This window comes from Stenotrophomonas sp. C9D9, from assembly GCF_056491205.1.
This window is the reverse complement of record NZ_JBSZIF010000004.1, coordinates 850683-905962: the sequence shown is the minus strand read 5'-3', so window position 1 is coordinate 905962 and position 55280 is coordinate 850683. Positions and strand designations below refer to the sequence as shown.

Genomic DNA, 55280 nt, shown 5'->3' with positions numbered 1-55280 from the left:
TGACCTCGGGTGCCAGGCAAGGTTGGCAGCGACTGCGCGCCGTGCGGGCTGAACGCACGAAAACGGCTTCCTGCCAATCACTGCTTTTTCGCCTGCGATTAACCGTTCCGGGACCACCGTGGCCCTGCGCCGGCATCCCGCCGCCGCATGTCCTTCGTCCACTGGATCGCGATCATGAAAAACCAGCAGAACCGTCATCCCGGCAAGGAACCGCAGGGCCGCAACCCGCAGCAGCAACAGCAGCAACAGCAGCAACAGCAGCAACAGCAGCAGATGGAGCCGCAGCAGCCGCACAAGGGTGGCAAGCAGCAGGAACAGCGCTCGCAGAAGCACCCGCAGCAGCGCTGACGGAATCGGGGTCAGAGGCCGCGTTGCGGGATCTGACCCCAACCCTTTCCGGTCTCAATCCGGAATCGGCAGGCTCAGCGTCTCCTTCACCTCTTCCATCACGATGTAGCTCTTCGACTCACGCACATGCGGCAGTGTCAGCAAGGTGCTGCCGAGCAGCTTGCGGTAGGAGGCCATCTCGCTGATCCGCGCCTTCAGCAGGTAATCGAAGTCGCCCGAGACCAGATGGCACTCCAGCACGTTGGGCAGCTTAAGGGCGGCGCGCCGGAACTCCTCGAAGATGTCACCGGACTTGTAGGCCAGGCTGATCTCCACGAACACCAGCAGGCTGGCCTTCACCGCCGCCGGGTCCAGGTGGGCGTGGTAGCCGGTGATCACCGCTTCGCGCTCGAGCCGGCGCACGCGCTCGGTGCACGGGGTGGTCGACAGGCCGACCCGCTCACCCAATTCGGTGAAGGAAATACGGCCCTCGGCCTGCAGGATGCGCAGGATCTTGCGGTCGATCTTGTCCAGTTCGCGGGTACGGGTGGCCATGGCCGTCAACCTTGGGGAATGAATTGCAGGAGAACATCCTGCCGGTTGATTTCAAATCAGGCAAATCAACTGGTATTGGCTGTCTATACTTCCCCAATTATGGTCCCGGCACGCTCCAGTGCAGGGAATGATCGGGTTGGAGAAGTCTCATGCGAGTCCTAGTTCTCGGCAGCGGCGTGATCGGCACCACCAGTGCCTGGTACCTGCGACAGGCCGGGTTTGAAGTCACGGTCATCGACCGCCAACCCGGCCCGGCGCTGGAGACCAGCTTCGCCAATGCCGGCCAGCTGTCGTTCGGCTACACCTCGCCGTGGGCGGCCCCGGGCGTGCCGAAGAAGGCCATCGGCTGGCTGTTCGAGAAGCACGCGCCGCTGGCGATCAAGCCGGGCATGGACCTGGCCCAGTACCGCTGGCTGTGGCAGATGCTGCGCAACTGCACCCACGAGCGCTACGCGATCAACAAGGCGCGCATGGTGCGCATGTCCGAGTACAGCCGCGACTGCCTGAACGAGCTGCGCGCGCAGATCGGCATCGAGTTCGAAGGCCGCGACCTGGGTACCACCCAGCTGTTCCGCACCCAGCAGCAGCTGGATGCGTCGGCGCAGGACATCGAGATCCTGGCCCAGTACGGCGTGCCGTACGAGGTGCTGGACCGCGCCGGCATCATCCAGGCCGAACCGGCCCTGGCCCATGTCGATGGCCTGGTCGGCGCGCTGCGCCTGCCGCGTGACCAGACCGGCGACTGCCAGCTGTTCACCCGCCGCCTGGCGCAGATGTGCGTGGATGCCGGCGTCGAATTCCGCTTCGACCAGGACATCACTGGCCTGGAGTTCGATGGCGACCGCATCACCGGCGTGCGCATCGACGGCAAGCTGGAAACCGCCGACCGCTTCGTGGTCGCGCTGGGCAGCTATTCGCCGGCGCTGGTTGCACCGCTGGGCATGCGCCTGCCGGTGTACCCGCTGAAGGGCTACTCGCTGACCCTGCCGATCACCGACCCGGCGATGGCGCCGACCTCGACCATCCTTGACGAGAGCTACAAGGTGGCGGTGACCCGCTTCGACGACCGCATCCGCGTCGGTGGCATGGCCGAAGTGGCCGGCTTCGACCTGTCGCTGTCGCAGCGCCGCCGCGAGACCCTGGAACTGGTGGTCAGCGACCTCTACCCGAAGGGCGGCGACCTGTCGCGCGCGCAGTTCTGGACCGGCCTGCGCCCGGCCACGCCAGACGGCACGCCGGTGATCGGCGCCACGCCGTTCCGCAACCTGTACCTCAATACCGGCCACGGCACCCTGGGCTGGACCATGGCCTGCGGCTCCGGTCGCTACCTGGCCGACCTGATGAGCGCGCGCCAGCCGCAGATCAGCACCGAAGGCCTGGATATTTTCCGCTACGGCCAGTACGGTCACGCCCCGCAACATGAGAACCGCACATGCGTCCTGCCCGCGCGCTGATCGATCTGGGCGCCCTGCGCAGCAACTACCGGCTCGCCCGTGAACTGGGCGGTGGCAAGGCCCTGGCGATCATCAAGGCCGATGCCTATGGCCATGGCGCGGTGCGCTGTGCACAGGCGCTGGAAGGCGAGGCCGATGGTTTCGGCGTGGCCACCATCGAAGAGGCGCTGGAACTGCGCCAGGCCGGCATCCGTGCGCCGATCCTGCTGCTGGAAGGCATCTTCGAACCCAGTGACATGGCGCTGGTGGCCGAACACGATTTCTGGTTCGCGGTGGGCTCGCCGTGGCAGCTGGAAGCGCTGGTCGCGTTCGACAGCCCGCGCCCGCTGACGGTGTGGCTGAAGCTGGACAGCGGCATGCATCGCCTCGGCCTGGACGTGGACAGCTTCCGCGCGGCGCATGCACGCCTGTCGGCGCTGCCGCAGGTCGAGCGCATCGTGCTGATGACCCACCTGGCGCGCGCCGACGAGCTGGACAGCGAACGCACGCACGAGCAGGCGGCGACCTTCGCGCAGGCCATCGACGGCCTGCACGGCGAGACCAGCGTGTGCAACTCGCCGGCACTGCTGGGCTGGCCGGATGTGCGCAGCGACTGGGTCCGCCCGGGCCTGATGCTGTACGGAGCCAACCCGCTGCCGGACAACACCGCGTTGACCGAGCGCCTGCGCCCGGTGATGACGATGCAGTCCAAGGTGATCGCCGAGCGCTGGATCGAGGCCGGTGAGCCGGTGGGCTATGGCGCCCGCTTCGTGGCCAAGGCGCGCACCCGCGTAGGCGTGGTCGCGCTCGGCTATGCCGACGGCTATCCGCAGTTCGCACCGAATGGCACGCCGGTGCTGATCGACGGCCAGCCGGGTGGACTGATCGGGCGCGTGTCGATGGACATGCTGACCGTGGACCTGACCGCGCATGCGCAGGCCGGCATCGGCAGCGTGGTGGAGCTGTGGGGTTCTGCGCCGACGCTGTCGGAACTGGCGCCGCGCTGTGGCGTCAGCGCCTACCAGCTGCCCTGTGCGGTCAAGCGCGTGGCGAAGGTGTACGTGTAGCGCCGAGCCCACGCTCGGCTCTGGTAGCCGCCGACCTTGGTCGGCGCTCTGAATGCGTGTCGACCAAGGTCGACACCTACCGGTAGGGACTGGTCGACACCTACCGGTGGGTGGCGCCGCCCGGGATCAGCGTGCAGCAGTGGCCTGCGTTGTCAGCTGCCGCTTCACCCAGTCGTCGATCAGGCGCTTCTCGTAGCGCAGCGGGTCGCTGTCGCTCTTCAGCCCCAGGTTGTGCAGGTAGCCGGTGTCGCTGAGCTTGGCTTCGCCCTCATCGACGATGCGGCCACTGGCGTCCTTCAGCGTGTACTGCAGGGTGATCCGCGGCGGATAGATGTCGCGCATGATCCGGATGTCGCTGCCGCGCGGGCCGTGCCAGGGCTCGTAGTCGCCGGCGCGCTTGATGTCGACCAGGGTCACGTCCAGCGTCTGCCCCGGCTGCAGCGGCTTGGCCGCCGTGGTCTGCACGTAGCTGGCCAGCTGTTGCACCCAGTTGCCGCGTTCGGCCTCGAAGCGGTTGGTGCTCTGGCGGATTTCGGTGAATTTGGCCGGATCGTCCCACTTCACGCTGACCGGGCCATTGGCCTGCAGCGCACGGGGCGCATCCGGATCGGTGACGGCGCGCGGCGCGGCGTTCGCGCTGCCCGCCATGAGGGCGCCTGCCAGCAGCAGGGCAGTGGCCAATGAGCGGTTCATGACGGTCTCCTGCGCCCCTTCGATGGGGACGATGCGGTTTACAGATCGAGTGTGATCCCGCTTTCCCGTGGCCGCAACGGCCGATTGCGACATCCGCAAGAGTGGTTGCCGCCAATTCATCGTCGTCAACCATGACTGACGGCGCTTGACGCTGTGAATACGCCCTTTGGAAGATGCTGTGCCTCCAACCCGGCCTGCACAGACGCCCTTGTCCACACTGCCGCCCCTCGTGGAGCGCCCACCGATGATGGTGCCGGCGCCCGAACCCGACCTGCATCATGGCGTGCTTGAGCGCATCAACGCCGGTTTCTGCGTGATCCAGGTGCTGTTCGAGGGCGACCGTGCGGTCGACTATCGTTTCATCGAGGTCAACGACGCCTTCGAGCGCCACACCGGCCTGAAGGATGCGCGCGGCCAGCGCATGAGCCTGCTGGAGCCGCACCACGAGGAAGACTGGTTCCGCATCTACGGCGAGGTCGCACGCAGCGGTCGCCCCGCCCAGTTCGAGATGGAAGCGCGCGCGCTGGGCCGCTCGTTCGCGGTTGACGCGGTGCGCGTGGGCCGGCCGGGCGAGGACAAGGTCGGCATCCTGTTCTTCGACATCACCGCGCGCAAGCAGATGGAAGTGGAGCTGGGCGAGAGCGAAGCCCGCTTCAGTGCGCTGGCCGATGGCCTGCCGATGCCGGTGTGGGTGCTCGACGAGCGCGGCCATGCCCGCTTCGTCAACAGCGCTTTCAGCGAGTTCTTCGGCGGTGACGAGACGCGTGTGCCGGAAGACGTCTGGCGTGGCCTGGTGCATCCGGATGATGCGTCGGTATTCGAGTACGAACTGCAGGAAGCGCTGAAGGCGCAGCGCTCGATGCATGCGCTGGTGCGTGCGCGCCGTGCTGATGGCCAGTGGCGCTGGCTGGAGATGAACGCCCGCCCGCGCTTCTCGCGCATGGGGCGCTTCATCGGCCTGGCCGGCAGCAGCCCGGACGTGACCGAACGCCGCGAGATCGAACTGGCCCGCGAGGAACTGCTGCAGTCCGAGCGTGCTGCGCGCAGTGCTGCGGAAAACATGGCGCGGCTGAAGGATGAGTTCCTGGCCACGCTGTCGCATGAGCTGCGTACGCCGTTGACCACCATTCTCGGCTGGAGCGAGCTGCTGCTGCAGCGCGTGGACAACACCAGCCCGCTGTACAAGGGCCTGAACGTGATCGCCAACAGCGCCGGTGCGCAGAAGCGGCTGATCTCGGACATGCTCGACCTCAGCAGCATGCTGCTGGGCAAGGTGCAGCTGGAGGTGGAAGTGCTGGACCTGAGCACGCTGCTGGGCGAGGCCATCGGCGCGCAGGAGCTGGTGGCCGAAGGCAAGGCGCTGGACGTGCACCTGCAGCTGCCCGAACAACCGAGCCTGGTGCTGGGCGATGCCACGCGCCTGCAGCAGGTGTTCTGGAACCTGCTCTCGAACGCGATCAAGTTCACCCCGGCTGAAGGCCGCATCGACCTGCAGCTGCGGGCCGACGGCAACCACTGGGAGATCACCGTGCGCGATACCGGTGATGGCATCGCGCCCGAATTCCTCAATCATCTGTTCAGCCGCTTCCGCCAGGCCGATGGCACCACCACCCGACGCCATGGCGGCCTGGGCCTGGGCCTGGCGATCGTGCAGCAGCTGGTCGAACTGCATGGCGGTACGGTCACCGCCGCCAGCGAGGGCCACGGCCATGGCGCTACGTTCACCGTGCGCCTGCCGCAGCACATTCCCGATGCCGAGCGGCGCCCGCTGCGCGAAGTGATCAGCGGGCCGATCCTGGAGCCGGTGATCGTCGAGCCCTATCCGCTGCGTGGCATGCACGTGCTGGCGGTTGAAGACCAGCCGGAAGTGCTGGAGTACCTGCGGCGCATGCTGGAAGAGCAGGGCGCCAGCGTGTCCGCGGCCAGTTCGGCCGGCGAGGCACTGGCGTTGCTGGCCGACACCGGCCATCTGCAGTACCACGTGATGCTGACCGACATCGGCATGCCGGGCATGGACGGTTATGGCCTGGTGCGCACGCTGCGCGAGGACATGGGCGTGGATGCCATGACCCTGCCCGCGGTAGCCGTGACCGCGCTGGCGCGTGCCGATGACCGCCGCCGTGCGCTGGCATCGGGCTTCCAGGAGCACGTGGCCAAGCCGTACTCGGTGGCGCAGCTGGTGGCTGCGGTGCGCAAGGTGCAGGTACCCCGCGCGGACAGCGCGCTGCACTGAGCATTCACGGCCGATCGGCGACCCTGCATGCAGGAGGTCGCCGATGTCCCGCATAGCTCCCCGTATCCATACCGATCCGGCGCAGATTGCGCGCCTGGAAGCCCTGCTGCCGCAGCTGGAAGGCGAAACGCAGGTGGAACTGACCCTGCACGATGGTCGCCGCCTGCTCGGCACCGTCGCGGTGAAACCGACAGTGCAGCAGTACCGCAACGAGGTTGGCGACGAAGGCAGCAACGGCCAGTTGCGGCTGGATGACTACGACACGCCGGTGCAGCAGCACCACGTGTGGCTGGACGAGATCGCCAGCATCCGCAGGTTGCCGCCCAGGGTCTGACGGCAACCTGCCAACCCCATCCACGCATGGCGTGGATCTACTGGAAAGGGCCACGCATGGATGTGCGTGACCTCGTCATCGGCCTGGCCTCATGCCATCCACGCATGGCGTGGATTTTCCAGGGGTTGCAGTAGAGCCACGCCATGCGTGGCTGTTGGGATCAGTGCTCGAACAACGTCGGCGTCGCCTCGAACCGGCGCGCGTAGGCGCGTTCTTCAGCGACCCGGGCCACCTCGTCATCGGCCAGGTCCGGCGCGCCGTATACCGCGTAGGCCACACTGCCATCGGCGCCATGGCCGACCTGGTGCAGCCGGTAACGCGAGTGGCCGCCGCCGGTGTCCTCTGGGTAATGCACGGGCGGATGGCTGCCTTCCAGGTCCATTTCACTGTTGTCGACCACGCCACCGACGAACAAGGCTCGCATGCAGGTTCTCCTGGGTTTCCGGGGGAGCCTCTACCCTGACCGTTTCAATGTTTCTGGCGGATCAAGGCCCCGTTCGGGTTTCGCAAAGCGGCCTGCCGGGGCCGGCCCGGCCAAGCCGGTACAATGGACGGCCCTCACGCTTGAAGTACCCGCGCCGATGGCCTCCAGCGACGACGCCCCCCTGCAGACCCTGCTCCTGCCGTTCTCCCAAGGCGCCCTGCGCTGGCCGGAGGGCCCGGTGGCCTTCCTGCGTGCCCGCGATGGCTGGCCGTTGCGCGAAGCGGCCGGCAACCGCGAAGTGCACTGCGAACAGAGCTTCGCCCCGTTCGCGCAGCCGCTGCAGCAGGCCGCCGGCTGGACCGTCAGCGGCCAGCTGGACGATGTGGCCGGCAAGGGCCGTTACCCGCTGGTGCTGGTGCTGCCGCCGCGCCAGCGTGAAGAAGCCCGTGCGCTGTTCGCCCGCGCGCTGGCGCTGGTCGCCGAAGGCGGCCCTATCGTTGCCTGCCAGTCCAACAACGAAGGCGCGCGCTCCGGTGAGGGCGACCTCAAGCAGCTGACCGGCCTCGGTGGCTGCCTGACCAAGAACCACTGCCGCGTGTACTGGACCGCCCCGCTGCAGGGCCAGCACGACGCCGACCTGGCCAAGCGCTGGTCGGCGCTGGATGCGGTGCGCCCGATCATGGGCGGCCGCTTCCTCAGCCGCCCGGGCGTGTTCGCCTGGGACCGCATCGATCCGGCATCGGCGTTGCTGGCCGAGCACCTGCCGGCCGACCTGGCCGGCCGCGCCGCCGACCTTGGCGCCGGCTACGGCTATCTGTCGCGCGAGCTGCTGGAACGCTGCCCGAAGATCACCGCGCTGGATCTGTACGAGGCCGAGCAGCGCGCGCTGGCCCTGGCCGAACTGAATCTGGCGCCGCCGCCGCGCGCGCTGCCGCTGCGCTTCCTGTGGCAGGACGTCACCGCCGGCATCGAGCCGGGCTACGACGTCATCATCAGCAACCCGCCGTTCCACACGCCGTCGCGTGCCGACCGCCCGGACATCGGCCAGCGCTTCATCGCCGTGGCCGCGCAGGCGCTGCGCCCGGGCGGGCGCCTGTACGTGGTGGCCAATCGCCACCTGCCGTACGAGCACACCCTCAACGACAGCTTCGGTGCGGTGCGCGTGGTTGCCGAGCGCGACGGTTTCAAGCTGGTTGAAGCAGTGAAGGGGAAGGGCAAGTGAAGCTGGTCAAGCTCATCGCCAACCTGGGCTATGGCAGCCGCAAGCAGGTGCAGTGGATGTTCCGCGAAGGCCGCGTCACCGACGCCGACGGCGAAGTGCTGTACGCCGATGACCAGGTGCCGCACGAGGCGATCCGCGTCGATGGCGAGCCGCTGGACCCGCCGGTGGGGCTCTCGATCGCGCTGCACAAGCCCGCCGGCTACACCTGTTCGACCAAGGACACCGGCCGCCTGATCTACGACCTGCTGCCGCCGCGCTTCCGCGACCGTGATCCGGTGCTGTCCACCGTGGGTCGCCTCGACCGCGAGACCAGCGGCCTGTTGCTGCTGACCGACGATGGCGGCCTGCTGCACCGGATCATCTCGCCGAAGTCGAAGCTGCCCAAGGTCTACGAAGTGGAACTGAGCGACGACCTGCGCGGCGACGAAGTGGCGCTGTTCGCCAGCGGCACGCTGATGCTGGAGTCCGAGAAGACCCCCCTGCTGCCGGCTGAACTCGAAGTGCTGGATACGCGTCGTGCGCGCCTGGTACTGCATGAAGGCCGCTACCATCAGGTACGCCGCATGTTCGCCGCCACCGGCAACCACGTGCAGGCCCTGCACCGCAGCCGCGTCGGCGGGCTGGACCTGCAGGGACTGGACGAAGGGCAATGGCGGCAGCTCACTTCCACCGACCTGGACACGCTGTTCGCTCCATGACCACCATCGCTGCGCTGCCGTTCCTCCCCGACGCCGTCATCTTCGACATGGACGGCCTGATGATCGACAGCGAGCGGGTCTCGCTGGCCTGCTGGAGCGAGGCCGCCGACGAATTCGGGCTGGGCCTGGACGAGGCGGTGTTCCTGCGCATGGTCGGCCTCGGCGACCGCGATACGCATGCGTTGCTGCGCGCGCAGGGCATCGAGGACAGCGTGATCGACGCGGTGGCGGCACGATGCCATGAACTGTACGAAGCACGCACGCAGACCGGGCTGCCGTTGCGGCCGGGCATCCTGGAGCTGCTGGAGCTGCTGAAGGCGCATGCGGTACCGCGTGCGGTGGCGACCACCACGGGGCAGCCGCGCGCCAATCGCAAGCTGGCCGCTGCCGGCCTGCTGCCGTACTTCGATGCCGTGATCACCAGTGGCGACGTGGCGCGGCCGAAACCGGCGCCGGACATCTACCTGCTGGCCGCGCAGCGGCTGGGCCAGGCGCCCGAGCGCTGCCTGGCGCTGGAGGATTCACCGGCCGGTACGCGTGCAGCGCTGGCCGCAGGCATGACCGTGATCCAGGTGCCGGACCTGGTGCATCCGGATGAAGAGCTGCGCGCACTGGGCCACCGCATCGTCGGCTCGCTGGTGGACGCGCACGCGCTGCTGTTGCCGCTGCTGCCGAAATAAGGTGGGTGCCGACCGTTGGTCGGCACACCTGCCCAGTCACACGCGCCCGAACACCAGCGCGGCGTTGGTGCCACCGAAGCCGAAGCTGTTGGACATCACGGTGTCCAGCTTCTGCTCGCGGCTCTCGCGCAGGATCGGGAAATCCACCACCTTCGGGTCCAGCTCACCGATGTTGGCCGAACCGGCGACGAAGCCATCGCGCATCATCAGCAGGCAGTAGATCGCCTCGTGCACGCTGGCCGCACCCAGTGAATGGCCGGACAGCGCCTTGGTCGAGGACAGCGGCGGCACCGCGTCGCCGAACACTTCGCGGATCGCGTTGAGCTCGGTGACGTCGCCCAGCGGGGTCGAGGTGCCGTGGGTGTTGAGATAGTCCAGCGGGCGATCGACGCCCTGCAGCGCCATCTTCATGCAGCGCACCGCGCCTTCACCGGACGGGGCGACCATGTCGGCGCCATCGGAGGTCACGCCATAGCCGATCAGCTCGGCATGGATGTGCGCACCGCGCGCGACGGCGTGGTCGTAATCCTCCAGCACCAGCATGCCGCCGCCACCGGCGATGACGAAGCCGTCGCGGTCCTTGTCGTACGGGCGCGAGGCGCTGGCCGGGGTTTCGTTGAAGCTGGTCGACAGTGCGCCCATCGCGTCGAACATCACGCTCATCGACCAGTGCAGGTCTTCGCCACCACCGGCGAACATGATGTCCTGCGCACCGTGGCGGATCATGTCCGCGGCGGCGCCGATGCAGTGCGCCGAGGTGGCGCAGGCGGCGGACAGCGAGTAGCTGACGCCCTTGATCTGGTAGGCCGTGGCCAGGCAGGCCGAGACCGTCGAGCACATCGTGCGCGGCACCATGTACGGGCCGACCTTGCGTACGCCACGTTCGCGCAGCAGGTCGACCGCACCAATCTGCCACTCGCTGGAGCCGCCACCGGAACCGGCGATCAGGCCGGTACGCAGGTTGCTGACCTGCTCGGGGCTGAGCCCGGCGTCGGCGATGGCATCGCGCATGGACAGGTAGGCGAAGGCTGCCGCATCGCTCATGAAGCGCTTCTGCTTGCGATCGATCAATGCGTCCAGGTCGAGGTCGACACGGCCGCCAACCTGGCTGCGCAGCCCGGCATCGGCATGGTCGGCCAGCAGGGTGATGCCCGAGCGCCCTTCACGCAGCGCGGTCGAAACGGTATCCAGATCATTGCCGAGGCAGGACGTGATGCCCATGCCGGTGATGACAACGCGACGCATCAGAAGCTCCCGGTTTCAGTGAACAGGCCGACGCGCAGGTCGCGCGCGCTGTAGATTTCGCGGTCATCCACGTACATGCGGGCGTCCGACTGGGCCATCACCAGCTTGCGGTTGATGACCCGGCTGATGTCGATCTCGTAGCGCACGAGCTTGGCGTCCGGCAGTACCTGGCCGGTGAACTTTACCTCGCCGCAGCCCAGTGCGCGGCCCTTGCCGGGGGCACCCAGCCAGGTCAGGAAGAAGCCGGTCAGCTGCCACATGGCGTCCAGGCCCAGGCAGCCGGGCATCACCGGGTCGCCGATGAAGTGGCAGCCGAAGAACCACAGATCCGGGCGGATATCCAGCTCGGCGCGTACCATGCCCTTGCCGTGCGGTCCGCCGTCCTCGTGGATGTCGGTGATGCGGTCGAACATCAGCATCGGATCGTTGGGCAAACGGCCGGCAGCGGTGCCGAACAGTTCACCGCGTGCGCTGGCCAGCAGCTGTTCGCGGTTGAACGCGTGGAGACGGGTCATGAAGCACAATCCTGGAAGCGGGGAAACGGGAAACAAGCGCTCGAGGATGCCCGTGGAAACTGCCCCGATCAAACATTTCAACCGTACGCAACCGTAGTGTTTTCAAGGGAATACGCGCATCCTGTTGATGTGCAACGACCATACTTCGGCGTGTGGCCCGCCCGGCCCGCCCCCGCCCTTTCCGCCTGACATGACCCGACTGCGCAAGATCATCCACGTCGACATGGACGCGTTCTACGCGTCGGTGGAGCAGCGCGACGATCCGTCACTGCGCGGCAAGCCGGTGGTTGTGGCATGGCGTGGTGCGCGTTCGGTGGTGTGCGCGGCGTCGTACGAGGCACGCGTGTTCGGCGTGCGTTCGGCGATGCCGGCGCTGCGTGCCGAACGCCTGTGTCCGGATGCGATCTTCGTGCCGCCGGACTTCGCACGTTACAAGGCGGTGTCACGCCAGGTACGCGAGATCTTCCTGCGCCATACCGACCTGGTCGAGCCGTTGTCGCTGGATGAGGCCTACCTGGACGTGACCGAGCCGAAGAGCGGCATCGAACTGGCCACCGACATCGCCCGCACGATCCGCACCCAGATCCGTGAGGAAACCCACCTGACCGCTTCAGCCGGGATCGCGCCGAACAAGTTCCTGGCCAAGATCGCCTCGGACTGGCGCAAGCCCGACGGCCAGTTCGTGATTCCGCCGCAGCGGGTGGACGCCTTCCTGCTGCCACTGCCGGTGAACCGGGTACCCGGCGTCGGCAAGGTGATGGAAGGCAAGCTGGCCGCGCGCGGCATCGTCACCTGCGGCGACCTGCGGCAGTGGGCACTGATCGACCTGGAAGAGGCGTTCGGCAGTTTCGGCCGCAGCCTGTACAACCGCGCACGCGGCATCGACGAGCGCCCGGTGGAACCGGACCAGCAGGTGCAGTCGATCTCCTCGGAGGACACCTTCGCCGAGGACCTGCCGTTGGAAGACCTGGGCGAGGCGATCGTGCAGCTGGCGGAGAAGACCTGGAATGCCACGCGCAAGACCGAGCGCGTCGGCCACACCGTGGTGCTGAAGCTGAAGACCGCGCAGTTCCGCATCCTCACCCGCAGTTTCACCCCCGAGCGCCCGCCCGAGTCGATGGAAGAACTGCGCGACATCGCCCTGGCCCTGCGCGCCCGCGTCGACTTGCCGGCGGAGACCCGCTACCGGCTGGTGGGTGTCGGACTCGGTGGCTTCCGCGAAAAGGAGCCGGTGGTGCAGGGGGAGTTGTTCGAGCACGGGCCGAACGAGTCCCCACCTGGCTGATCTTCGTGTCGACCAAGGTCGACACCCACCAAGAGCGGGTCATGCCATCCAGACAGGTTGCGCAGACATGCCATCCAGACAGATCGCAGAGAACTGTCGAAGGCGAGGTGGGTCCGGTTGCGGGGGCGTGAGCGCCATGGATGGCGCGACCGAGCCTCCATGGACGGATTCACGGCGTCCCCCGCAACCGGACCCACCTCGCCATCCCACGGATAGCCAGCTGTTGCTTCGGCTGTTGCCGTTGCATTGAGCAGATGCAGGGCGCAGCCCTGCAAAAGAAAACTCCCTACCTCAGGGCCACTGCATCTCGCCCTTGGCCACCTTCGCACTCAGCTCCAGCGATGCCACGCCGTCCAGCTTCGGGTAGCGCGCCTGCATCGCCTTCACCAGCGCCGCACTGTCCTTGGCCTTTGCCGTCTCGACATCGAACGCGCGGATGTAGTCCGCGGTGAAGCGCAACGCACTGGCATCCAGCGCCGCACCCGGCGCGTAATGCCCCGGCACCACCACCTTCGGCTTCAGCGCCTGCAGCCGTTGCAGGGTCTGCAGCCAGTCGGCATGTGACTTCGGCGTCTGCGTGTCGGCCATCCACACGTGCTCGCCCGCCACCACCGGAATGCCACCGACGATCGCGCGCAGCGACGGCACCCACAGCACCGTACGGTCCGGCGTCGGCCCATCCAGGCCGATCAGCGGCAGGCGCTGGCCTTCCAGCTGCAGGGCATCGCCGTCCAGCACCTGCGGCACCACGATGCGCGCGGGCACGTCGGCACCCATCTTCGGTCCCCAGTAGGCCAGCTTGCCGGCCTGGGTCTGCTGGATGTGGGCGACGGTCTGCGCGGTGGCGACGATGCGTGCCTGCGGGAACGCGTCCTGCACGGTGGCCAGGCCGAAGTAGTAATCCGGATCGCCGTGGCTGATGTAGATCGTGGTCAGCTGCTTGCCGCTGGCGCGGATCAGCTCGACCAGCTTGCGCGCGTCACTGGCACCAAACTGCGCATTGACCAGGATCGCGTCGTGGCGGCCTTCGATCAGCACCGAGGACACCGAGAACATCGCCTGCGGGCCGGGATGGAAAGCCTGCAGGTGCAGCTGGGATTTCGTCGCCGTGGCCGGCGCCGCGGTGGCCGGCGCGGCCAGCAGCGGCGCACTGGTGAAGCTGGCGGCCAGGGCGAGGGGAAGCAGCAGGGCAGCGGTACGCATCGGAATTCCTTGTGTAGAGCCGAGCCAATGCCCGGCTGCAGGTTCGCGTAGCGCCGGGCGCGGGCTCGGCGCTACAAGGGACGCACGTGGATCAATACGCCGCGGTGATGATCTGCTTCGGATACGCGTGCGCTTCCAGCTCGGCGACGAACGCCGCGCCGTAGTCGGCGTAGCTGATGCGGCTGTGGCCGCTGGCATCGGCCAGGAACGCCTTGGGCTGCACGCGGTACTGGCCGCGCTCTTCGCCCGGGCCGATCTCGGCGGCCGGCGAGAAGAAGGTCCAGTCCAGGTCATCCACCGCCTGCAGGCGGTTGAACGCCTCACGGTGGGCCAGTGCGTACGGCTTGTAGGCCTCCGGGAAGGTGGGGGTATCGACCAGCTGCACGCCGGGCGCGACTTCCAGGCTGCCGGCGCCACCGACCACGACCAGGCGCGGCACACCGGCCTTGCGTGCGGCGGCGGCCAGCTGTGCGGCGACCTCGCCGACGCGGCCGATGTCATCGCCCGGGCGCGGGCCGTAGGCGCTGGCCAGCACGTCGTGGCCGGCGATGGCGGCGACCAGCGCGTCCGGGTCATCCAGCGAGGCGATCACCGGATGGGCACCGGCCAGTTCAGCCGGAAGGTCCTGTGCGCTGCGCACGATGACGGTGAGTTCGTGGCCGCGGGCCAGCGCGTGGCGGGCGATCTGGCGGCCGATGTTGCCGGTGGAACCAACGAGGGCGATCTTCATGGCAGGACTCCGTGGGGCGGTTTGGGGTGGGAATGGGGCCACTCTAGGCCGCTACAGTCGCTCGAAAAACAGCGTATAACGCGCTTGTTTGTTGCATGGATCGAGCATATGGACCGATTGACCGCCATGACCGTGTTCGTCGAGGTCGCCGAGCGCGGCAGCCTCACCGCCGCCGCCGAGGTGCTGGACATGTCGCGGGCGATGGTCAGCCGTTACCTGGCCGAGGTCGAGGGCTGGCTGGGTGCACGGCTGCTGCACCGGACCACGCGCCGGGTCAGCCTGACCGGTCCGGGCGAAGCGGCATTGGCGCGCTTCCGGCAGATGCTGGCAATCGGCGAAGAACTGCAGGGCGAGCTGGCCAGCGATGATCCCGAGCCACACGGCACGCTGCGCGTGACTGCCAGCGTCTCGTTCGGGCAGAGCCACCTGGCGCGGGCGGTGGCCGGCTTTGTTGCGCGTCATCCGGCGGCACGCATCGAACTGCTGCTGGTCGACCGCACGGTGAACCTGGTGGAGGAGCGGGTGGACCTGGCGGTGCGTATCGCGCGCCAGATTGACCCCAGCCTGATCGCACGGCGGCTGGCCACCTGCCGCTCGGTGCTGTGCGCGACGCCGTCCTACCTGCAGGCACGCGGCACGCCGACCGCTCCCGAGCACCTGGCCGCGCACAACTGCCTGACCCATCACTACGTCGGCAAGAGCCTGTGGCAGCTGCACCGCGACGGTCGTTCGCTGTCGGTGGCGGTAGGCGGCAACATCAGTGCCAACGAGGCCTCGCTGCTGCTGGAGGCGGTGCGCGCCGGTGCCGGCATCGCCATGCTGCCGACCTACCAGGTGGCGCCGCTGCTGCGCAGTGGCGAGCTGATCGAACTGCTGCCCGGATTCAGTCTGGACGAACTCGGCATTCATGCCGTGTACGCATCACGGCGCCAGCAGCCCGCTATCATGCGCCGATTCCTGGACTACCTGGCCGAGTGTTTCGCCAGCCCGGCCTTCCAGGATCTGGATTGGCGCCCACCGGGCAAGGAGAACACATGAACCATGGACAGGCCTTGATCGACCACAACCGTGCTGCCTGGGACCGCCAGGCCAGCGAAGTGCGCGAATGGTCGCGCCCGGTGGAAAGTTCAACCATTGCCGCCGCGCGCGAAGGCCGCTGGCAGGTGCATCTGACCCCACGTGCGCTGCCACTGGATTGGCTGGGCGACGTGCGCGGCCGCCGCATCCTGTGCCTGGCCTCGGGCGGTGGCCAGCAGGCACCAGTGCTTGCGGCGGCCGGCGCCGACGTCACCGTGTTCGACCTGTCCGACGGGCAGCTGGAGCAGGACCGCCAGGTCGCTGCGCGCGATGGCCTGCAGCTGCGCACGGTGCAGGGCGACATGCGCGATCTGCACGTATTCGCCAACGACAGTTTCGATGTGGTGTTCCACCCGATCTCGAACCTGTATGTGCCTGATGTGCGCCCGGTGTGGACCGAATGCCGCCGTGTGCTGGCACGCGACGGGATGCTGATGGCGAGCTTCTACAACCCGGTGCTGTTCGTCGGTGCGCGTGATCCGCAGCTGGATGCACAGGGTCTGATCCGGCCGCAGTACGCCATTCCCTATTCGGACCTGGAAGACCTCGCGCCGGCCGAGCGCGAGGCAAAGCTGGCCCGCGGCGATGCGCTGACCTTCGGCCACAGCCTGACCGAACTGATCGGTGGGCAGCTGGATGCCGGCTTCGTCATCGACCGCTTCATGGAAGACTGGCAGCCGCAGCCGCGCTTCCTGATCGACCGCTATCTGCCCACCTTCCTCGCCACCCGCGCACGCAGGATCGGCTGAGGCTCAGCGGCAGGAGGATCTGCGGAAAAAGCGGCGGCGTACAATGGACGGCCCCACGTTCCCTAGGTGCCGTCCCTTGTCGTATCCCTATCCGCTGGTCGTGTTCGACCTCGATGGCACGCTGGTCGACAGCGCGGCTGATATCGCTGAAGCGCTGAACCGCACGCTGGAGGACATCGGTGTAGCACGCGTGCCGGAAGCCACGGTGCTGGGCTGGATCGGCGATGGCGTGCGCCGCCTGGTCGAGCAGGCCGTGCATGCCGCCGATCGCGAGGTCGACCTGGCCGAAGTGATGCCGGTGTTCATGGTGCACTACCGTGAGTGCCTGCTGCGCAGCCCGCGCTTGTTCGATGGCGTGGCCGACGCGCTGACGCAGCTGCGTGCACGCCATGTGCCGCTGGCGATCTGCACCAACAAGCCCGAAGCGCTGGTGCCGCCGCTGCTGCAGCACCTGGGCATCGGTGATGCGTTCGCGCTGGTGCTGGGTGGTGATTCGCTGCCGCAGCGCAAGCCCAGCGGTGAGCCGCTGCGGCATATCGCTGCGCACTTCGGGCTGCCGGCCGATGCCTGCCTGATGGTGGGTGATTCGCTGACCGACTACCGCGCCGCCGAAGATGCGGGCATGCCGATCGCACTGGTGCGTTACGGCTACCCGCGTGGCCTGGACCTGGCCACCGCGCACGCCGTGGCAGTGATTGACGACCTGCGTGAGTTGCCGGGGTTGCAGGGCTGATGCAACGGACATCCCTGGTCGCCAGGCGGTAACCCGGGCCGACGCAATGGGTAGTGCCGGCCGCCGGCCGGCAACCCGGGATGCGCTGCCGAAGATCATGATGTTGCCGGCCAGCGGCCGGCACTACCATGACCGTCGCGCTCACTTCGGCTGGTAACGCACGCTCAGCTGGTACTCGCGGCCGGGCTGGTTGAACCACGCCACCGTCTCGTAGTGGCGATCGAACACGTTGGCAGCACGTGCCAGCAGCGACCACTCCGGCGTCAGCGCGTACTCGGCGCGCAGGTCCAGCGTGCCGTAGCCGCCGACCTTCACTGCGTTGGCCGCATCGTCATAGCGCTTGCCCGCACCCTGCACGGTCAGGCCGGCGCGGAAATCGCCGAAGCGGCGGTCGACGTCCAGGCGTGCGGTCTGCTGTGCACGGCGCGGCAGCCAGTTGTCGAACTGGGTGCTGCCGTGGGTGCGGTTGCGCGGGTCGGTGTAGCTCAGCTGCGCGTTGATGTCGAAGCCGGCCAGCAGCACGCCACCGGTCAGCTCGGCACCGCGGATGCGTGCCTTCTCCACCTGCTGCATCTTGAAGGTTGCCGCGTCGTAGGTGATCAGGTCATCGATGCGGGTCTCATAGACGTCCAGGCCCCAATGCCAGCCCTGGCCCTGCTGCGAAACACCGAGGTTGGCGCTCTTGGACTTCTCCGGCTTCAACGTCGGCACGCCGCTCCACGGGTCGTACAGGTCGCTGAAGGTCGGCGCCTTGAACGCGGTGCCGTAGCTGGCGTTGAGGCGCAGGCCGTGGTCCAGCTGCATCGCCCAGCCGAGACTGCCGGTGGCGTGGTTGCCGAACTGCTGGTTGTCGTCGTTGCGTGCGCTGGCCTGCAGCTGGTGGTGGCCGAAGCGGCCCTGGTACTGCACGAACACACCGGTGTTGCGGCGGCTGTCGACGAGGTAGCCCGCGCTGCTGCCATCCAGGTTGTCTTCGCTCCAGTCCACGCCGGTGCTCAGCAGCTGGCCTTCGGCCAAGGTGAAGTCACCCTGCAGCGAGGCGCTGTCGCGGTGGGTCTGTGCGCTGCCGCGTGCGCCGAAGTCGCCGAAGTTGTCCGACTCGTTGTCGCTGCGGCCGACGTTGGCGGTGAACGCCAGGCGCTCGGACGGGGTGTAGCGCACCTTGCCGGCCAGCACCTGCTGGCGGGTCTCGGAGTAGTTGTAATAGCCGTCGTAGTGGTTCTTGCCGTCGGCGCGCAGCGCGCTGCCTTCCACGGTCCACTGGTCGTTGAAGGTGTAGCCGCCACGCAGGCTCTTGGACAGGTTGCGGTAGCCGTCGCGGTCGGGTTCATCGGCGAAGCAGCCGGCGAACAGCGTCGCCGAGCCACGGCAGGCATCGATGCCATCGGAATGCTGGTAGGCGATGTCGGCGCCGAACCAGCCGCGTTCGGTGCCACCACCGATGCCGCCGCTGGCTTCGCGCAGGCCGTTGCTGCCGCCACCGAGCTGGACGTGCGGAGCAAAATCGCCCTGGTTGCGGCGGATGAAGATCTGGATCACGCCACCGATGGCGTCGGCGCCGTACAGGCTGGACTGCGGGCCACGCACGATTTCCACGCGTTCGATCTGCGCCAGCGGCAGGTCCTGGTACATGGCCAGGCCGAGGTCGGCACTGTTGATGCGCACGCCATCGACCAGCACCACGGTGTGGCCCGAGTTGGTGCCGCGCAGGAACAGCGAGCTCTGCTTGCCGAGGCCGCCGGCATTGGTCAGGTTGATGCCGGCACGGCCGCGCAGCAGCTCCTGCAGCGAGGTGGCCTGGCTGGATTCGATCTGCGCGCGGTCGATCACCTGCGCCGGCGCGATGCTGTCCTGCAGGGCGATCGGGGTGCGGGTGGCGGTGACCAGGATCTGGTCGAGCGCGGTGGTGTCATCGGCGGCCTGGGCCAGCGCGGGCAGGGCGGCCAGCACGGCCAGGGACAGCATTCGGGACTGCAGCTTCATGGGGGACTCCAGGTGCCACGCACGCCCGCGTGGCGAAGGGGAGGAGCCGCGAAGGCAGGCATGCGCCGACGCCGCAGCGCAGGCTGCGGTCATCCAGCGCCATGCCCACCGCATCGCGACCTGAGGCTTCCTGGCCGGTCTCCGGGCTTGCCGCCGGGTGGCGCGAGGCCACCGTCCAGGCGCCTTCCCATGCCTGCGGCACAGTGGCGTTGTTGCCTGGAACTGACGTGCTTACCGTTGCGGGGGCAGCGCCGGCCTGGCGTGGCATCACGCGTCACCGGCTTCCCGTTTCAACCTGCCGGCCGTGGCCGCAGGTCACCTGGAAGTGCGCGCAGTCTACGGCATCACAGGCGGCCCGTAGCGTCGAGCCTGCTCGACTGCCTTTGCTGTGCCCTTAGAATGGTCCCTCGATCCCGTGGTGCCGTTGCCGATGTCCGCCCGTTTTCCGCTGTTCCCGCGTTGCCTGTACAGGACGCACGCATGATCCTCGACCTGGTCCGCCACGCCGGCAACGGTCGCGATGAGTTCCTCGATGGCCGCAGCGATCCACCGCAGCTGGCCCGCCTGCCGCAGGAACTGGTCGATGCCTACGCCGCGCAGCCGTGGGAGCGGGTGATCAGTTCGCCACGGCTCCGCTCGCTGCACACGGCGATGGCCCTGGCTACCCCGCGTGGGCTGGACGTGGAAGCGGACGAGGAATGGGAAGAGCTGGATTTCGGCGATTGGGACGGGCAGTCGCTGTTCGACCTGCCGGAGGACGCACTGGCGGCCTTCCATGCCGATCCGCATGCATTCCCGCCGCCGAACGGTGAAAGCTGGGGCCACTTCGAGCGGCGCATCGCGCGCGCGCTGGATCGCCTGCTCGATGATGATGATCCGGTGCCGACGCTGGTGGTCAGTCATGGCGGCCCGCTGCGCATGGTGCTGTCGCAGGTCTGTGGCCTGCCGATGTCGCTGTGCTGGGCATTGCGCATCGACCACGGCACCCGTCTGCGGGTGTGGCTGGAGCGCGGCGAGGTCGGGCTGGTGGGCGAGCTGCTGGAGCTGCAGCAGCCCTGACCCGACGGTAGTGCCGGCCGCTGGCCGGCATGCCCAGGAACGCGGGTGCCTCAATCCTCGTCGGTGTGCTCGGCCACGCTGTCTTCCGCGTCATCGTCGGCATCGAAACGCTGCTCATGCACCGGACCCGAAGCGGGGCCGGCCGCCTTCAGAGGGTGCGCGGCGATGCGTGCTTCGTAATCCTGCACCAGCGCCTCACGCTGCGGCTCGCTCAGTTCCTGCCAGTGGCAGTCCAGCAGCGCGCCTTCCAGCGAGTACAACAGGTTCAGGCTGGGCTTGAAGCCCGCGCGCTTGACCTTGACGAAGGCGCCGACCGCGCCGATCGCAACCAGGTCCTCGCGGCTGCGCAGGCCGACCTGGCGCAGCCAGGCTGCACTCTTGGGGCCGATGTTGCGCAGCTTCGGCGCGCTCATCCAAGTGCCTCGACGAACACGCGGGCGATGGCTTCCAGGCCGGCCTGGTCGTCGGCGTCGAAGCGGCCGACCTTCGGGCTGTCGATGTCGAATACGCCGATCAGTTCATCGCCGCGCAGCAGCGGCACCACCAGTTCCGAACGCGAGGCCGAATCGCAAGCGATATGGCCGGGGAAGGCATCGACGTCGTCCACGCGCTGGGTCACGCGCTGGCTGGCGGCGGCACCGCACACGCCCTTGTCCAGCGGGATGCGCACGCAGGCCGGCAGGCCCTGGAACGGGCCGACCACCAGCTCCTTGCCGTCATACAGGTAGAAGCCCACCCAGTTCAGGTCGGGCAGGGCGTGGTAGACCAGTGCGGAGAGGTTGGCCGCGTTGGCGATGCGGTCGGACTCGGCGTAGACCAGGCCACGGGCCTGTTCCAGCAGCTGGGCGTATTGTTCCGGCTTGCTGCCGGTGAGCGAGGCATTGGCGAACATGCCCGCAGTCTAGCAAGCACGCCGGGCCGGCGATAATGCACGCTCTGTCGTCCCGTTGGAGCCCATCGATGCCATTGCCCGCTACGCTGCCGCCCGCCCTGTTCGTCACCGGCACCGATACCGAGATCGGCAAGACCGCGGCCAGCACCGCGCTGCTGCATGCGCTGCGCCGGCGCGGCCTGCGCGCGGTGGGCATGAAGCCGGTGGCCAGCGGCAGCGAAGACCTGGGGCAGGGCCTGCGCAACGAAGACGCGCTGGCCCTGCAGGCCGCCAGCTGGCCGGTGCCGGACTATGCCGACCTGAACCCGTATGCGCTGCGGCAGCCGCTGGCACCGGAGCTGGCCGCTGCCGAGGATGGCGTGCAGGTGGAGCTGGCGCCGATCGTGGCCGCGTTCGCACGAATGCGCGCGCAGGCCGATGTCGTGGTGGTGGAGGGCGTTGGCGGCTGGCTGGCGCCGGTCTCGGCCACGCTGGACCAGCTGGACCTGGTACGTGCACTGCGGCTGCCGGTGCTGCTGGTGGTGGGCATGCGGCTGGGCTGCGTCAACCACGCACGGCTGACTGCGCAGTCGCTGCAGGCAAGCGGCGTGGAGTGCCTGGGCTGGATCGGCAACCACATCGACCCGGCGATGCAGCGCCAGGACGAGAACATCGCCACGTTGCAGCAGCGCCTGCCGATGCCGTGCTGGGGACGGCTGCCGCATCTGCCGGGTGCGAAAGGCGAAGCGCTGTCGGCGCATCTGCTCGATTGATCCTGGGTAGTGCCGGCCGCTGGCCGGCAACTGCATCCACCCGGCGCTCCCAAGATTGCCGGCCAGCGGCCGGCACTACCGTGCTGCAGCCGCCAGCTCCCGCGCGATCGCACCCAGCCGCTCCACCGCGCCGATGAAGCGCGCATCCAGCGTCTGGCAGCACGACAGCCGCAGGCAGTGGCGGTAGCGCGCGCCGCGCGAATACACGCGGCGCTGGGCGTGCACCTGCTTGAGTGATCCTGGGTAGTGCCGGCCGCTGGCCGGCAACTGCATCCACCCGGCGATCCCGGGATTGCCGGCCAGCGGCCGGCACTACCGTTCTGCAGCTGCCAGCTCCCGCGCGATCGCACCCAGCCGCTCCACCGCGCCGATGAAGCGCGCATCCAGCGTCTGGCAGCACGACAGCCGCAGGCAGTGGCGGTAGCGCGCGCCACGTGAATACACCTGGCCGGGCATGAACACGATGTCCTCCTGCAATGCACGCTCGAACAGCTCGCGTGTATCCACGCCGGGCAGTTCCAGCCACAGCAGGAAGCCGCCCTGCGGTTCGGTGGCGCGGGTGCCTATCGGGAAGTGTTCGGCCACCAGCTGGCGCAGCCGTCCCACCTGTTCGCGATACAGCCGGCGCATGCGGTGCAGGTGGTGCTCGTAGCTGCCAGCTTCCAGATACGCCGCCACCGCATCGCCGAGCAGTTGAGGCTCGCCACCGGTGGACTGGAATTTCAGCAGCGCGATGCGCTCGGCGAAGCGGCCGCCATCCAGCCAGCCGATGCGGTAGTCCGGTGCCAGTGTCTTCGAGAAACCTCCGACCACCATCACCCAGCCGTCGCGATCGAAGGCTTTCAGCAACGGCGCCGGCGGTTCGCAGAACTGCAGCTCGGCGTACACCGCATCCTCGATCAGCGGCAGTTGCCGTGCGTTGACCAGCTCGGCCAGGCGCTGCTTGGCGGCGGTCGGCATGGTGCAGCCCAGCGGGTTGTGCACGGTCGGCATCACCACCAGCGCGGCCAGCGGCGTGTGTTCCAGCAGCGCATCCAGCGCATCCACATCCAGGCCGTGCTGCGGATGGGTGGGCAGCTCGATGGCCTGCAGGCCGAGGTTGGCGAGCAGGGGGTACAGGTTGAAGTAAGACGGCGCCTCGATGCCCACCGCATCACCGGGCTGGGTGACCGCGCGCAGCGCCAGCTGCAGGGCCTCCATCGCACCATGGGTCAGCAGCAGGCGTTCGCTGTGGGTATGCAGGCCCATGCGTGGCCCACGCCGCACGATCTGTGCCAGCAGCCGTGGCGAGCCGTTGGGGCGCGCGTAGGTCTCCACCGTCTGCTGGCCGTGGCGCAGCACCTGCGCGGTATGCCGGGCCAGCTGCGCGCCCGGATAGAACTGGCGCCCGCGCGGACCGGCGAAGGCCAGGTCGATCACTCCGGGGCGACGTTGTGCCTCCAGCACGCGCGCCATCAACACCTGCTGCAGCGGCGCGGTGGGTGCGGACGGGGTATCACGCAGCGAACGCTCCGGCACCGACAATCGCGGCGCCACCTCGAAGCCGGCTTTGGGCCGCGGAATGACCAGGCCGGCGTCCTCCAGCTGGCGATAGGCGGCAATCACCGTGTTCAGGCTGAGCCTGCGCTGCAGGGCCATCTGCCGCAGCGAAGGCAGGCGGCTGCCGACCGGAAGGCGTCCGCCGTGGATGGCCTCGGCCAGTTCGTCGGACAGCCGTTGGTAGCGGGGTGGGATCATCGCGCTCTGGTCATCTGTATCCATCGAAGTTCCCGCCATCTGGTGCTGTACCCATGATGATGGCGAGCCTAGCATGTCGTTGTCGGCCGGGCCTGATCGGGGCACGGCCGATACTTCCCAAGCGCACGGCTGGATGGCCGTGCGTCTTTTTTTCAGGTAGTGCCGGCCGCTGGCCGGCAATCCCCAGATCCGGAACGGCGCGGTTGCCGGCCAACGGCCGGCACCACCCGGGCGTCAGCGCATCGGCACCAGCGCCGCGTCGCGCCGGTACAGCGCCGGGAACTGCTTGCCCAGCGCGGCCAGCTTCGGTGCGTCGTAGTAGCGGATGTAGGCCGCCTGCGGGTAGTTGCTCATGTAGTTCTGGTGGTAGCTCTCGGCCGGGTAGAAGCGCTGGCCGCTGACCAGCTGGGTGACGATCGGTGCGCGGTAGCTGCCGGCCTGGCCGAGCTGGGCGATGTAGGCGCGGCTGGCCGCCTGCTGGCGTACATCGTCACTGAAGATCGCCGAGCGGTACTGGCTGCCGTGGTCCGGGCCCTGCCGATCGAGCTGGGTCGGGTCGTGCACCACCGAGAAGAACACCTGCATCAGCTGGCCGTAGCTGACCTGGCGCGGGTCGTAGTCGATCTTCACCGCTTCGGCATGACCAGTCTGGCCGCTGCTGACACGCTCGTAGCGCGCATTGGCAGCGCTGCCACCGATGTAGCCGGACACCGCATTGCTCACGCCCTTGACGTGCTGGAACACGCCCTGCACGCCCCAGAAGCAACCACCGGCGAACACCACGCTGGCATGGGTGGCGTCATCGCGGAACGCGGCGTCGCCGCTGGGCGCAGGTAGCGTCTTGACCTGCGCGCTGGCCTCGACCGGTGCCGCGACCGCGCTGTGGTCGACCAGCAGCACGCCGGTGATCAATGCGGCAGCCACCAATCCGGCGACACCGGCGGCGATGCCCTGTTCAAAGGAGAGTTTCATGGTGTCCTCCCGGTTCAACCGAAGGTGAAGGCATAGGCCTGCACGCCCGCATCGAGGAATTCGATCTCGAAGCGGTGCGGGCCGACCGTGCCGCGCTGGCGGACCAGCTGGTACAGGCGGTGCTCGTCGACCACGCCGCTGCCATCGGTGCCGACATCACTGCCGGCATCAGCGACGGGCAGCGGCTTGCCGTCCAGCCAGACGCGGAAGCGCACCGGCTTGCCGTCCTCGCTCGGTGCCAGCACCAGGTGCAGGTCGCGTGCGTGGAACTGGAAGGCGATGCGGCCACCGGCTTGGTGCAGCTGTGCGGCCTCGTCGGTGACGGTCCAGCGCCCGGACAGTCCCCATTGGTTCAACGCCAGGGTGGCCGGCAGCGTGTAGTCGAACGCGGCGTCGCTGCGCTGCCCGCCGGGCGAGGCGAACTGCTCGGCGCGGGCGTGGCCCAGGTAGGTTTCCGGCGAACGCAGGTTGCCCATGTCGGCCTGCACGGCCACGCCCTTCAGGTCGGCGGCAGCGGGATCGGCCGGTGGCGGCAGATTCGTCTGCCCGGCTTCGGCCAGCAGGCGACGGATCATCTGTTCCGAGCGCGCATAGTTGCCCTCGCCGAACTGGTGGCCGCGGATGTTGCCCTGCGCGTCGACGAAGTATTGTGCCGGCCAGTAGCGGTTGTTGAAGGCGCGCCAGATCGTGTACTGGTTGTCGAGCGCCACCGGGTACTCGACCTTCAGCTGCTGCACCGCCTTCATCACGTTGCGTGGGTCGCGCTCGAAGGCGAACTCCGGCGTGTGCACGCCGACCACCACCAGGCCGTGGTCGCGGTAGCGTCGCTCCCATTCGTGCACGAACGGCATCGCGCGCAGGCAGTTGATGCAGGAATAAGTCCAGAAATCGACCAGCACCACCTTGCCGCGCAGCTGCTGTGCACTCAGCGGCGGGCTGTTGAGCCAGCCAGTGGCGCCGTCCAGCGCGGGCAGGGTGCCCTCCACCGGCAGCGGTGCATCGGCACCGGCATTGGCGCCAGCCATCATCATCATCGGCGGTGCCGCCGGCTGCGCGCCGGGTACCGCATCCAGCAGGCTTTGCTCGATTCGCGCGGTGCTGACCGTGGACAAGCGGGTCAGCAGGCCGGTATCCCAGCCGAGGCCGATCGCCACCACGGCCAGCAGCGCGGCCACACCCAGTACCTTGCGCAGGACATCGCCGAGGCCGAGCCGCGCCTGCATCGCGCGGAACACGCGGCCGCCGATCCATACCGCCAGCGCCAGTGCGGTGATCGCACCCAGCGCATAGGCCAGCAGCAGCGCAGTGGTGCCGACGCTGGCGCCATGCAGGGCGGCGCCGGTCAGCACCAGGCCAAGGATCGGCCCGGCGCACGGTGCCCACAGCAGACCCGTGGCGATGCCGATCAGCAGCGAGGTCCACGCGCCGCCGTGCCCCGCGGCATCCGCCGCATCGGCGCGTGCGCTCAGGCGGGCACCCACGCGCTGGAACGGTGCCATCAGGTGGTCGGCCAGCCGTGGCCAGAGCAGGGCGATCGCGAACAGCGCCATCAGCAGCAGGGCGATCCAGCGTCCCACCTGGTTGGCCTGCGCCACCCATTGGCTGCCCACCGCGGCCAGGCTGGCGACCACGGTGAAGGTGAGCGCCATGCCCAGCAGCAGCGGCAGCGTGCTGCGCAGGAACGGACGGTCGGCACGCGCGAACACGAACGGCAGCACCGGCAGGATGCAGGGGCTGAGCAGGGTCAGTGCGCCCCCGAGGTAGGCAAGCAGCAACAGCAGCATGGTCAGGCTCCGGAAGCAGTGGAAGAACCGACCGGTACCCGCCAGCCCTCGGCAGTGCCATCAGTGGCACCGGGAACGAACACCATCGCCGCACCGTTCATGCAGTAGCGCAGCCCGGTCGGGCGTGGCCCATCGTTGAACACATGGCCGAGATGGCCGCCGCAGCGGCGGCAATGCACCTCCACCCGCAGCATCCCGAAGGTGACGTCGCGGTCTTCGCCGATGGCGTTGTGGAGCGGCGCCCAGAAGCTGGGCCAGCCGGTGCCGCTCTCGAACTTGGTGGAGGAGGAGAACAGCGGCAGTGCACAGCCGGCGCAGGCAAAGGTGCCCTGCCGGTGTTCCTTGTTGAGCGGGCTGCTCCACGGCCGTTCGGTGGCCTGCTGGCGCAGCACCGCGTACTGCGCCGGGGTCAGGCGCTGGCGCCACTCGGCATCACTGTGCATGACCTCGAACTGTCGCGACGGACGCGCTTCGGCGGCGGCCGGGGCGGCGCGGCTGCACGCCCCCAGGCCGAGCAGCCCGGCGGCGGTGGCAACACCGCCCAGGCCCAGCAGATGGCGGCGGGAGAGGGACATGGCGGACTCCGGGAAGGGGCGACGGGGCCATGCTGCGCCCGCCCGGGTCAACGAATCCTCACGCAGGATTCAATTTTTCGTGAGGTATCGGCGGCCGTCCCGCGCCACAATGCAGCCAGCCTCCCCACTGGCCCCGAGCTGCCGATGTCCACCAAACGCGTGCTGATCGTTGAAGACGATGCCCACATCGCCGACCTGCTGCGCATGCATCTGGGCGATGAGGGTTACGACGTCGCCCATGCCGCCAGCGGCGATGCCGGCCTGCGCCTGCTCGAGCAGGACGGCCCGTGGGATGCGCTGGTGCTGGACGTGATGCTGCCCGGCGTGGATGGGCTGCAGGTGTGCCAGCGTGCACGCGCGATGGCGCGCTATGTACCGATCATCATCATCAGCGCGCGCGGCAGCGAAACGCAGCGCATCGTCGGCCTGGAACTGGGCGCGGACGATTACCTGGCAAAACCCTTCTCGATGCCGGAACTGGTGGCACGGGTGCGCGCGCTGCTGCGACGCGCCGAGGCGATGGCGCAGAGCGCACGCATCGATGCCGGCGCGATCGAGCTGGGTGGGCTGCAGCTCGATCCGGTCGCGCGCACGGCCTCGGTGGATGGCAACGCGCTGGAGCTGACCCCGCGCGAGTTCGATCTGCTGTTGTTCTTCGCCCGTCATCCGGACCAGGTGTTCGCGCGCATGGAACTGCTCAACCAGGTCTGGGGCTACCAGCACGATGGCTACGAGCACACGGTCAACACCCACATCAACCGCCTGCGCAGCAAGATCGAACCCGACCCGGCCAACCCACGGCGGCTGCTGACGGTGTGGGGCCGCGGCTACAAGCTGGTCGACCCGGCCGGGGCGGCGGCATGATCAAGCCCAACCTGTGGCAGAAGCTGGCGGTGGTGACCGCCGCGCTGATGCTGATGTGCTGCATGGCGCTGCTGGCACTGCAGATGCGTGCCAACACCCGCCACGAGCAGGAGGTGGTACAGCGGTTGTCGCTGGGCCTGGCCGAGCACATCGCCCAGCGCAGCGAGCTGATGGACACCAGCGGCATGCGCGATGCCGCGGTGCGCGCACTGTTCGGCCAGCTGATGGCGGTCAACCCCAGCGTCGAGGTCTACCTGCTGGACGACCAGGGCCGCATCCTCGGCCACGATGCACCCAGTGGACATCTGGTGCGCAACCGGGTGGACGTGGCGCCGTTGCGACGCCTGCTGGCCGGTGCGCCGCTGCCGATCCTCGGCGATGACCCGCGCAGCGCGGACGGCCGCAAGGTGTTCAGCGCCGCACCATTGATCGTGCAGGGCCGGCCGGCTGGCTATGTATACGTGGTGCTGGTCGGCGAGCACCGGCAGATGCTCTCCGATGATCTTGCCGCCGGCAGCCAGTGGAACACCACGCTGTGGTCGGTGGTGCTGGTCGGCGGCCTCGGCCTGTTTGCCGGGCTGGTGGCGTTCTACTGGGTGACGCGCCCGTTGCGGCGGCTGACCCGGCGGATCCAGGCCTTCGACATCGATGCGCCCACGCCACTGCCGCCGCCGGAGCCGCTGCGCCCCGGTGAGCGCGACGAACTGGTGATCCTCGAACATGCGCACGCGCAGATGGCGCAGCGGCTGGGCGAGCAGTGGCAGCAGCTGCGCCAGCAGGACCTGCAGCGCCGTGAGCTGGTCGCCAACATCTCGCACGACCTGCGCACGCCGTTGTCGTCGCTGCATGGCTACCTGGAAACGCTGGCGTTGAAGGACGCCACGCTGTCACCGGACGAGCGCCGCCGCTATCTCGGCATTGCGCTGGCGCAGAGCGCCAAGGTCGGCCGGCTGGCACGCGCGCTGTTCGAGCTGGCGCGGCTGGAGCACGGCGAAGTGCGGCTGGAGTGGGAGGTGTTCGCGCTGCCGGAGCTGCTGCAGGACGTGCTGCAGAAGTTCGAACTGGCGGCACAGGCGCGCGGCCAGCAGCTGCACGCGGCGTTTCCGCCCGGCCTGCCGCTGGTCCGCGCCGACCTGGGCCTGGTCGAGCGGGTACTGACCAATCTGCTCGACAACGCGCTGCGGCATGCGCCCGACGGTGGCCAGATCGAGGTGCGCCTGCGCGCGACCCCCGACAGCGTGGAGGTCAGCGTGGCCGATGACGGCCCCGGCGTGGCGCCAGCGCTGCGTACCCAGCTGTTCCAGGCACCGGCCGCGCTGGGGGCTCGGCGCGGGGAGAACGGTGGCTTGGGCCTGTTGATCGTGCAGCGCATCGTGCAGCTGCACGGCCGCCACATCGAACTGCGCGACAGCGAGCGTGGCGCGCTGTTCGTGTTTGCCTTGCCGCGTGCGGAACCGGCGGCCTAGCAGGCCGCTTCGCACTCGACGGTGCCGCCGGATTCCAGCGGCAGGTGCAGGCGGATACAGGCACCGCCCAACTCCGAATCGGTCACCTCGACGTGGCCACCATGCTTGTCGGCGACCACCTGCACCAGCGCCAGGCCAAGGCCGAAACCGGGGCTGCCCGGGTCCAGCCGGACATAGGGCTGCAGTACCTGGCCGCGCAGTTCCGGCGCGATGCCGGGGCCGTCGTCCTCCACCTGCACGCACAGCCAGCCGTCATTGACCGTGCTGGCAATACGGATCTGCCGGCGTGCGTAACGCAGTGCATTGCCGAGCAGGTTGCGCAGCGCCAGCTCCAGCATGTGCCGGTTGACGTTGACCAGGCCCACCGGCGACAGCACCTGTTGCACCGGCATCGGCAACGGTGCGAACTGGGCCACCACGCCGCGCACCAGCGCCGCCAGCTGCAGGCGCTGGCGGGTCAGCTGATGGCAGCGGCCCAGTGCGGCGTATTCGACGCCGGCATCGGTCAGGTGCTGCAGCCGATCGACATCGGTGCGCAGCCCGCCCAGCGCATCGCGCTGCACATCGTCGAGCGCGGTGTCTTCCAGGTCGGCCAGGCCGAAACGCATCCGTGCCAACGGCGTGCGCACCTCGTGCGCCACCGCCTGGGCCAGCACGCGCTGGCTTTCCAGCAGCTGCTGCAGCTGCTCGGCCATGTGGTTGAAGGCGTTGGCCAACGGCCGCACCAGCGCGGTACCGGCGCGCGGCGCGCGGGTATCCAGCTGGCCGTCGCGCATCTGCCGCGCCGCCTGGGCCAGCTGCGAGACGTCGCGCCACAGCCGTAGACCATCACGTACATCGGCAGTGCCACCGCCACCATCAGGATCAGCAGCAGGATCGCCACGCCGGACACTTCGCTGTCCTGCCAGCCTTCATCCGGCAGCGCTTCGTCCAACGGGCCCAGCATCACGGCGTAGTCGCTGTCGCCGATCCGCTGCAGGCTGCGCATGTGCTCCAGGTCGATCTGCACGCGGCCGTTGTTGAACGGCGGGCGCTGGCTGGCCGGCAGCTCCTTCACCGCCTCGGCCAGCGGCACCATGCGCAGCGCGTAGGCGAAATCGGCGTCGAGTTCGCGCGCCAGTGCCGGCCACTGCTCGCGCGGGGTTTCGGCGAAGCGGTGCTGCAGCAGCGCATGGGTGCCGCGCATCTCGGCCTGCAGACCGGCTTCCGTGCGGTCTTCCAGCAAGGCGTCCCAGGCCCACAGGCCCAGCACGATCAACAACAGGTGGGCGACCAGGAAACCGATGCCGTAGCGCAGGAAGTGGAAGGCGTGGCCGCGCATCGCCGAAGGCGTGCGCTTCATCCCCATGCCGAGCGGCTGAACAGGTAGCCGCGGCCACGGACGGTCTTGATCCGTTCCGGCTGCTCGGGGTTGTCGCCCAGCTTGCGGCGCAGGCGCGAGATGCGGGCGTCGATCGAACGGTCCAGGCCGTCGAAGGCGATGCCACGCAGGCCGCGCAGCAGCGCGTCGCGGTCCAGGATCTGGCCGGCGTTGCTGGCCAGCAGGAACAGCAGGTCGAACTCGGCGGTGGTCAGCTCCAGCAGGCCGCCCTGCAGGTGCACGTTACGGGTGGACGGGTCGATGTTCAGCTCGCCGAAGCGCAGGCTGCCGTCACGCGGCTCGACCCGGCGATGGCGGCGCAGGTGGGCACGCAGCCGGGCCAGCAGCACCCGCGGTTCGATGGGTTTGCCGATGTAATCGTCGGCCCCCAGTTCCAGGCCCAGCACCTGGTCGATGTTGTCGGTGCGGGCGGTCAGCACGCAGATGATGCCGTCATAGTGGGGCCGGATCTGCCGACACACTTCGAAACCATCCTGGTCGGGCAGGCCGACATCGAGCAGCACCAGGGCCGGCTTTTCGGCCAGGATCCGGGCCACTGCGCGCTCGCCGCTGCGCTCGTGGGCCACCTGGTAGCCATGCCGTTGCAGGTAGTCGCTGACCATCGTTCCCAGGCGGGCATCGTCTTCGACCAGTACGATATCCAGCATTTCCAAGGCCTCCGTGGGCGCAAACGTACCGCCACGGCACGAGCGCGGCGATGCTATCCCAGCCTTCGGGCCGCCCGGGTCCCGGGGGCGGGCGCCATTCAGCCGGGGTTGCTGGCGCACGGGCCGGGTCTCAGTCCCGGCAACAACTTGGCGTCCAGCATAGCCTGTTGCTGTTACAAAACGTTACCTTCGTGATACGGCTGGTGACGATCGCTGACAGCAAAGCGACTGACGCCGCGCAGCCCGGGGCCGAGCATGGAGTCTCCTCCGCTCCGCGTGCCGTCCCCATGTCGCCCGCCGCCCCCTGCCTGCCGAACCCGTCCCGCCGCTGCCAGTGCGGAGGCTTCCGATGAGCGGCGTGGTCGGGGCCTGGCTGCCGCCCGCCGAGGACGAGCAGCTGCTGCAGCAGCTGGCCCCGATGCTGCGCGCCCTGCAGCAGCGTGGGCGTGGCCGCATCGGCTACTGGACCGACGCCGAGGCCGGCCTCGCGCTGGGCCATTGCCGGGCGCGACCGATACGCCGTTGCAGCCGCTGAGCTCGGACTGCGGTCGCTACGTGCTGTGCCTGGACGGCCGCCTGTACAACCGCAGCGACCTGCAGGCGCAGCTGCGCGATCTGCCCCGCAGCTGCAGCGATTCACGGCTGCTGCTGCAGGCGATCGTCGAATCGGGGCGTGCAGCGGGCACTGTCCCGTATCGAAGGTGCGTTCGGCTTCAGTGTCTGGGACCGCGAGTCGGCGCGTGCTGTGGCTGGCCCGTGATCCGGTGGGCGAGCGTCCACTGCATTACGGCTGGTACCAGGGCCAGTTCCTGTTCGCCTCCGAGTTGAAGGCGCTGCAGGCCTTCGCCGGTTTCGCGCCGAGCATCAGCCAGGATGCGCTGAGCCTGCTGCTGCGCCATGACTATGTGCCGGCGCCGCACACCATCTACCCGTGGCATCCACAAGCTGGTGGCGGGCGCGATGCTGCGCATCGATCTCAGCGACCATGCCGCGGGTTGCTCCAGCCAGGCCGCGCAGGGGGGGACGCGCTACTGGTGCGCACGCGACGCGATGCAGAGTGCACTGCAGGAGCCGCTGCAGCCGGCGCCGAGCCTGGAACAGGCCACCGACCAGCTCGAAGCGGTACTGCAGAAGGCCATCGCTTCACGCATGCACTCGCCCCTGGCGTGCGGCGCGTTCCTTTCCGGCGGCACCGACTCCTCGCTGGTGACGGCGATGATGCAGGCACAATCGACCCTGCCGATCGAGGCGTGGACGGTCGGCTTCGACGATCCGGGGCATGACGAGAGCGACTGGGCGTCGCAGGTCGCGCGCCACCTGGGTGTGCAGCACCACCTGCACCGGATGGACGCGCGCCAGGGCCTGGACCTGCTGCAGCGCCTGCCGCAAGTCTGGTGCGAGCCCTTCGCCGACGCCTGGCAGCTGCCGACGCTGCTGGCCAGTGAACTGCTGGGGGCGCGCAAGCCGGTTGCACTGACCGGTGACGGTGGCGATGAACTGTTCTTCGGCCACCCCAGCTATGGCCGCGCGCTGCGCAATGCGCGCCTGTGTGGTGGCCTGCCGGACTGGGTACGCGACCTGGCGCGGCGCAGCGGCAACCGCATGAATGTCGAACGCGGCCGCCTCGGTGGCTGGCGCGCACTGGTGGCCGAGGTGGCTGCCAACGATGTGGAAGGTCATTACCTGCAGCGCGTGACCCGCTGGCGGCAACCGGCGCAGGTGGTGCTGGGCGCGCGTGAGCCGGTGACGATCTTCCAGCAGCAGGACACGGCGCTGCCGGCCGAGGCGCGCATCCAGCTGTTGGATTTCCGCATGGACCTGGCCGAGGGCATCCTGGCCAAGGTTGATCGCGCGGGCATGGCGGCGGGCGTTGAAACCCGTGCGCCGCTGCTGGACATGGAGGTGGTGCGCCTGGCCTGGCGGCTGCCGCAGCACCTGAAGTACCACGATGGCGAGCACAAGCGGATTCTGAAGCACCTGCTGGCGCGCTACCTGCCGGAACCGCTGGTGTATCGCCCCAAGCGCGGTTTCGGTCCGCCGATGGCGCGCTGGCTGGCCGGTCCGCTGCGCGACTGGGCGGAGGCGCTGCTGGACCCGCAGCTGCTGCGCAACCAGGGCTGCTTCGATGTGGCGCGCGTGCGTGGCATCTGGGAGGCGTTCCTGCGTGGCGAGCGCAAGTGGCACACGCACCTGTGGAACGTGCTGATGTTCCAGGCGTGGCACCAGCATTGGCACGGTGGTCGCGGGCGCTGAGCCGTTCCTGCATCGCGTGCGGCGGGTTCATTCTGCGTGGCGCAGGGCGGATGCCCTTGCGTACGAATGTCCTCCGGCGCCGGCCGTTGGCCGTCGCCTCCCCCTTTACTTCGTACGCAAGGGCCTCCGCCCTGCGTTCGGAGTTCGTCGGCGCCTCGTTGAAAGTCGCCCGCGCGCGTTGCGCTCTCCTCACCGCAAGCCGAGCCTCGTCGGGGCGGGCAGGGGTCTGGGCAAAGTAAAGGAGGAGGTGACGGCCAACGGCCGGCGCCGGGGGACATTTGCCCAGGCCCCTGCCCACCCCGGCGGGGCCCATCAGTTCGCGGCGAACCCGGTCGAAGACGCGCTTGTGGCGGTGTGTTCTGCGTGGCGCCGGGCGGAGGCCCTTGCGTACGAATGTCCTCCGGCGCCGGCCGTTGGCCGTCACCTCCCCCTTTACTTCGTACGCAAGGGCCTCCGCCCTGCGTTCGGAGTTCGTCGGCGCCTCCTTGAAAGTCGCCCGCGCGCGTTGCGCTCTCCTCACCGCACGCCGAGCCTCGTCGGGGTGGGCAGGGGTCTGGGCAAAGTAAAGGAGGAGGTGACGGCCAACGGCCGGCGCCGGGGGACATTTGCCCAGACCCCTGCCCACCCCGGCGGGGCCCATCAGTTCGCAGAGAGTCCAGACGAAGAAGCGCTCCTCAATCCAGACGCCAGGCAAAAAAAGACCCGGCAGAGGGAGGGATCTGCCGGGTCCGGATTGCGTGGGGGGAGGGACCCACGCAATGAGCGTTGCGTCGCGTCAGTGGTTGTTCGCGTCCGCCGTTGATTCGTTGTAGCCCTGCACCAGTTCGGACCAGGCCTTGCTGGCCTGCAGGCCGAGACCGACCACGTCCTGCTGGGCCTGGCCCAGCCGCTGCAGGTTGTCCTGCCACAGCTGCGCACCCTTGGAGAGCGTCCCGGCCGCATCCTCGCCGCGGGCCAGTTCACCCAGCCAACCGCCGGTCGCGGTCAGGTTGCGCTCCATCACCTTCAGCTGCACGCCGAACATGCTTTCCGCGTTCTCCAACGCCAACCGGTTCGCACGCGTTGCCGCGGCGGCGAGCTGGCGGGTGGCATCACTGAAGCGATCGCTGAAGGCGGCGGCCATGGGGCATCAGGGAGTGGCTTGATGCAATGCAGCATACGCCCTTGATGCGGCAATGCAACAAAAATAACAAAGGCGCCCAAGACGCCTTTGAAAAACCTTTCAGATCAATGGGTTGATCAGGCCGCCGGGCCGCGGTAACGGCACCCCGACGTGCAGGTTTCGTGCACGGTGATCTCGCTCAGCGCCGGCAGGCTCGGCTTGAGCTCGTTCCAGATCCACACCGCCAGGTTCTCGCTGGTCGGGTTCTCCAGGCCGGGGATGTCATTGAGGTAGTGATGGTCCAGGCGGTCGTAGATCGGCTGGAAGGCCGCCTTCACGTCACCGAAGTCCATGATCCAGCCGGTCTGCGCGCCGGGTTCGCCCTCGAACCTTCAGTTCCACCCGGAACGAGTGGCCGTGCAGGCGCGCGCACTTGTGCCCCGGCGGCACGTTGGGGAGGCGGTGCGCCGCCTCGAGCATGAAGACTTTGAAGATTTCCATGCCGCGATTGTACGCCGCAGGCCGCCGGGCAGCCTGAGCGGAGGTTGGGCTTTCGTGAAGAAAGTCTTTTCATCCGGATGAAGAGATGATAGCTTCTCTTATATCCGTATGAAGAGATGTTATTGGCCGGACCACGGCCAGGCATGGACTACTGCGGAACTTCGTCGCCCTTACCACCTCCCCCACATCGTCATGCCCAAGCACACCCTGCTCGTGGCGGCCCTGGCCGTCGCTCTGGCCGCGCCTTTGTCCGCCGCCGCCGAAACCTCCGCCGACGCCAGTGGCGAAGCCAGCACCCTGGCCGCCGTGCGCGTCACCGGTTCCAACATCAAGCGCACCGATACCGAGGCCTCCAACCCGGTGCAGGTGATCGGTCGCCAGCAGCTGGAACAGACCGGCAAGGCCACCGTGGCCGATGTGCTGCGTTCGATCTCGGCCAACACCGGCAACGCAAGCAACGAAACCACCAACAACGGTTGGGCCTCCGGCTCGGCCGGCATCGGCCTGCGTGGCCTGTCGCAGAAGAACACGCTGGTGCTGCTCAACGGCCGCCGCCTGGCCAACTACGGCTTCCCGGCCGGTGGCCTGTCCGACACCTTCGTCGATCTCAACGCGCTGCCGCTGGTTGCGGTCGAGCGCATCGAAGTGCTCAAGGACGGCGCCTCCGCGGTGTACGGCTCCGACGCCGTGGCCGGCGTGGTCAACATCATCACCCGGCAGAACTTCGAAGGCGCCGAGATCGGCGGCAGCTTCGGCGGTGCCGACCAGGGCGGCCTGCACGAGCAGAACCTGAAGTTCGTCGGCGGCCTCGGTGATCTCGATACCGATGGCTACAACATCCTCTTCAGCCTGCAGGGCTACAACCGCGAGCGCCTGGACCAGGACGAGCGCAACCTGACCAAGAGCGGCATCTACACCGATGCGCCGGGTGGCCGCTGGAACGGCTGGTCGGCCAAGGGCGCGCGCTATCTGGTCAACGGCGTGTCGGTGCCGATGCTCGACGCCAACGGCAACTGCCCGACCGGTACCACCCGCGTCGCCAGCGCGCCGATCGACGGCCTGGCCGGCGACACCTGTGGTTTCAACCAGGCACCTGTTCACCACGCTGATCCCCTCGACCAAGCGCTACCAGGCCTATGCCAACGGCACCTTCCGCCTGAACGACAATGTCGAAGCCTTCGGCGAAGTGCTGTACAGCCAGATCAAGAGCGCCGCGTGGTTCGGCAGCAGCCCGTTCTTCACCCTGGAAAGTGGCCGCTTCGCCTTGAACGCAGACAGCGGCCTGGCCGAGCCGGTGTCATCGCTGCTGCCGGCCAACAATCCGTACAACCCGTACGGTCGCGCGATCCCGATCGAATACACCTTCTTCGACCTCGGCGGCACGATCAAGACCAACCGCTCCACCGCCTATCGCGGCGTGTTCGGCCTGCGCGGCACCACTGCCAACTGGGACTGGGAAGTGGCCGCATTCGGTGCGCGCCAGCAGCGAGCGCGAGAGTGTGTCCGGCGGCTTCGCCAACCGCTGGGCGCTGGCCAACGCACTGGCCACCGGCAGCTACAACCTGCTGAACCCGGCGGCCACGCCGCAGTCGGTACGTGATTCGATCAACATCGCCACGCTGCGCCCGGCCGAGTCCAAGCTGCAGGGCGTCGACGCGAAGATTTCCGGAAGCCTCGGCCACATCTGGGCCGGCGAAATTGGTTTCGCCGCTGGTGCCGAGTGGCGCCGCGAGAAGCTCGATTCCAACAACCCGTGGCAGATCGATGCCGGCCTGCAGGTGCGCCCGGCCATCGCCGAAGTACATGGCCAGCGCCAGGTCAGCGCCGCCTACGCCGAAGTGAACGTGCCGCTGGCGTCGACCCTGGAGCTGTCCGCCGCCGCGCGTGCCGATCACTACGATGATTTCGGCGATGCGTTCTCGCCGAAGATCGGCCTTCGCTGGCAGCCGCTCGACTTCCTGCTGGTGCGTGCCTCGGCGTCGAAGGGCTTCCGCGCACCGTCGCTGTCGGAAAACTCCAACAGCACCAGCATCGCCTACGGCAGCGTGGTCGATCCGCGTGATCCGGATGTGCCGGGCTCGCGCCAGAACCCGACCTTCTTCATCGTTGGCAACAACGAACTGAAGCCCGAGCGCACCAGGAGCGTGAACTTCGGCGTGGTGCTGTCGCCGTGGGCCAACACCAACCTGAGCGTGGACTACTACCGCATCCAGCTGGACAACCTGGTCGGCACCAACAACACCCAGACCCTGGTCAACGACAACGTGGCCGGCGCCGTGCAGCGCGACGAGCGCGGCAAGCTGCAGGCGGTCTACAACCGCTACCAGAACCTGAGCGAGCTGAAGACCTCGGGCATCGACGTCGAGCTGCGCCAGCGCATCCCGACCGCTGCGCTGGGCGACTTCACCGTGTCCTCGGCCTACACCCACGTGCGCGACTACCGTCGCCCGACCGTGGTCGGCGGCCCGCTGGTCGACTACGCCGGCAGCAACCTCGGTGCGACCCTGCCCAAGGACAAGGCCACCACCACGCTGGACTGGAAGTACGGCGACTTCAACGCAGCGGTGACCTGGTACTACACCAGCGGCTACCGCCAGGAAGCCAGCACCGCCGCCAAGGCCGTGCAGCAGCGCGTCGGCAGCTACAGCCAGTACGACCTGTACCTGGCCTACACCGGCATCGACAAGCTGACCGTGTATGCCAAGGTGCAGAACCTGGCCGACAAGACGCCGCCGTACGACGCCTCGTTCCCGGGCATCCGCGCGCCGTACGACTTCAGCCAGTACGACCTGCGTGGCCGCTACTTCACGCTCGGCTTCGACTACCGCTTCTGATCCACCCGCTGCGGCCGGCCTCCCCAGGGGGCCGGCCGCGCGACCGCCTGCCGTTGTGTTCCAGGGGAGTCACCGTGTCCTTGCATCGTCGTGCCGTTCTTCCGCTGCTGATCGCCGCCGCCACCGCACTGTTTCCATCGCAGCCGGTGCAGGCACAGAGCGCCTACTTCTTTCCGCAGGTGGCCGACGCAGCGGCGTTCGATACCGCCGTGCCCACGCCGGAACAGTTCCTCGGCTATCCGATCGGCAGCCGTTACACCCGGCACGACCAGCTGGTGGCGTACTTCCAGGAACTGGCGAAACGCTCGGACAAGATCAGCGTGCGCGAGATCGGCCGCAGCTATGAAGGCCGTCCGCTGCTGATCGCCACCGTCACTGCTGCGGGCAATCATGCGCGGCTGGAGCAGATCCGCCAGCAGCACGCGACCCTGGCCGATCCGGCACAGCCGCGCAGCGCGGCGGGCGACAGCCCGGTGGTGGTGTGGCTGGGCTACAGCGTGCACGGCAACGAGACCTCCAGTGCCGAGGCGGCGATGCTGACGGCGTACTATCTGGTAGCCAACCGCAGCGCCGAAACCCAGCAGTGGCTGCAGCAGGCGGTGGTGCTGTTCGACCCGGCGCAGAACCCGGACGGCCGCGATCGCGCCACCAACTGGCACAACGCGTGGGCCTCCGATCCGGCCTCGGCCGACCCGGCCGACAAGGAACACGTCGAGCCGTTCCCGCAGGGCCGCACCAACCACTACTTCACCGATCTCAACCGCGACTGGCTGGCCCTGACCCAGCAGGACTCGCGGCCGAAGGTGGAGGTGTTCCACCAGTGGTACCCGAACGTGCAGATCGATTTCCACGAGATGGGAAAGGACAGCACCTACTACTTCGAACCGTCGCCGAAGAGCATGCACAGCCCGCTGATTCCGGCGGCGTCGTATGAATTCAACAAGACCCTGGCCAAGTACCACGCGCAGGCGTTGGATGCGCTGGGCTCGCTGTACTACACCGGCGAGAACTTCGACAACTTCTCGCCGGTCTACGGCTCCACCTACCCGGACTTCCATGGCGCTGTCGGCGTTACCGTCGAGCAGGCCAGCTCGCGCGGCCGCGTGCAGGAATCGGTGAATGGCCTGCTGACCTTCCCGTTCACCATCCGCAACCAGGTCGCAACCGGGCTGGGCACGGTGCGTGGTGCAGTGACCGAGCGCAGCGGCCTGTTCGATCTGCAGAAGCAGTTCTTCCAGAGCGCGCTGAAGCAGGCCGCACAGCAGCCGGTGAAGAGCTTCGTGTTTGGCGATGCGCATGATCCGGCACTGACCCGCCGCCTGCTGGAACTGTTGCTGCTGCATCGCATCGAGGTGCGCGCGCTGGATCGTGCCGTCACTGTCGATGGCCAGCGTTTCGATGCCGGCAGTGCCTACGTGGTGCCGGTGCAGCAGGCGCAGTTCCGCCTGGTGCATTCGATCTTTGCCGAGACGCCGCCGATCAAGGGCGATGTGTTCTACGGCAGCACCAGCTACGCGATCGCACCGGCCTACGGCGTGGCCTTCGCCGGTAGCCGCAGCCGTATCGATGGCGGCGCACGCGTGGCCGCGCTGCCGGCGGAACAGGGCGCGGTGCTGGGTGGCCAGGCTGGATTCGCGTACGCGATCGACTGGCGCGACTACAACGCCGGGCGCGCGCTGGCCGCGCTGCAAGGCAAGGGCGTGATTGCACGCGCGGCATTCCAGCCGTTCACCACCGCGACCACGCAGGGCGAGGTCAGCTTCGCCGCCGGCAGCCTGGTGATTCCGGTGGCCGGGCAACCACTGCAGGGCACGGCGTTGCTTGAAGCAGTGACGTCCGCCGCGCGTGCTGCCGGCGTGCAGGTGCACGCGCTGTCCAGCGGCCGCAGCCGCGAGGGCATCGACCTCGGCAGTGATGGCGTCAAAGCGCTGCGCAAACCCGCGGTTGCGCTGGTGATGGGTGAGGGCGTGGCCGCCACCGAGATCGGCTCGGCCTGGTTCCTGTTGGACCAGCAGCTGCGGTTGCCGGCCAGCAAGCTGGATCCCTTGCAGCTGGGCAAGGCGCCGCTGGACCGCTACACCACGATCGTGCTGTCCGGTGGCACCTACACCGGCGTCGATGCCACGGCGGTGGCTGCACTGAAGCGCTGGGTGCAGGCCGGTGGTTCACTGGTGACCTACGGCAGTGCCTCGAAGTGGGCGATCGAACAGAAGCTGGCCGACGGCGAGAAGCTCGGCAAGGAAGAAGATGCAGCTGACGAGAGCCGCCGTGCGTTCGGCGACCAGCGCGACATCGCCGCGATCGAGCGGGTCAGCGGCAACATCCTCAGTGCCGACGTGGATACCAGCCATCCGCTGGCATTTGGCGTGCCACGCCGGCAGCTGGCGATCAACAAGGAGAACACGGTGACGCTGCAGCCAAGCGCGAACCCGTTCTCGACGGTGGTACGCATCGACACGCCACCGCGGGTGAATGGCTATCTGTCCGAGCGCAATCGCACGCGGGTGGCGGGCAGCGCGTGGCTGCTGGTGTCGGCGCAGGGGCAGGGCAACGTGGTGCTGTTTGCCGATGACCCGGCGCATCGCAAGTACTGGCACGGGACGGATCGGTTGCTGATCAACGCGATCTTCTTCGGGAATCTGGTGAATCCGAGTAAGGCGCGGGGGTGAGGCGTTTGGCGCAGGCTCCACACCCCTGCGCCTGCGCCGCGTCAACCGTTCACTCCAGGACCATGCGGAAAACTGGCAAAAGAGGGGCGAGGCGTAGACAACGTTCCTAGGCCACGCCCCCGCACAGCGGGCAGCAACTAGAAGCTGGCGCGTACGCCCGCCCTGTACTCGGATGTGTCCTTGTCGAACTGGCCTTCCAGTACCACCCCCCACCTATCGGTGAAGTTCAGCTGTCCGCCCACCACGCCGTACCAGCGGGCATCCTGCCCGTCACCGCCATTGGCGTAGCCGCCCTTCAGCCAGCCTTCGATCTGCTCGGTGAACCTGCTGCGCACACCCACCATGCCCACTACCTCGTTGAATCGAGAGGTCTGGCGGGAACGTGCATCGCCGAGGCGGTAGTCCGACGTCGCCGAACGGTGATTCCAGGCAAACTCGCTGGTGAAGTCCAGACGGTCGCTGATCGGTGCGTGATATCCCAAGCCCAGGTACGGAACGTCGAGCGTGGTTTTCACCCGCGCAGCGCCCCGGCGGTCACTTCCGCTGACGCGTGACGCGCCGGCGATTACATGGAACTGTGGCGTGACCGCGAACGAACCGCGGGCATAGCCGCCATCTGTGGTGAAGTCAGCGGTGCTACCGGCATCGAGCTTCAGTCGGTTCCAGCCACCCTCCACATAGGTGTAGCTGAGCTCATCGCTGGCCGACGCCAGCAGCGGTGTCGCCAGCAGCAGGCAGGTTGGCAGGAGCATCTTGCGCATCGTTCAAGTCCTTGTGTGAAGCGGGAGCGCGGTGAATTGCCGGCCCATGCCGCAGCGCCAGTCCGTGCAGTCACCGGGTGAACAAAGGCTCCGATCAGAAGCTTGCGCGAACGCCCAGACGGTACTCGGCGAAGTCGTCGTAGAACTGGCCTTCGGCAACCACGCCCCAGGTGCGGTTGAAGCTGACCTGGCCACCGATGGTGCCCGTCCAGGTGCCGTCGAAGTTGTTGTTTCCGTCGATGTAGCCTGCTTTGATCCACGCTTCGGTCTTTGCCGAAGGCTTGCCGCGAAGACCGACGTTACCGACGGCGGTATTGACGGATGCCTTGTTGGTGTAGGTCACGCCATCGAAGCTGACTTCGTCCTTGCCGCTGCGGCGGTTCCATGCCAGGTCGGCGGTGAAGTCCAGCCGTTCGCTGATCGGCATGTGGTAGCCAATGCCCAGGTGGGGTTGGTCGAACGTGGTCTTGACGCTGGAGTAGGCGTAGCGGGTGGTATCGGTCACGCGCGACCAGCCACCGAACACGTTGACCTGTTCGGCGATGGCGAAGGAGCCACGTACATAGCCACCATCGGCCTTTGGATCGTTGAGGGCATTGGAGCTGATCTGGAGCTGGTTCCAGCCGCCTTCCACGTACGTGTAGCTCATGCCGTCGCTGGCCATGGCAGTCAGTGGAGCGCTGAGCAGCAGCGTGGATACCAGCAAAATCTTGCGCATCATGCTTGTCCTTAATCAGATAGCCATCCAGACCGGGACGTGCAGGGACGTGGCCCGGCTGCGACGTCGTGTCGCCGGCCGAGTCTAGCGAAATTTCACGCGACGTATACGCCGCCCGTGACGACGTTGACAGCGGGTATCGCTACATTCAGGAAGTGCCTGATTCCTGACGCGCAAAAAAAAGGCGCAGCTTGCGCTGCGCCCCTTCGTGCGTTGCAGGTGCGGAGGATCAGCCGGCGCGACCGCCGCCGTTACCGCCCTGGCCGCGGCCGCGGCCGCCACCATTACCACCACCGCCACGACGCTGGCCCTGACCGGCGCCTGCACCTGCACGCTGCTGGCCATTGCCACCGCCCTCGCGACGGCCACCACCGGCCTTCTTCGGGCCGGCATGCGCGTGGCGCGGCGCATCACCGTGCGGACGGCGCGCGTGGCTCTTGCGCGGTGCGCGCTCGCCGGTATCGTGCTCGGCCTTGCCCGGCGCACTGTTGCCCCAGCGGATCGGCGTCTGCAGCTCGAAGCCCGGCACATCGCGGATGTCCATGTCGCGGCCCAGCAGGCGCACGATCGCGCGCAGCAGCTTCACTTCATCCTGCGCCACCAGCGAAATCGCCTGGCCGGTTGCACCGTTGCGGCCGGTGCGGCCGATGCGGTGCACGTAGTCCTCGGCCACCATCGGCAGGTCGAAGTTGATCACCTTCGGCAGCTCGTTGATGTCGATGCCGCGCGCGGCGATGTCGGTGGCCACCAGCACGGTCACGCGGCCGGCCTTGAAGTCACCCAGCGCACGCAGGCGCTGGCCCTGGCTCTTGTTGCCGTGGATCGCCGCGGTCTTGATGCCGGACTTTTCCAGGAACGTGGCCAGCTTGTCGCTGCCGTGCTTGGTACGGGCGAAGACCAGGGTCTGCTCGCGGCTGTCCTGCGCCAGCAGGTGCAGCAGCAGGTCGCGCTTGCGGCTGCCATCGACCGGGTGCACGCGGTGGGTGATGGTCTCGGCCACGGTGTTCTTCGGCGTCACCTGGATCTGTTCCGGGTTGCGCATGAACTCCAGCGCCAGCTGGCGGATGTTGTCCTCGAAGGTGGCCGAGAACAGCAGGGTCTGGCGGTTCTGCTTCGGCAGCTTGGCCAGGATGCGCTTGATCGACGGCAGGAAGCCCATGTCGAGCATGCGGTCGGCTTCGTCCAGGATCAGCACTTCGATGCCGGACAGGTCGACGCTGCGACGCTCAAGGTGGTCGATCAGGCGGCCCGGGCAGGCCACCAGCAGGTCCACGCCACGGCGCAGGATGTCCAGCTGGTTGCCCATGCCGACGCCGCCGTAGATGCAGGCGCTGGGGATGCGCAGGTACTTGCTGTAGCCACGCAGGCTGTCATGCACCTGGGTCGCCAGCTCGCGGGTCGGAGCCAGGATCAGCGCACGCGGCTTGCGCGGGCCGGCGCGCACTTCCTGCGAGGCGGTGCCCAGGTGCTGCAGCAGCGGCAGGCCGAACGCAGCGGTCTTGCCGGTGCCGGTCTGTGCGCCCGCCAGCAGGTCGCGACCGGCCAGCGCCAGCGGGATCGCCTGCTGCTGGATCGGGGTCGGGTTTTCGTAGCCCTGCTCGGCGAGCGCGCGCAGCAGGAAGGGCGCCAGGCCCAGCGATTCAAAAGACATTGAGTTTGCTCCAAGTACAAGAAACGCCTGTCCGAACGGACAGACGGGGGCAGATCAAACTGATCGGCTGACTCGGAGCGTTCCCGTGAACCGCGCTGCGAGAATTGGGTGCAGCCGGCACGAAGCGCAGGCTGGAATGCGTGACGAACGGCGTCGGAGTGGGGGCGGGCGAAGAGGGCGGACCCAGGTCGCCGGCGATCCCGGAGGGAAACGGACGGCCGCTGCAGACCCCGCAAGTCTAAACGATATTTGAGACTTCACGCAAAAAGGCCTGTTCAGGTAGGGGGGTCTCTCTGCAGGGCTGCGCCCTGCACCTGCAGGGGCCGGAGCCAAGGCCAGAGCAACGTCAAAAGCCGGGTTCCTGTGGGTAGGCGGGGTGGGTCCGGTGGTAGGGGACGCCGTGAATACGTCCATGTAGGCTCGGTCGCGGCATCCATGCCGCTCACGCCCCTGCCACCGGACCCACCCCGCCTTCGACAGTTTTCCGCGATCTGTCGGAACGGCTTGGGGTCAGATCCGTTTTCCTCCCGAAACGGATCTGACCCCGGAGTTTCATTCGATATCTGACAGATTTCATCCACGCATGGCGTGGATCTACTGGCCACCGGCCTACTGTCGAAGGCGGGGTCCTGTGGGTTTGCGGGGTGTGAGCGGCATGGATGCCGCGACCAAGCCCCCATGGATGGGTTTACGGCGTCCCCGCAAGCCCACAGGACCCCGCCATCCCACGGAATGTCCGCTGTTGCTGTTGCGTCGGCTGTTGCCTTGGCTTGAAGCAGGTGCAGGGCTGCAAGCCCTGCCGAACCCCCTCCTGCGGTAGGGTGGGCCGATGCCGCGCTGCAGCTTGGCGCCGCCGTAGATTTGATTACACTTGAAACTTGTTTGCCCACGACTCCGGACACCCACCCATGAAGCTTGGTTCTTTGAAGGAAGGCGGCCGCGACGGCACCCTGATCGTCGTCTCGCGTGACCTGCGCCACGGCGTGCGCGCCACCGGCATTGCCGCCACCCTGCAGCAGGCCCTGGAGGACTGGAGCCACATCGCGCCGCGCCTGAACGCTCTGTACGAATCGCTCAATGCCGGCGATGCCGATGGCGTGTTCGACCTCGACCCGCAGGCACTGGCCGCGCCGATGCCGCGCGCCTATGAGTTCGTCGATGGCAGCGCCTACCTGCCGCATGTCGAGCGCGTGCGCCGTGCCCGTGGTGCCGAGGTGCCGGAGAGCTTCTACACCGACCCGCTGATGTACCAGGCCACCAGCGGAGGCTTCTACGGCCCGCGCGATGCGGTCAAGGTGGTCAGCGAGGACTACGGCATCGACCTGGAAGCGGAGATCGTGGTGATCACCGACGACGTGCCGATGGCGGCCACCCCGGAACAGGCGGCGGGCCATATCCAGCTGGTCGGCCTGGTCAACGATGTCTCGCTGCGCAACCTGATCCCCGGCGAGCTGGCCAAGGGCTTCGGCTTCCTGCAGTCCAAGCCGCGCTCGGCGCTGTCGCCGGTGTTCGTTACCCCCGATGAGCTGGGCGCCGCATGGCAGGACAGCAAGGTGCACCTGCCGCTGCTGACCCACATCAACGGGAGGTGGTTCGGTGCACCGGAAGCGGGCGTGGACATGCAGTTCAACTTCGCCCAGCTGGTCGCACATGCGGCCAAGACCCGTCCGCTGGGCGCCGGCACCATCGTCGGCTCGGGCACCATCGCCAACGAGGACACCAGCAAGGGCGCATCGTGCTTCGCCGAGCAGCGCGTGGTCGAAACCCTGCGTGACGGCAAGCCGAGCACGCCGTTCATGTCCTTCGGCGATGTGGTCCGCATCGAGATGCTCGATGCCGCAGGCAACAGCATCTTCGGTGCGATCGAGCAGCGCATCGAACAGGCGGCCAAGCCCTGAGCAGGGAGGCGGCGATGGAGATCCCGGTCGACGACGGCATCGTGCTGTACACCTACTGGCGATCCAGCGCCGCCTACCGCGTGCGCATCGGCCTGGAGCTGAAGGGCCTGGCCTGGGACGCGCGGCCGGTGCACCTGGTGCGCGAGGGCGGCGAACAGCACCTGGACGCCTATCGCGCGCTCAATCCGCAGCAGCTGGTGCCCACCCTGCTGCATGACGGGCATGTGCTTAGCCAGTCGCTGGCGATCCTTGAGTACCTGGATGAGCGCTTCCCGCAGGTGCCGCTGATGCCGGCCGACGCCGCCGGCCGCGCGCGGGTGCGGGCGCTGGCCCAGCTGGTGGCCTGCGACATCCACCCGATCAACAACCTGCGGGTGATGCAGTACCTGGAGCGCACCCTGCAGCTGCCGGCCGATGCCCGCACGCAATGGACCCTGCACTGGATCGCCGAGGGCTTCGCTGCGATGGAAGCCCTGCTGGCCAACAGCACGGACACCGGCACGTTCTGCCACGGCGACCGTCCCGGCCTGGCCGACATCTGCCTGCTGCCACAGCTGTACAACGCGCATCGCTTCGGCCTGGACCTGGCGCCGTACCCGACCCTGCGCCGTATCGAAGCGGCGTGCCAGGCAGTGGACGCCTTCGACCGCGCACGCCCGGAAAACCAGCCCGACGCCCTCTGAAAGAAAAAGGGAACGGAGGGGATTAAGTCGTAAATGCACTTACGACTTAATCCCCTCCGTCCCCTTTTTGCTGCAATCGGGCCAGGTCATCGCGGAACAACCGGTAGGCATCCTCGCGGCGCGCATCGTCGGTCTGCCGCAACACCCATGCCGGGTGCACCGTGGCGTAGCCGCGCGTGCCGTCCTCGAGGGTGTGCCAGCGTCCGCGGTCGCGTGAGAGGTCGAAATCACGACCGAATACCGAGGCTGCCGCTGTCGCGCCGAGGCACACGATCACCTGCGGCCGCACGCGTGCGATCTCACCCATCAGCCAAGGGCGGCAGGCCTGGACGTGGCGGCTTTCCGGCCGCTTGTGCAGCCGCACCTTGCCGCGCCGTTCATGGTGGAAGTGCTTCACCGCGTTGGTGAGGTACAGCTGGGCGCGATCGATTCCCAGTTCCGCCAGTGCGCGGTCCAGCACCTGGCCGGCAGGTCCTGCGAACGGCTGTCCGCGCAGGTCCTCGGTATCGCCAGGCTGTTCTCCGACCAGCATCACCTCGGCGCCTGCCGGCCCTTGCCCGAACACGGTCTGCGTGGCCTGCTCCCAGAGCGGGCACTGGCGGCAGGCGCTGGCCTGTCCGCGCAGATTCTCCAGGCTGCTGGCATCGGTCGCCGATGTCGCAGCGTTCGCTCGCAGGGGAATCCGGCGTTGCGTTGCCTGCGCGGGACGGTCATGCATTTCCTGCACGCGGTCGGACGCGTCCCTCACCAGGCGTGGCAGCAATTGTGCTTCAGGCAGGTGGCGCCAGTACTTTGCCGGCATCTCCTGCATCATCATCCGTGTGTTGAGCCGTGCCGGATTGAAGATGCTCGCGTAGTAGGTCTGCCACAGCGACTCGCGTGCGTCCTCGGCCGGGGCATCCTCGCGCCGTGCGCCGGGGCCGAAGGCAAGCGCCTGCCCATCCCAGGCGACGCTGCGCGAAGGCGTTAGGATCGCCCAGCGCATGCCGGTGAAGCGGCGCGCGAAGAACGGCGCGACCCGATCGACAATGTGGTGCTGTGGCTCGAACCAGGCGATGAACGCATCAGGCTGGCCAGGCACCTCGCGGAAGCGCACGAATGCCTTCATCTTGTGCGTGTCACGGCGGACCGCCTGGGCCATGGCCATCGCCCGCAGTACGTCGGCATCGGCGGGGTTTGACAGCACCGAGCGTTCGCCATGGGTGATGCGCCACAGCAACCGGTACAGGAGGGCCATGCGCTGCCCGTCGCGATGACACAGGCAGGTGGCCGCCAGCTCCAGGAAGTCGCGCGGTACGTTCGGTGCGCCAGCATCGGCCTGCACAGGCGCCGAGGTGACCGCGGGCGCATCCAGCAGTGATGCGTCGCTGCCCTCCAGCCAGTCCAGCTGCTCCGGCGCGACGTCGCGCAGCAGGGCTTCACGCGCACCGTTGCGCCAAGCCTCCAGCGACCATGGCGGATCCACCCGCAGCGACCAGCGCTGCGCGTCAGGCCGCGGACGGTGCATCGAACAGCGAACCCTGTCGCGGAGGCGGGGCCAGTTGCGCGCGCAGTGCCGCCGGATCGTCCAGCGCCCTGCGCGGATGGTGGTCGGCCAGCTGCACGAACGGCAGCAGCTTGCTCATCGGTGCCTTCAGGCGCGCGATGTCGGCCACGCGCAGCCGCGCGTGGCGGCGCGCCATCAGCACGCGTTTGACATTGCGCACGCCCAGCCCGGGTACGCGAAGCAGCATTTCCTTCGGTGCGCGGTTGAGGTCCACGGGAAAGCGCTCGGGATGGCGGATCGCCCAGGCCATCTTCGGGTCGATGTCCAGATCGAGCATGCCGTCCTGGGTGGTATCGGTAATCTCATCCACGCCGTACCCGTAGAAGCGCAGCAGCCAGTCAGCCTGGTAAAGGCGGTGTTCGCGCTGCAACGGCGGCGGCTGCAGTGGCAGCTGCCGGCTGGCGTCTGGAATCGGGCTGAACGCGGAGTAATACACCCGGCGCATGCGGTAGTTGCCGTACAGGCTGTCGGCGCTTGCCAGGATCTGCTGGTCGCTTGCCCCGTCCGCGCCGACGATCATCTGCGTGCTCTGCCCGGCTGGTGCGAAACGGGGAGGACGCGGGCGTGCGCTGCGGCTTGCCGTCGGCACCACCGCGGCGGGGGCCTTGCGTGCCTCCTTGGCTTCCTCGATGCGCCAGCGCAGTTCGCCCATCGCGCCGCGGATCGAATGCACCGTCTTCTCCGGCGCCAAGGCGCTCAGGCCGGCTTCGGTCGGCAGTTCCACGTTGATGGACAGGCGGTCGGCATAGCGCCCGGCACTGGCCAGCAGTTCCGGCGAGGCCTCGGGAATGGTCTTGAGGTGGATGTAGCCGGCGTAACGGTGTTCTTCGCGCAGCTGCCGGGCAACCTCCACCATCTGTTCCATGGTGTAGTCCGCATTGCGGATGATCCCGCTGGACAGGAACAGGCCCTCAATGTAGTTGCGCTTGTAGAAGTCCAGGGTGAGTGCGACCACCTCGTCCACGCTGAAACGTGCTCGGGGCACGTTGCTGGAAACCCGGTTCACGCAATAAGCGCAGTCGTAGATGCAGAAGTTGGTCAGCAGGATCTTCAGCAACGAAACGCAGCGGCCATCGGGTGTGTAGCTGTGGCAGATGCCCATGCCCTCGGTGCTGCCGATACCGCCACTGGCGCGAGAATCGCGCTTGCCCGAACCGCTGGAGGCGCAGGAGGCGTCGTATTTGGCGGCGTCGGCCAGGATGGCGAGCTTGCGGATGGTTTCCATTGAGGAAACCTACGGATGAGGGGTCTCATTGGATGAGACCGCCCCTGAACGCTTCAGGAGAGGGGGCGGAGGGAGCGACGTCGCAAGTGCATATACGACTTAATTCCCTCCGTCCCCTTTTCCGTGCGGTCAGAAGCCGTGGGTGATGCTGGGTGCGCCCGCCGAGAAGTCGGCGTACGGGTCGTGCTCGCCGCTGCTGCCTTCGGACAGGCGGAACTTCAGGGCCAGGCCATCGCGCGAGTCGGCCGCGCGCAGCGCTTCCTCCTGCTCGATGATGCCGGCCTTGGCCAGCCGGAACAGGCACTGGTCGAAGCTCTCCATGCCTTCTTCCAGCGAGCCTTCCATCGCCGCCTTGATCTCGTGCACCTGGCCGCGACGCAGCAGGTCGCGGATCATCGGCGTGTTGATCAGTACCTCGGTGGCCGGCAGGCGACGGCCCTCCTTGTTCTTCACCAGGCGCTGGCTGATCACCGCACGCAGGTTCAGTGCCAGGTTCATCAGCACGTTCTTGTGCGCGCTTTCCGGGAAGAAGTTGAGGATGCGCTCGATGGTCTGGTCGGCGTTGTTGGAGTGCAGGGTGGCCAGGCACAGGTGGCCGGTTTCGGCGAAGGCGATCGCCGCCTCCATCGTTTCCGCATCCAGGATTTCGCCGATCAGGATCACGTCCGGCGCTTCACGCATCGCGTTCTTCAGCGCGTTGTGGAAGGCATGGGTGTCCAGCCCGACCTCGCGCTGGTTGACGATCGACATCTTGTGCTTGTGCAGGTACTCGATCGGGTCCTCGATGGTGAGGATGTGACCGGTGGTGGTGCTGTTGCGGTGGTCGATCATCGACGCCAGCGAGGTGGACTTGCCGGAACCGGTGGACCCCACCACCAGCACCAGCCCGCGTGGGGTCATGATGACGTCCTTCAGCACCTGCGGAAGGTTCAGCTCCTCGATGCTCGGGATGCGGCTGCGGATGGCGCGGATGACCATGCCGACCTCGCCCCGCTGCTTGAACACGTTGACGCGGAAGCGCCCGGCATCGGGCAGGGCGATGGCCATGTTGAGCTCCAGCTCGCGCTCGAACTGCGGCACCTGGCCTTCGTCCATCAGCGAGTAGGCGATCTTCTTGACCATGCCCGGCGGCAGGCCGGTGTTGCCCAGCGGATAAAGCTTCCCCTCGATCTTGATGTAGACCGGTGCCCCGGTGGTCAGAAACATGTCCGAAGCGTTCTTTTCGGTCATCAGCTTCAGGAAGTAGCCGATATCCATTGCGAATTTTCCCCAACGAAACGGCCGACGCCCGTTGCCAGCACGGTGTCGGCTTGACGACAATGGCCGTGAACCGACAACCGGTACGGCCTCCCCAATGAAACGACTTAGCTTCGCACGAATGCGCCATGGCCTGTATGTGATGGCGTTTGCATTCGCACTGTCTGCCCCCGCCTGGGCGCAGGACGCCGCCCTGGAACTGGCCCAGGCCCGGCAGGCGGTCGACAAGGCCACCCAGGCCGATGCCGACCAGTACGCCCCGGACCTGATCGGGCTGGCCCGGCAGGGGCTGGAGCAGGCCCAGCGTGCCGCCGGCGACCGCCGCGAGCGCAAGAACGCCCCGGCGATGGCCCTGCGCGCCGCCGCCGATGCCGACCTGGCCCGCGTCCGCAGCGAGGAAGCCACTGTCACCGCGCAGCTGCAGCTGCGCCGCAACGAGGTCAACCAGCTGCAACGCCAGCTGTCGACCGGGGAGGATCGCCGGTGAAGCCGATGACCGCCGCAACCCTGGCCGCGCTGCTGGCGCTGCCGACCCTGGCCGTGGCCGCCGAGAACCCGATGGTGGCGCAGCTGAGCCAGCGCCTGATGGCCATCCAGGCCAACCCCGACACCGCTGAGCTGGGCGCCTTCGAGCGCATGCAGGCCCAGCAGGCCATCGCCACCCTGGACAAGGCCAAGCGCCGCGACCAGGAGCTGGCCACCTACCTGGCCGAGCGCCGGGTGGAGATTGCCGAGACCGCCGTGCGCACCGCGATGGCCGCGCGCGAGGTCGACCGCCTGGAACGTACCCGCAGCGACCTGCTGATCGAAGCCAGCCGCCGCGACGCCGCCCGTGCCCGCCAGGAAGCCGAGCAGCTGCGCATGCAGGCGCAGATGCAGGCGGAGGAGGCCGAACGCCTGCGCCAGGCGGCCGAAGCCGAGACCCTGGCCCGCCAGGACGCCGAGAACGCACTGACCAGCGTGGCCGGCAAGCAGCAGCAGCGCCTCAGCGCCGCTCAGCAGAACGCCGCCAAGCTGGCCCGCGAGGAAGCCGAGCTGGTGTCCGGGCAGAAGCTGCCGGGCTCGAAGTTCGATGGCCGTGGCGAAGTCTTCACCTTCAATGGCGACGCGTTCGCCGCAGGCGCCTCCAGCTTGTCCGGTGGCGCCCGCAACCAGGCCAAGGCGCTGGCCGAGTACCTGAACATCGGCAAGAAGGGCCGCCTGCGCATCGAGGCCTACGACAACGCCAATGGCGTGGGTCAGAAGCGTGCCGAAGCGCTGCGCGACGCCTTGGTCGCAGCCGGTGTCGCCAGCAACCGGATCCAGGTCAGCGGCAAGAAGGCAGCCTCCACCCGGGCGCGCTCGGCCGAGGTCATCATCGCCCCGTAATGCATTGATATTGTTTGTTTTTCGTTGCAATGAGCATTCAGCCTGAACCCCGCCCCGGCGGGGTTTGGTCTTTTTGACGCAGGGGTCTTGTACCCCGCCTTGAGCAGGCGTAGGGTCAATCGTCCGGGACGCAATGCCGCGGACCGGACGATGGGAGGGCCGGGCCGATGCAAGCAGGGCGCGAACCGCAGCAGATCGACGTGCGCAGGCCAGTGCCGCAGGTCGTTGCAGGCGTCCAGGTGGCCATCGACCGGCGCTCCTCCATGAACAACGCCCCGTGCCTTGCGGCCGGGGCGTTCGTGTATCTGTCGAAGGAGGTCCATCATGTTTGAAGATCAGCCCCAGAGCGAGATCGACGCCCGTCGCGCGCGTGATCCGGAGTTCAGGGCACTCCATGACCAGCACCGCAAGTTGAACAAGAAGTGCATGGACGCGGAGTTGGGTGTACTCCCGATCGATGATGTCACCCTGGGTCGCATGAAGCGTGAGAAGCTGCTGGCCAAGCAACGACTTCTGCGAATGTACGAAACACCGCTCCCAATGACGTCCCCCACGCTTTGACGCACCCCGTCGCGCCCGGAACGGCGTGACCCGGCCATCGATGGCCCGGCCGGGCGCTCCTGCCCCGGCATCGCGGCACCGCCGATGAGGCGGCCGCGCCAAGGCACCACAGGCGGTGGTGCCTTGGCCTGCAGGCACAACTCACCGATGCGGGCGGTACCGGTCTCCTCGTCGATCCGGGGCCGCCCGCATCCCTTCATGGGGCAGGCGGGCGGCATGCCTGCACCGACCTGACATTCAGCGCCATCCGTCGGATAATCATCGGTCCGGCCCTGCGCGGCGCGAATCGAAAGTCCTCCGAATGCCCATCCATTCTTCCGTCCTCGAACTCATCGGCCAGACCCCGATCGTCAAGGCCCAGCGCCTGGACACCGGCGTCTGCGAGCTCTACCTGAAGCTGGAGAGCGCCAATCCGGGCGGATCGATCAAGGATCGCATCGGCCTGTCGATGATCGAGGCGGCGGAGCAGCGTGGCGACCTGAAGCCGGGCGCGACCCTGGTCGAGGGCACGGCCGGCAACACCGGCCTGGGCCTGGCGCTGGTGGCCCAGCAGAAGGGTTACAGGCTGATCCTCGTCGTTCCCGACAAGATGAGCCGCGAGAAGATCTTCAACCTGAAGGCGATGGGCGCCGAAGTGCGCCTGACCCGTTCGGACGTCGCCAAGGGCCACCCCGAGTACTACCAGGACCTGGCCAAGACCATCGCCGAGCAGACCCCGGGCGCCTACTTCATCAACCAGTTCGGCAACCCGGACAACCCGGCCGCGCATGAGTTCGGCACCGGCCCGGAAATCCTCGAGCAGATGGGCGGTGACCTCGACGCCATCGTGTTCGGCTGCGGCAGCTCCGGCACCATGACCGGCCTGTCGCGCGCGTTCGCCAAGCTGTCGCCGAAGACCGAGCTGGTGCTGGCCGATCCGGTCGGCTCGATCCTGGCCGAGTACATCAACGACGGCAATCTCAACGACAAGTCGGGCAGCTGGCTGGTGGAAGGCATCGGCGAGGACTTCCTGCCGTCGATCTCCGATTTCAGCCGCGTCAAGAAGGCGTATGCCATCAGCGATGCCGAGAGCTTCCACACCGCACGCGAACTGCTGGGCAAGGAAGGCATCCTGGGCGGTTCGTCCACCGGCACCCTGCTGGCCGCCGGCCTGAAGTACTGCCGCGAGCAGACCACGCCGAAGAAGGTGCTGGTGCTGGTGCCCGACACCGGCAACAAATACCTGTCGAAGATGTACAACGACTACTGGATGCTGGACAACGGCTTCCTGCAGCGCCCGCAGCACGGCGACCTGCGTGACCTGATCCTGCGCCCGTATGGCCAGCGCGACACCGTGGTGATCGGCCCGAACGACCTGCTGACCACCGCCTACCAGCGCATGAAGCTGTACGACGTCTCGCAGCTGCCGGTGATGGACGGTGAGCAGCTGGTCGGCATCGTCGACGAAAGCGACGTGCTGCTGCATGTCTATGGCGATGAAGCGCGCTTCCGCGACACCGTCGCCACCGCGATGGTCAGCAAGCTGGACCGGCTGGACGTGAAGTCGCCGATCGAGGCCCTGCTGCCGGTGTTCGACCGTGGCCAGGTGGCGATCGTGATGGACGGTGACGCCTTCCTCGGCCTGATCACCCGCATCGACCTGCTGAATTACCTGCGTCGGCGCGTTCAGTAAGGCGTTTATCGCCGCAGATCGCTGCTGAATCCCGGTTTATCCGCGTCAAAGCTCGTTAAGGCCGCGCTGATAGACTCCCGCTCCTTCGACGGCGCCGGTCATCGGCGCCAATCAGGAAACGACATGTCCAACGCTTCTTCCCCGGACCGCGCGCTGGCCCTGGCCACGCTGGCCATCCACGGCGGCCAGTCGCCCGACCCCAGCACCGGCGCGGTGATGCCGCCGATCTACGCCACCTCGACCTATGCCCAGTCCAGCCCGGGCGAGCACCAGGGCTTCGAGTACTCGCGTACCCACAACCCGACCCGCTTCGCTTATGAGCGCTGCGTGGCGTCGCTGGAAGGCGGCACCCGCGGCTTCGCCTTCGCCTCGGGCATGGCGGCCAGCTCGACCGTGATCGAGCTGCTCGACGCCGGCAGCCACGTGGTGGCGATGGACGATATCTACGGCGGCAGCTTCCGCCTGTTCGAGCGCGTGCGTCGCCGTACCGCCGGGCTGGATTTCAGCTTCGTCGACCTGACCGATCTGGCCGCGTTCGAAGCCTCCATCACGTCGAAGACGAAGATGGTGTGGATCGAGACCCCGACCAACCCGATGCTGAAGATCGTCGACATCGCCGCGGTCGCCGCCATCGCCAAGCGCCATGGCCTGATCGTGGTGGTCGACAACACCTTCGCCTCGCCGATGCTGCAGCGTCCGCTGGAACTGGGCGCGGACCTGGTCCTGCATTCGGCCACCAAGTACCTCAATGGCCACTCGGACATGGTCGGTGGCATGGTCGTGGTCGGCGACAACGCCGAACTGGCCGAACAGATGGCCTTCCTGCAGAACTCGGTGGGTGGCGTGCAGGGCCCGTTCGACAGCTTCCTGGCCCTGCGTGGCCTGAAGACCCTGCCGCTGCGCATGAAGGCGCATTGCGCCAACGCGCTGGCGCTGGCCCAGTGGCTGGAAAAGCACCCGGCGGTGGAGAAGGTGATCTACCCGGGCCTGGCCTCGCACCCGCAGCATGAGTTGGCCGGCAAGCAGATGGCCGGCTACGGCGGCATCGTCTCGATCGTGCTCAAGGGCGGGTTCGAGGCGGCCAAGCGCTTCTGCGAGAAGACCGAACTGTTCACCCTGGCCGAGTCGCTGGGCGGCGTTGAAAGCCTGGTCAACCACCCGGCGGTGATGACCCATGCCTCGATCCCGGTGGCGCGCCGCGAGCAGCTGGGGATCAGCGATGCGCTGGTGCGGCTGAGCGTGGGTGTTGAAGAGTTGGGGGACCTG

48 protein-coding genes, 4 pseudogenes and 1 riboswitch (2 of these 53 cut by a window edge) are annotated in these 55280 nt (G+C 67.8%); of the genes and pseudogenes, 27 read left to right on the top strand and 25 right to left on the bottom strand.

Going from position 1 to position 55280, the window contains the following annotated elements; all coding sequences use genetic code 11:
• Together ACXI0D_RS09610 and ACXI0D_RS09605 are read left to right on the top strand one after the other, a co-directional pair.
• Positions 1-3, top strand: the final stretch of a protein-coding gene (locus tag ACXI0D_RS09610) for a classical arabinogalactan protein 4 (RefSeq protein ID WP_479642520.1). It extends 372 nt beyond the left edge of the window; the window shows 3 of its 375 coding nt (coding positions 373-375); the start codon falls outside the window, past its left edge; the stop codon is at positions 1-3.
• Between the two features lie 144 nt (positions 4-147).
• On the top strand, positions 148-348 hold the full coding sequence (locus ACXI0D_RS09605) for a hypothetical protein (RefSeq protein ID WP_049463463.1): 201 nt from the start codon (positions 148-150) through the stop codon (positions 346-348).
• Positions 349-402: 54 nt separating this feature from the next.
• On the opposite strand, the gene ACXI0D_RS09600 is transcribed toward ACXI0D_RS09605, so the two are convergent.
• Complete coding sequence (locus ACXI0D_RS09600) at positions 403-882, bottom strand: Lrp/AsnC ligand binding domain-containing protein (RefSeq protein WP_004140558.1); 480 nt, start codon at positions 880-882, stop codon at positions 403-405.
• Between the two features lie 149 nt (positions 883-1031).
• Between ACXI0D_RS09600 and ACXI0D_RS09595 the strand changes: the two genes are divergently transcribed.
• Together ACXI0D_RS09595 and alr are read left to right on the top strand one after the other, a co-directional pair.
• The gene (locus tag ACXI0D_RS09595; protein ID WP_014035841.1) at positions 1032-2336 is read left to right on the top strand and encodes a D-amino acid dehydrogenase; all 1305 of its coding nucleotides are present in this window, start codon (positions 1032-1034) and stop codon (positions 2334-2336) included.
• Positions 2315-3382: an alanine racemase gene (alr, locus tag ACXI0D_RS09590; RefSeq protein WP_119007519.1), complete on the top strand. Its 1068-nt coding sequence runs from the start codon at positions 2315-2317 to the stop codon at positions 3380-3382. The genes ACXI0D_RS09595 and alr overlap by 22 nt, the downstream gene beginning before the upstream one ends.
• Positions 3383-3508: 126 nt before the next feature.
• On the opposite strand, the gene ACXI0D_RS09585 is transcribed toward alr, so the two are convergent.
• Positions 3509-4075 (bottom strand): DUF3016 domain-containing protein, encoded by a 567-nt coding sequence (locus ACXI0D_RS09585; protein ID WP_075675473.1) that lies wholly within the window; start codon positions 4073-4075, stop codon positions 3509-3511.
• A 244-nt stretch (positions 4076-4319) separates the two neighbouring features.
• Between ACXI0D_RS09585 and ACXI0D_RS09580 the strand changes: the two genes are divergently transcribed.
• Together ACXI0D_RS09580 and ACXI0D_RS09575 are read left to right on the top strand one after the other, a co-directional pair.
• Complete coding sequence (locus ACXI0D_RS09580) at positions 4320-6308, top strand: hybrid sensor histidine kinase/response regulator (protein ID WP_075675472.1); 1989 nt, start codon at positions 4320-4322, stop codon at positions 6306-6308.
• Between the two features lie 43 nt (positions 6309-6351).
• On the top strand, positions 6352-6642 hold the full coding sequence (locus ACXI0D_RS09575) for a DUF3247 family protein (protein WP_479642519.1): 291 nt from the start codon (positions 6352-6354) through the stop codon (positions 6640-6642).
• A 160-nt stretch (positions 6643-6802) separates the two neighbouring features.
• Here ACXI0D_RS09575 and ACXI0D_RS09570 read toward each other — a convergent pair whose 3' ends face one another.
• Positions 6803-7066: a hypothetical protein gene (locus tag ACXI0D_RS09570; RefSeq protein ID WP_005407925.1), complete on the bottom strand. Its 264-nt coding sequence runs from the start codon at positions 7064-7066 to the stop codon at positions 6803-6805.
• A gap of 157 nt (positions 7067-7223) precedes the next feature.
• On the opposite strand from ACXI0D_RS09570, the gene ACXI0D_RS09565 reads away from it, so the two are divergent.
• The 3 genes from ACXI0D_RS09565 to ACXI0D_RS09555 are packed head-to-tail and all read left to right on the top strand — an operon-like array spanning position 7224 to position 9666.
• On the top strand, positions 7224-8288 hold the full coding sequence (locus ACXI0D_RS09565) for a class I SAM-dependent methyltransferase (RefSeq protein ID WP_479642518.1): 1065 nt from the start codon (positions 7224-7226) through the stop codon (positions 8286-8288).
• Positions 8285-8986 (top strand): pseudouridine synthase, encoded by a 702-nt coding sequence (locus ACXI0D_RS09560; RefSeq protein WP_119007515.1) that lies wholly within the window; start codon positions 8285-8287, stop codon positions 8984-8986. Before ACXI0D_RS09565 ends, ACXI0D_RS09560 begins: the two co-directional genes overlap by 4 nt.
• Entirely contained in the window at positions 8983-9666 is a 684-nt protein-coding gene (locus ACXI0D_RS09555) for an HAD family hydrolase (protein ID WP_479642517.1), read from the top strand. The genes ACXI0D_RS09560 and ACXI0D_RS09555 overlap by 4 nt, the downstream gene beginning before the upstream one ends.
• 36 nt (positions 9667-9702) lie before the next feature.
• On the opposite strand, the gene fabB is transcribed toward ACXI0D_RS09555, so the two are convergent.
• Entirely contained in the window at positions 9703-10911 is a 1209-nt protein-coding gene (gene fabB / locus ACXI0D_RS09550; RefSeq protein ID WP_101764874.1) for a beta-ketoacyl-ACP synthase I, read from the bottom strand.
• Entirely contained in the window at positions 10911-11426 is a 516-nt protein-coding gene (gene fabA, locus ACXI0D_RS09545) for a 3-hydroxyacyl-[acyl-carrier-protein] dehydratase FabA (RefSeq protein ID WP_014035851.1), read from the bottom strand. Before fabA ends, fabB begins: the two co-directional genes overlap by 1 nt.
• Positions 11427-11616: 190 nt before the next feature.
• Between fabA and dinB the strand changes: the two genes are divergently transcribed.
• On the top strand, positions 11617-12711 hold the full coding sequence (gene dinB, locus ACXI0D_RS09540) for a DNA polymerase IV (protein WP_479642516.1): 1095 nt from the start codon (positions 11617-11619) through the stop codon (positions 12709-12711).
• A gap of 291 nt (positions 12712-13002) precedes the next feature.
• Here the strand turns inward: dinB and ACXI0D_RS09535 are convergent, their stop codons facing one another.
• Complete coding sequence (locus ACXI0D_RS09535) at positions 13003-13914, bottom strand: MBL fold metallo-hydrolase (protein ID WP_479642515.1); 912 nt, start codon at positions 13912-13914, stop codon at positions 13003-13005.
• A 91-nt stretch (positions 13915-14005) separates the two neighbouring features.
• Positions 14006-14644 (bottom strand): NAD(P)-dependent oxidoreductase, encoded by a 639-nt coding sequence (locus tag ACXI0D_RS09530; protein ID WP_101764878.1) that lies wholly within the window; start codon positions 14642-14644, stop codon positions 14006-14008.
• A 108-nt stretch (positions 14645-14752) separates the two neighbouring features.
• Here ACXI0D_RS09530 and ACXI0D_RS09525 point away from each other — a divergent pair, with 108 nt between their 5' ends.
• The 3 genes from ACXI0D_RS09525 (at position 14753) to gph (ending at position 17203) form a co-directional block, all read left to right on the top strand.
• On the top strand, positions 14753-15682 hold the full coding sequence (locus ACXI0D_RS09525; RefSeq protein ID WP_005415135.1) for a LysR family transcriptional regulator: 930 nt from the start codon (positions 14753-14755) through the stop codon (positions 15680-15682).
• Positions 15679-16470: a class I SAM-dependent methyltransferase gene (locus ACXI0D_RS09520; RefSeq protein ID WP_101764879.1), complete on the top strand. Its 792-nt coding sequence runs from the start codon at positions 15679-15681 to the stop codon at positions 16468-16470. Before ACXI0D_RS09525 ends, ACXI0D_RS09520 begins: the two co-directional genes overlap by 4 nt.
• Positions 16471-16546: 76 nt before the next feature.
• Positions 16547-17203, top strand: a complete 657-nt coding sequence (gene gph, locus ACXI0D_RS09515; RefSeq protein ID WP_479642514.1) for a phosphoglycolate phosphatase — start codon at positions 16547-16549, stop codon at positions 17201-17203.
• A 141-nt stretch (positions 17204-17344) separates the two neighbouring features.
• On the opposite strand, the gene btuB is transcribed toward gph, so the two are convergent.
• Positions 17345-19186: a TonB-dependent vitamin B12 receptor gene (btuB, locus tag ACXI0D_RS09510; protein WP_479642513.1), complete on the bottom strand. Its 1842-nt coding sequence runs from the start codon at positions 19184-19186 to the stop codon at positions 17345-17347.
• A gap of 115 nt (positions 19187-19301) precedes the next feature.
• A riboswitch (cobalamin riboswitch) is annotated at positions 19302-19524 on the bottom strand.
• 142 nt (positions 19525-19666) lie between these two features.
• Here btuB and ACXI0D_RS09505 point away from each other — a divergent pair.
• Positions 19667-20245: a histidine phosphatase family protein gene (locus ACXI0D_RS09505; RefSeq protein ID WP_032128728.1), complete on the top strand. Its 579-nt coding sequence runs from the start codon at positions 19667-19669 to the stop codon at positions 20243-20245.
• Between the two features lie 50 nt (positions 20246-20295).
• Here the strand turns inward: ACXI0D_RS09505 and ACXI0D_RS09500 are convergent, their stop codons facing one another.
• Entirely contained in the window at positions 20296-20658 is a 363-nt protein-coding gene (locus ACXI0D_RS09500) for a TfoX/Sxy family protein (protein WP_101764882.1), read from the bottom strand.
• Complete coding sequence (locus ACXI0D_RS09495; RefSeq protein WP_004140850.1) at positions 20655-21137, bottom strand: GAF domain-containing protein; 483 nt, start codon at positions 21135-21137, stop codon at positions 20655-20657. Before ACXI0D_RS09495 ends, ACXI0D_RS09500 begins: the two co-directional genes overlap by 4 nt.
• Positions 21138-21205: 68 nt before the next feature.
• Between ACXI0D_RS09495 and bioD the strand changes: the two genes are divergently transcribed.
• Entirely contained in the window at positions 21206-21889 is a 684-nt protein-coding gene (bioD, locus tag ACXI0D_RS09490) for a dethiobiotin synthase (protein WP_119007510.1), read from the top strand.
• A 75-nt stretch (positions 21890-21964) separates the two neighbouring features.
• On the opposite strand, the gene ACXI0D_RS09485 is transcribed toward bioD, so the two are convergent.
• The 5 genes from ACXI0D_RS09485 to msrB all read right to left on the bottom strand — a co-directional run bounded on the left by ACXI0D_RS09485 (position 21965) and on the right by msrB (position 26957).
• The gene (locus tag ACXI0D_RS09485; protein ID WP_119007509.1) at positions 21965-22162 is read right to left on the bottom strand and encodes a hypothetical protein; all 198 of its coding nucleotides are present in this window, start codon (positions 22160-22162) and stop codon (positions 21965-21967) included.
• Positions 22163-22201: 39 nt separating this feature from the next.
• Positions 22202-23650 carry an aminotransferase-like domain-containing protein gene (locus tag ACXI0D_RS09480; RefSeq protein ID WP_458220754.1) on the bottom strand — a complete coding sequence of 483 codons (1449 nt, stop codon included), beginning with the start codon at positions 23648-23650 and terminating at the stop codon, positions 22202-22204.
• A gap of 210 nt (positions 23651-23860) precedes the next feature.
• Positions 23861-24598, bottom strand: a complete 738-nt coding sequence (gene msrA, locus ACXI0D_RS09475; protein WP_458220753.1) for a peptide-methionine (S)-S-oxide reductase MsrA — start codon at positions 24596-24598, stop codon at positions 23861-23863.
• Between the two features lie 14 nt (positions 24599-24612).
• Positions 24613-26382, bottom strand: coding sequence for a cytochrome c biogenesis protein DipZ (locus ACXI0D_RS09470; protein WP_458220752.1), 1770 nt, complete (start codon positions 26380-26382; stop codon positions 24613-24615).
• A 2-nt stretch (positions 26383-26384) separates the two neighbouring features.
• Positions 26385-26957: a peptide-methionine (R)-S-oxide reductase MsrB gene (msrB, locus tag ACXI0D_RS09465; RefSeq protein WP_458220751.1), complete on the bottom strand. Its 573-nt coding sequence runs from the start codon at positions 26955-26957 to the stop codon at positions 26385-26387.
• A 144-nt stretch (positions 26958-27101) separates the two neighbouring features.
• Here msrB and ACXI0D_RS09460 point away from each other — a divergent pair, with 144 nt between their 5' ends.
• Both ACXI0D_RS09460 and ACXI0D_RS09455 read left to right on the top strand, forming a co-directional pair.
• Entirely contained in the window at positions 27102-27821 is a 720-nt protein-coding gene (locus ACXI0D_RS09460; RefSeq protein ID WP_014035866.1) for a response regulator transcription factor, read from the top strand.
• A complete protein-coding gene (locus ACXI0D_RS09455) occupies positions 27818-29287 on the top strand; it encodes a sensor histidine kinase (RefSeq protein WP_458220750.1) in 1470 nt (489 codons plus the stop codon). Before ACXI0D_RS09460 ends, ACXI0D_RS09455 begins: the two co-directional genes overlap by 4 nt.
• Here the strand turns inward: ACXI0D_RS09455 and ACXI0D_RS09450 are convergent.
• Positions 29284-30629, bottom strand: a pseudogene (locus tag ACXI0D_RS09450) (ATP-binding protein). The gene ACXI0D_RS09455 and the pseudogene ACXI0D_RS09450 sit on opposite strands and share 4 nt — an antisense overlap.
• Complete coding sequence (locus ACXI0D_RS09445) at positions 30626-31315, bottom strand: winged helix-turn-helix domain-containing protein (RefSeq protein WP_010484092.1); 690 nt, start codon at positions 31313-31315, stop codon at positions 30626-30628. The pseudogene ACXI0D_RS09450 and the gene ACXI0D_RS09445 overlap by 4 nt, the downstream one beginning before the upstream one ends.
• Before the next feature lie 349 nt (positions 31316-31664).
• Here ACXI0D_RS09445 and asnB point away from each other — a divergent pair.
• Positions 31665-33568, top strand: a pseudogene (gene asnB, locus ACXI0D_RS09440) (asparagine synthase (glutamine-hydrolyzing)).
• A gap of 775 nt (positions 33569-34343) precedes the next feature.
• On the opposite strand, the gene ACXI0D_RS09435 reads toward asnB, so the two are convergent.
• Entirely contained in the window at positions 34344-34691 is a 348-nt protein-coding gene (locus ACXI0D_RS09435; protein ID WP_014035870.1) for a phasin family protein, read from the bottom strand.
• Between the two features lie 116 nt (positions 34692-34807).
• Positions 34808-35171, bottom strand: a pseudogene (gene queD, locus ACXI0D_RS09430) (6-carboxytetrahydropterin synthase QueD).
• 192 nt (positions 35172-35363) lie between these two features.
• Between queD and ACXI0D_RS09425 the strand changes: the two are divergent.
• A pseudogene (locus ACXI0D_RS09425) lies at positions 35364-38005 on the top strand (TonB-dependent receptor plug domain-containing protein).
• A 74-nt stretch (positions 38006-38079) separates the two neighbouring features.
• Positions 38080-40674, top strand: coding sequence for a M14 family zinc carboxypeptidase (locus ACXI0D_RS09420; RefSeq protein WP_479642512.1), 2595 nt, complete (start codon positions 38080-38082; stop codon positions 40672-40674).
• A 137-nt stretch (positions 40675-40811) separates the two neighbouring features.
• Here the strand turns inward: ACXI0D_RS09420 and ACXI0D_RS09415 are convergent, their stop codons facing one another.
• The 3 genes from ACXI0D_RS09415 to ACXI0D_RS09405 all read right to left on the bottom strand — a co-directional run bounded on the left by ACXI0D_RS09415 (position 40812) and on the right by ACXI0D_RS09405 (position 43804).
• A complete protein-coding gene (locus ACXI0D_RS09415; RefSeq protein ID WP_119007500.1) occupies positions 40812-41435 on the bottom strand; it encodes an outer membrane beta-barrel protein in 624 nt (207 codons plus the stop codon).
• 94 nt (positions 41436-41529) lie between these two features.
• Positions 41530-42153 carry a hypothetical protein gene (locus ACXI0D_RS09410; RefSeq protein WP_101764892.1) on the bottom strand — a complete coding sequence of 208 codons (624 nt, stop codon included), beginning with the start codon at positions 42151-42153 and terminating at the stop codon, positions 41530-41532.
• 229 nt (positions 42154-42382) lie between these two features.
• Entirely contained in the window at positions 42383-43804 is a 1422-nt protein-coding gene (locus ACXI0D_RS09405; protein ID WP_479642511.1) for a DEAD/DEAH box helicase, read from the bottom strand.
• A 908-nt stretch (positions 43805-44712) separates the two neighbouring features.
• On the opposite strand from ACXI0D_RS09405, the gene ACXI0D_RS09400 reads away from it, so the two are divergent.
• Positions 44713-45702 (top strand): fumarylacetoacetate hydrolase family protein, encoded by a 990-nt coding sequence (locus ACXI0D_RS09400; protein ID WP_119007498.1) that lies wholly within the window; start codon positions 44713-44715, stop codon positions 45700-45702.
• 14 nt (positions 45703-45716) lie between these two features.
• Positions 45717-46385, top strand: a complete 669-nt coding sequence (gene maiA, locus ACXI0D_RS09395; protein ID WP_119007497.1) for a maleylacetoacetate isomerase — start codon at positions 45717-45719, stop codon at positions 46383-46385.
• A 46-nt stretch (positions 46386-46431) separates the two neighbouring features.
• Here the strand turns inward: maiA and ACXI0D_RS09390 are convergent, their stop codons facing one another.
• The 3 genes from ACXI0D_RS09390 to ACXI0D_RS09380 all read right to left on the bottom strand — a co-directional run bounded on the left by ACXI0D_RS09390 (position 46432) and on the right by ACXI0D_RS09380 (position 50413).
• A complete protein-coding gene (locus ACXI0D_RS09390; RefSeq protein WP_119007496.1) occupies positions 46432-47892 on the bottom strand; it encodes a UdgX family uracil-DNA binding protein in 1461 nt (486 codons plus the stop codon).
• Positions 47873-49156, bottom strand: a complete 1284-nt coding sequence (locus tag ACXI0D_RS09385) for a putative DNA modification/repair radical SAM protein (protein WP_119007495.1) — start codon at positions 49154-49156, stop codon at positions 47873-47875. The genes ACXI0D_RS09390 and ACXI0D_RS09385 overlap by 20 nt, the downstream gene beginning before the upstream one ends.
• 129 nt (positions 49157-49285) lie before the next feature.
• Complete coding sequence (locus tag ACXI0D_RS09380) at positions 49286-50413, bottom strand: PilT/PilU family type 4a pilus ATPase (RefSeq protein ID WP_014645840.1); 1128 nt, start codon at positions 50411-50413, stop codon at positions 49286-49288.
• Positions 50414-50534: 121 nt separating this feature from the next.
• Between ACXI0D_RS09380 and ACXI0D_RS09375 the strand changes: the two genes are divergently transcribed.
• From ACXI0D_RS09375 to ACXI0D_RS09355, 5 genes are all read left to right on the top strand, one after another.
• Entirely contained in the window at positions 50535-50900 is a 366-nt protein-coding gene (locus ACXI0D_RS09375) for a DUF4398 domain-containing protein (RefSeq protein ID WP_005415160.1), read from the top strand.
• The gene (locus tag ACXI0D_RS09370; RefSeq protein ID WP_119007494.1) at positions 50897-51781 is read left to right on the top strand and encodes an OmpA family protein; all 885 of its coding nucleotides are present in this window, start codon (positions 50897-50899) and stop codon (positions 51779-51781) included. Before ACXI0D_RS09375 ends, ACXI0D_RS09370 begins: the two co-directional genes overlap by 4 nt.
• Positions 51782-52105: 324 nt before the next feature.
• A complete protein-coding gene (locus ACXI0D_RS09365; protein WP_004154075.1) occupies positions 52106-52342 on the top strand; it encodes an HP1242/YdcH family protein in 237 nt (78 codons plus the stop codon).
• 301 nt (positions 52343-52643) lie between these two features.
• Complete coding sequence (locus ACXI0D_RS09360) at positions 52644-54014, top strand: pyridoxal-phosphate dependent enzyme (RefSeq protein WP_479642510.1); 1371 nt, start codon at positions 52644-52646, stop codon at positions 54012-54014.
• Positions 54015-54137: 123 nt separating this feature from the next.
• Positions 54138-55280 carry the 5' portion of a cystathionine gamma-synthase gene (locus ACXI0D_RS09355; protein WP_032957893.1) on the top strand. The gene runs 30 nt beyond the window's last position, so 1143 of the gene's 1173 nt are visible here — the first part of the coding sequence; it begins with the start codon at positions 54138-54140; its stop codon lies beyond the right edge, outside the window.

Excerpts from the sequence above, each read along its gene's own strand:
- ACXI0D_RS09410 (WP_101764892.1), bottom strand. The coding sequence starts at position 42,153 with ATGCGCAAGATTTTGCTGGTATCCACGCTGCTGCTCAGCGCTCCACTG.
- maiA (WP_119007497.1), top strand. The coding sequence starts at position 45,717 with ATGGAGATCCCGGTCGACGACGGCATCGTGCTGTACACCTACTGGCGA.
- ACXI0D_RS09595 (WP_014035841.1), top strand. The coding sequence starts at position 1,032 with ATGCGAGTCCTAGTTCTCGGCAGCGGCGTGATCGGCACCACCAGTGCC.
- fabB (WP_101764874.1), bottom strand. The coding sequence starts at position 10,911 with ATGCGTCGCGTTGTCATCACCGGCATGGGCATCACGTCCTGCCTCGGC.
- ACXI0D_RS09580 (WP_075675472.1), top strand. The coding sequence starts at position 4,320 with ATGATGGTGCCGGCGCCCGAACCCGACCTGCATCATGGCGTGCTTGAG.
- ACXI0D_RS09485 (WP_119007509.1), bottom strand. The coding sequence starts at position 22,162 with ATGCAGTTGCCGGCCAGCGGCCGGCACTACCCAGGATCACTCAAGCAG.
- ACXI0D_RS09390 (WP_119007496.1), bottom strand. The coding sequence starts at position 47,892 with ATGCACCGTCCGCGGCCTGACGCGCAGCGCTGGTCGCTGCGGGTGGAT.
- ACXI0D_RS09570 (WP_005407925.1), bottom strand. The coding sequence starts at position 7,066 with ATGCGAGCCTTGTTCGTCGGTGGCGTGGTCGACAACAGTGAAATGGAC.
- msrB (WP_458220751.1), bottom strand. The coding sequence starts at position 26,957 with ATGTCCCTCTCCCGCCGCCATCTGCTGGGCCTGGGCGGTGTTGCCACC.
- dinB (WP_479642516.1), top strand. The coding sequence starts at position 11,617 with ATGACCCGACTGCGCAAGATCATCCACGTCGACATGGACGCGTTCTAC.
- ACXI0D_RS09480 (WP_458220754.1), bottom strand. The coding sequence starts at position 23,650 with ATGGATACAGATGACCAGAGCGCGATGATCCCACCCCGCTACCAACGG.
- bioD (WP_119007510.1), top strand. The coding sequence starts at position 21,206 with ATGCCATTGCCCGCTACGCTGCCGCCCGCCCTGTTCGTCACCGGCACC.
- ACXI0D_RS09495 (WP_004140850.1), bottom strand. The coding sequence starts at position 21,137 with ATGTTCGCCAATGCCTCGCTCACCGGCAGCAAGCCGGAACAATACGCC.
- ACXI0D_RS09360 (WP_479642510.1), top strand. The coding sequence starts at position 52,644 with ATGCCCATCCATTCTTCCGTCCTCGAACTCATCGGCCAGACCCCGATC.
- ACXI0D_RS09525 (WP_005415135.1), top strand. The coding sequence starts at position 14,753 with ATGGACCGATTGACCGCCATGACCGTGTTCGTCGAGGTCGCCGAGCGC.
- msrA (WP_458220753.1), bottom strand. The coding sequence starts at position 24,598 with ATGAAACTCTCCTTTGAACAGGGCATCGCCGCCGGTGTCGCCGGATTG.
- ACXI0D_RS09530 (WP_101764878.1), bottom strand. The coding sequence starts at position 14,644 with ATGAAGATCGCCCTCGTTGGTTCCACCGGCAACATCGGCCGCCAGATC.
- ACXI0D_RS09445 (WP_010484092.1), bottom strand. The coding sequence starts at position 31,315 with ATGCTGGATATCGTACTGGTCGAAGACGATGCCCGCCTGGGAACGATG.
- ACXI0D_RS09585 (WP_075675473.1), bottom strand. The coding sequence starts at position 4,075 with ATGAACCGCTCATTGGCCACTGCCCTGCTGCTGGCAGGCGCCCTCATG.
- ACXI0D_RS09375 (WP_005415160.1), top strand. The coding sequence starts at position 50,535 with ATGCGCCATGGCCTGTATGTGATGGCGTTTGCATTCGCACTGTCTGCC.
- ACXI0D_RS09380 (WP_014645840.1), bottom strand. The coding sequence starts at position 50,413 with ATGGATATCGGCTACTTCCTGAAGCTGATGACCGAAAAGAACGCTTCG.
- ACXI0D_RS09555 (WP_479642517.1), top strand. The coding sequence starts at position 8,983 with ATGACCACCATCGCTGCGCTGCCGTTCCTCCCCGACGCCGTCATCTTC.
- alr (WP_119007519.1), top strand. The coding sequence starts at position 2,315 with ATGCGTCCTGCCCGCGCGCTGATCGATCTGGGCGCCCTGCGCAGCAAC.
- ACXI0D_RS09575 (WP_479642519.1), top strand. The coding sequence starts at position 6,352 with ATGTCCCGCATAGCTCCCCGTATCCATACCGATCCGGCGCAGATTGCG.
- ACXI0D_RS09460 (WP_014035866.1), top strand. The coding sequence starts at position 27,102 with ATGTCCACCAAACGCGTGCTGATCGTTGAAGACGATGCCCACATCGCC.
- fabA (WP_014035851.1), bottom strand. The coding sequence starts at position 11,426 with ATGACCCGTCTCCACGCGTTCAACCGCGAACAGCTGCTGGCCAGCGCA.
- ACXI0D_RS09365 (WP_004154075.1), top strand. The coding sequence starts at position 52,106 with ATGTTTGAAGATCAGCCCCAGAGCGAGATCGACGCCCGTCGCGCGCGT.
- ACXI0D_RS09600 (WP_004140558.1), bottom strand. The coding sequence starts at position 882 with ATGGCCACCCGTACCCGCGAACTGGACAAGATCGACCGCAAGATCCTG.
- ACXI0D_RS09565 (WP_479642518.1), top strand. The coding sequence starts at position 7,224 with ATGGCCTCCAGCGACGACGCCCCCCTGCAGACCCTGCTCCTGCCGTTC.
- ACXI0D_RS09455 (WP_458220750.1), top strand. The coding sequence starts at position 27,818 with ATGATCAAGCCCAACCTGTGGCAGAAGCTGGCGGTGGTGACCGCCGCG.
- ACXI0D_RS09405 (WP_479642511.1), bottom strand. The coding sequence starts at position 43,804 with ATGTCTTTTGAATCGCTGGGCCTGGCGCCCTTCCTGCTGCGCGCGCTC.
- ACXI0D_RS09535 (WP_479642515.1), bottom strand. The coding sequence starts at position 13,914 with ATGCGTACCGCTGCCCTGCTGCTTCCCCTCGCCCTGGCCGCCAGCTTC.
- btuB (WP_479642513.1), bottom strand. The coding sequence starts at position 19,186 with ATGAAGCTGCAGTCCCGAATGCTGTCCCTGGCCGTGCTGGCCGCCCTG.
- ACXI0D_RS09385 (WP_119007495.1), bottom strand. The coding sequence starts at position 49,156 with ATGGAAACCATCCGCAAGCTCGCCATCCTGGCCGACGCCGCCAAATAC.
- ACXI0D_RS09500 (WP_101764882.1), bottom strand. The coding sequence starts at position 20,658 with ATGAGCGCGCCGAAGCTGCGCAACATCGGCCCCAAGAGTGCAGCCTGG.
- ACXI0D_RS09415 (WP_119007500.1), bottom strand. The coding sequence starts at position 41,435 with ATGCGCAAGATGCTCCTGCCAACCTGCCTGCTGCTGGCGACACCGCTG.
- ACXI0D_RS09400 (WP_119007498.1), top strand. The coding sequence starts at position 44,713 with ATGAAGCTTGGTTCTTTGAAGGAAGGCGGCCGCGACGGCACCCTGATC.
- ACXI0D_RS09470 (WP_458220752.1), bottom strand. The coding sequence starts at position 26,382 with ATGCTGCTGTTGCTGCTTGCCTACCTCGGGGGCGCACTGACCCTGCTC.
- ACXI0D_RS09605 (WP_049463463.1), top strand. The coding sequence starts at position 148 with ATGTCCTTCGTCCACTGGATCGCGATCATGAAAAACCAGCAGAACCGT.
- ACXI0D_RS09435 (WP_014035870.1), bottom strand. The coding sequence starts at position 34,691 with ATGGCCGCCGCCTTCAGCGATCGCTTCAGTGATGCCACCCGCCAGCTC.
- ACXI0D_RS09520 (WP_101764879.1), top strand. The coding sequence starts at position 15,679 with ATGAACCATGGACAGGCCTTGATCGACCACAACCGTGCTGCCTGGGAC.
- ACXI0D_RS09505 (WP_032128728.1), top strand. The coding sequence starts at position 19,667 with ATGATCCTCGACCTGGTCCGCCACGCCGGCAACGGTCGCGATGAGTTC.